Origin of the sequence: Pseudomonas sp. PS01299 (assembly GCF_029960145.1) — a bacterium.
Classification (GTDB): domain Bacteria; phylum Pseudomonadota; class Gammaproteobacteria; order Pseudomonadales; family Pseudomonadaceae; genus Aquipseudomonas; species Aquipseudomonas putida_A.
Map to the genome: position 1 here is coordinate 1 of NZ_JASCPO010000027.1, position 44,589 is coordinate 44,589.

Annotated in this window: 40 protein-coding genes and 1 other RNA gene; 22 read left to right on the plus strand and 19 right to left on the minus strand. The window is 61.5% G+C overall.

All coding sequences use genetic code 11. From position 1 onward, the window contains the following. Window positions 1-104: 104 nt before the first annotated feature. Window positions 105-773 carry an isoprenoid biosynthesis glyoxalase ElbB gene (gene elbB / locus QMX91_RS07725; RefSeq protein WP_282412508.1) on the minus strand — a complete coding sequence of 223 codons (669 nt, stop codon included), beginning with the start codon at window positions 771-773 and terminating at the stop codon, window positions 105-107. A 278-nt stretch (window positions 774-1,051) separates the two neighbouring features. Next, the gene (locus tag QMX91_RS07730) at window positions 1,052-1,702 is read right to left on the minus strand and encodes a DedA family protein (RefSeq protein ID WP_027610469.1); all 651 of its coding nucleotides are present in this window, start codon (window positions 1,700-1,702) and stop codon (window positions 1,052-1,054) included. Between the two features lie 207 nt (window positions 1,703-1,909). Between QMX91_RS07730 and hemB the strand changes: the two genes are divergently transcribed. After that, entirely contained in the window at window positions 1,910-2,923 is a 1,014-nt protein-coding gene (gene hemB / locus QMX91_RS07735; protein ID WP_134784934.1) for a porphobilinogen synthase, read from the plus strand. 18 nt (window positions 2,924-2,941) lie between these two features. Further along, window positions 2,942-5,167 carry a polyphosphate kinase 1 gene (ppk1, locus tag QMX91_RS07740; protein WP_204894057.1) on the plus strand — a complete coding sequence of 742 codons (2,226 nt, stop codon included), beginning with the start codon at window positions 2,942-2,944 and terminating at the stop codon, window positions 5,165-5,167. 242 nt (window positions 5,168-5,409) lie between these two features. On the opposite strand, the gene ppx is transcribed toward ppk1, so the two are convergent. The 5 genes from ppx to QMX91_RS07765 all read right to left on the minus strand — a co-directional run bounded on the left by ppx (window position 5,410) and on the right by QMX91_RS07765 (window position 9,995). Beyond that, window positions 5,410-6,912 carry an exopolyphosphatase gene (gene ppx / locus QMX91_RS07745; protein WP_282412509.1) on the minus strand — a complete coding sequence of 501 codons (1,503 nt, stop codon included), beginning with the start codon at window positions 6,910-6,912 and terminating at the stop codon, window positions 5,410-5,412. A gap of 235 nt (window positions 6,913-7,147) precedes the next feature. After that, window positions 7,148-7,885: an amino acid ABC transporter ATP-binding protein gene (locus QMX91_RS07750; protein WP_210556358.1), complete on the minus strand. Its 738-nt coding sequence runs from the start codon at window positions 7,883-7,885 to the stop codon at window positions 7,148-7,150. Then, on the minus strand, window positions 7,872-8,522 hold the full coding sequence (locus QMX91_RS07755; RefSeq protein ID WP_095137639.1) for an amino acid ABC transporter permease: 651 nt from the start codon (window positions 8,520-8,522) through the stop codon (window positions 7,872-7,874). The genes QMX91_RS07750 and QMX91_RS07755 overlap by 14 nt, the downstream gene beginning before the upstream one ends. Beyond that, the gene (locus QMX91_RS07760; RefSeq protein ID WP_027610474.1) at window positions 8,519-9,187 is read right to left on the minus strand and encodes an amino acid ABC transporter permease; all 669 of its coding nucleotides are present in this window, start codon (window positions 9,185-9,187) and stop codon (window positions 8,519-8,521) included. Before QMX91_RS07760 ends, QMX91_RS07755 begins: the two co-directional genes overlap by 4 nt. Before the next feature lie 22 nt (window positions 9,188-9,209). After that, on the minus strand, window positions 9,210-9,995 hold the full coding sequence (locus tag QMX91_RS07765; RefSeq protein WP_096796124.1) for a transporter substrate-binding domain-containing protein: 786 nt from the start codon (window positions 9,993-9,995) through the stop codon (window positions 9,210-9,212). A 256-nt stretch (window positions 9,996-10,251) separates the two neighbouring features. Between QMX91_RS07765 and QMX91_RS07770 the strand changes: the two genes are divergently transcribed. From QMX91_RS07770 to QMX91_RS07795, 6 genes are all read left to right on the plus strand, one after another. Next, window positions 10,252-10,959 (plus strand): FCD domain-containing protein, encoded by a 708-nt coding sequence (locus tag QMX91_RS07770; RefSeq protein ID WP_097089549.1) that lies wholly within the window; start codon window positions 10,252-10,254, stop codon window positions 10,957-10,959. 120 nt (window positions 10,960-11,079) lie between these two features. Further along, window positions 11,080-11,409 (plus strand): thioredoxin TrxA, encoded by a 330-nt coding sequence (gene trxA, locus QMX91_RS07775; RefSeq protein WP_003177349.1) that lies wholly within the window; start codon window positions 11,080-11,082, stop codon window positions 11,407-11,409. Window positions 11,410-11,656: 247 nt separating this feature from the next. Next, window positions 11,657-12,916, plus strand: coding sequence for a transcription termination factor Rho (gene rho, locus QMX91_RS07780; protein ID WP_003229334.1), 1,260 nt, complete (start codon window positions 11,657-11,659; stop codon window positions 12,914-12,916). A 195-nt stretch (window positions 12,917-13,111) separates the two neighbouring features. Further along, a complete protein-coding gene (locus QMX91_RS07785; RefSeq protein WP_225136735.1) occupies window positions 13,112-15,112 on the plus strand; it encodes an acyltransferase family protein in 2,001 nt (666 codons plus the stop codon). A 69-nt stretch (window positions 15,113-15,181) separates the two neighbouring features. After that, window positions 15,182-16,648: a 4-hydroxy-3-polyprenylbenzoate decarboxylase gene (gene ubiD, locus QMX91_RS07790; RefSeq protein WP_003229330.1), complete on the plus strand. Its 1,467-nt coding sequence runs from the start codon at window positions 15,182-15,184 to the stop codon at window positions 16,646-16,648. Next, complete coding sequence (locus QMX91_RS07795; RefSeq protein ID WP_134784928.1) at window positions 16,648-17,616, plus strand: CDP-6-deoxy-delta-3,4-glucoseen reductase; 969 nt, start codon at window positions 16,648-16,650, stop codon at window positions 17,614-17,616. The genes ubiD and QMX91_RS07795 overlap by 1 nt, the downstream gene beginning before the upstream one ends. 35 nt (window positions 17,617-17,651) lie before the next feature. Here QMX91_RS07795 and QMX91_RS07800 read toward each other — a convergent pair whose 3' ends face one another. Continuing rightward, window positions 17,652-18,125, minus strand: coding sequence for a sn-glycerol-3-phosphate transporter (locus QMX91_RS07800; protein ID WP_139055148.1), 474 nt, complete (start codon window positions 18,123-18,125; stop codon window positions 17,652-17,654). A gap of 354 nt (window positions 18,126-18,479) precedes the next feature. On the opposite strand from QMX91_RS07800, the gene QMX91_RS07805 reads away from it, so the two are divergent. Beyond that, window positions 18,480-19,148 carry a gamma-glutamylcyclotransferase gene (locus QMX91_RS07805; RefSeq protein WP_098966192.1) on the plus strand — a complete coding sequence of 223 codons (669 nt, stop codon included), beginning with the start codon at window positions 18,480-18,482 and terminating at the stop codon, window positions 19,146-19,148. Here QMX91_RS07805 and glpT read toward each other — a convergent pair. Then, window positions 19,124-20,473, minus strand: a complete 1,350-nt coding sequence (glpT, locus tag QMX91_RS07810; protein WP_282412510.1) for a glycerol-3-phosphate transporter — start codon at window positions 20,471-20,473, stop codon at window positions 19,124-19,126. The genes QMX91_RS07805 and glpT overlap by 25 nt on opposite strands. A 226-nt stretch (window positions 20,474-20,699) precedes the next feature. On the opposite strand from glpT, the gene QMX91_RS07815 reads away from it, so the two are divergent. Both QMX91_RS07815 and QMX91_RS07820 read left to right on the plus strand, forming a co-directional pair. Beyond that, on the plus strand, window positions 20,700-21,329 hold the full coding sequence (locus tag QMX91_RS07815; RefSeq protein ID WP_282412511.1) for a flagellar basal body-associated protein FliL: 630 nt from the start codon (window positions 20,700-20,702) through the stop codon (window positions 21,327-21,329). 177 nt (window positions 21,330-21,506) lie between these two features. After that, window positions 21,507-22,121 (plus strand): energy transducer TonB, encoded by a 615-nt coding sequence (locus QMX91_RS07820; protein ID WP_098966189.1) that lies wholly within the window; start codon window positions 21,507-21,509, stop codon window positions 22,119-22,121. A 71-nt stretch (window positions 22,122-22,192) separates the two neighbouring features. On the opposite strand, the gene QMX91_RS07825 is transcribed toward QMX91_RS07820, so the two are convergent. After that, window positions 22,193-23,170: an NADPH:quinone oxidoreductase family protein gene (locus QMX91_RS07825; RefSeq protein WP_123585813.1), complete on the minus strand. Its 978-nt coding sequence runs from the start codon at window positions 23,168-23,170 to the stop codon at window positions 22,193-22,195. Between the two features lie 150 nt (window positions 23,171-23,320). Here QMX91_RS07825 and QMX91_RS07830 point away from each other — a divergent pair, with 150 nt between their 5' ends. Next, a complete protein-coding gene (locus QMX91_RS07830) occupies window positions 23,321-23,728 on the plus strand; it encodes a flagellar basal body-associated protein FliL (RefSeq protein ID WP_027610485.1) in 408 nt (135 codons plus the stop codon). 16 nt (window positions 23,729-23,744) lie between these two features. Here QMX91_RS07830 and QMX91_RS07835 read toward each other — a convergent pair whose 3' ends face one another. The 4 genes from QMX91_RS07835 to QMX91_RS07850 all read right to left on the minus strand — a co-directional run bounded on the left by QMX91_RS07835 (window position 23,745) and on the right by QMX91_RS07850 (window position 29,122). Continuing rightward, window positions 23,745-24,863 carry an ABC transporter permease gene (locus QMX91_RS07835; protein ID WP_210556363.1) on the minus strand — a complete coding sequence of 373 codons (1,119 nt, stop codon included), beginning with the start codon at window positions 24,861-24,863 and terminating at the stop codon, window positions 23,745-23,747. Next, complete coding sequence (rbbA, locus tag QMX91_RS07840; protein WP_282412512.1) at window positions 24,863-27,589, minus strand: ribosome-associated ATPase/putative transporter RbbA; 2,727 nt, start codon at window positions 27,587-27,589, stop codon at window positions 24,863-24,865. The genes QMX91_RS07835 and rbbA overlap by 1 nt, the downstream gene beginning before the upstream one ends. Then, complete coding sequence (locus QMX91_RS07845) at window positions 27,586-28,551, minus strand: biotin/lipoyl-binding protein (RefSeq protein ID WP_202369138.1); 966 nt, start codon at window positions 28,549-28,551, stop codon at window positions 27,586-27,588. Before QMX91_RS07845 ends, rbbA begins: the two co-directional genes overlap by 4 nt. A gap of 121 nt (window positions 28,552-28,672) precedes the next feature. Further along, window positions 28,673-29,122: an EVE domain-containing protein gene (locus tag QMX91_RS07850; RefSeq protein WP_282412513.1), complete on the minus strand. Its 450-nt coding sequence runs from the start codon at window positions 29,120-29,122 to the stop codon at window positions 28,673-28,675. A gap of 197 nt (window positions 29,123-29,319) precedes the next feature. Here QMX91_RS07850 and QMX91_RS07855 point away from each other — a divergent pair, with 197 nt between their 5' ends. Beyond that, window positions 29,320-29,475: a hypothetical protein gene (locus tag QMX91_RS07855; RefSeq protein ID WP_003229308.1), complete on the plus strand. Its 156-nt coding sequence runs from the start codon at window positions 29,320-29,322 to the stop codon at window positions 29,473-29,475. Between the two features lie 35 nt (window positions 29,476-29,510). Here the strand turns inward: QMX91_RS07855 and QMX91_RS07860 are convergent, their stop codons facing one another. The 4 genes from QMX91_RS07860 to QMX91_RS07875 all read right to left on the minus strand — a co-directional run bounded on the left by QMX91_RS07860 (window position 29,511) and on the right by QMX91_RS07875 (window position 30,929). After that, a complete protein-coding gene (locus tag QMX91_RS07860; protein WP_003229306.1) occupies window positions 29,511-30,116 on the minus strand; it encodes a 5-formyltetrahydrofolate cyclo-ligase in 606 nt (201 codons plus the stop codon). An 80-nt stretch (window positions 30,117-30,196) separates the two neighbouring features. Beyond that, window positions 30,197-30,375, minus strand: a non-coding RNA gene (ssrS, locus tag QMX91_RS07865) — 6S RNA. A gap of 30 nt (window positions 30,376-30,405) precedes the next feature. Next, window positions 30,406-30,723: a cell division protein ZapA gene (locus QMX91_RS07870; protein ID WP_007967943.1), complete on the minus strand. Its 318-nt coding sequence runs from the start codon at window positions 30,721-30,723 to the stop codon at window positions 30,406-30,408. Further along, complete coding sequence (locus tag QMX91_RS07875) at window positions 30,720-30,929, minus strand: TIGR02449 family protein (protein ID WP_103483758.1); 210 nt, start codon at window positions 30,927-30,929, stop codon at window positions 30,720-30,722. Before QMX91_RS07875 ends, QMX91_RS07870 begins: the two co-directional genes overlap by 4 nt. A 134-nt stretch (window positions 30,930-31,063) precedes the next feature. Here QMX91_RS07875 and QMX91_RS07880 point away from each other — a divergent pair, with 134 nt between their 5' ends. From QMX91_RS07880 to gcvH, 8 genes are all read left to right on the plus strand, one after another. Next, on the plus strand, window positions 31,064-31,624 hold the full coding sequence (locus QMX91_RS07880) for a YecA family protein (protein ID WP_098966178.1): 561 nt from the start codon (window positions 31,064-31,066) through the stop codon (window positions 31,622-31,624). A gap of 27 nt (window positions 31,625-31,651) precedes the next feature. Next, window positions 31,652-32,986 (plus strand): Xaa-Pro aminopeptidase, encoded by a 1,335-nt coding sequence (gene pepP, locus QMX91_RS07885; protein ID WP_135296803.1) that lies wholly within the window; start codon window positions 31,652-31,654, stop codon window positions 32,984-32,986. Further along, on the plus strand, window positions 32,983-34,170 hold the full coding sequence (gene ubiH, locus QMX91_RS07890; RefSeq protein ID WP_098966175.1) for a 2-octaprenyl-6-methoxyphenyl hydroxylase: 1,188 nt from the start codon (window positions 32,983-32,985) through the stop codon (window positions 34,168-34,170). Before pepP ends, ubiH begins: the two co-directional genes overlap by 4 nt. Window positions 34,171-34,279: 109 nt before the next feature. After that, window positions 34,280-35,497: a 2-octaprenyl-3-methyl-6-methoxy-1,4-benzoquinol hydroxylase gene (locus QMX91_RS07895; protein WP_185022011.1), complete on the plus strand. Its 1,218-nt coding sequence runs from the start codon at window positions 34,280-34,282 to the stop codon at window positions 35,495-35,497. A 221-nt stretch (window positions 35,498-35,718) separates the two neighbouring features. After that, entirely contained in the window at window positions 35,719-36,723 is a 1,005-nt protein-coding gene (locus tag QMX91_RS07900) for an extracellular solute-binding protein (protein ID WP_282412514.1), read from the plus strand. Between the two features lie 246 nt (window positions 36,724-36,969). Next, complete coding sequence (locus QMX91_RS07905) at window positions 36,970-38,586, plus strand: iron ABC transporter permease (RefSeq protein WP_098966170.1); 1,617 nt, start codon at window positions 36,970-36,972, stop codon at window positions 38,584-38,586. Between the two features lie 156 nt (window positions 38,587-38,742). Next, the gene (gcvT, locus tag QMX91_RS07910) at window positions 38,743-39,825 is read left to right on the plus strand and encodes a glycine cleavage system aminomethyltransferase GcvT (protein ID WP_027610497.1); all 1,083 of its coding nucleotides are present in this window, start codon (window positions 38,743-38,745) and stop codon (window positions 39,823-39,825) included. Between the two features lie 49 nt (window positions 39,826-39,874). Continuing rightward, window positions 39,875-40,258, plus strand: coding sequence for a glycine cleavage system protein GcvH (gene gcvH / locus QMX91_RS07915; protein ID WP_027610498.1), 384 nt, complete (start codon window positions 39,875-39,877; stop codon window positions 40,256-40,258). Between the two features lie 56 nt (window positions 40,259-40,314). Here gcvH and QMX91_RS07920 read toward each other — a convergent pair whose 3' ends face one another. Continuing rightward, window positions 40,315-41,457: a DegT/DnrJ/EryC1/StrS aminotransferase family protein gene (locus QMX91_RS07920; RefSeq protein WP_282412515.1), complete on the minus strand. Its 1,143-nt coding sequence runs from the start codon at window positions 41,455-41,457 to the stop codon at window positions 40,315-40,317. Window positions 41,458-41,613: 156 nt separating this feature from the next. On the opposite strand from QMX91_RS07920, the gene gcvP reads away from it, so the two are divergent. Next, complete coding sequence (gene gcvP / locus QMX91_RS07925; protein ID WP_282412516.1) at window positions 41,614-44,487, plus strand: aminomethyl-transferring glycine dehydrogenase; 2,874 nt, start codon at window positions 41,614-41,616, stop codon at window positions 44,485-44,487. Window positions 44,488-44,589: the final 102 nt, after the last annotated feature.

The following is a 44,589-nucleotide window of genomic DNA, read 5'->3' on the forward strand; positions in this document are numbered from 1 at the left end:
GGGCTTGCTCGCGAAGGCGTCGAATCAGACAACATTGATTTGAATGACACACCGCTTTCGCGAGCAAGCCCGCTCCCACATTTCGCTCTGCATGCAGTCAGAGATCAAACATCGTTTTCGTGGGTGAGTTCGAGCACCCGGTCCACCAGTTTGTTGATCCCCGAAGCCGCCTCACTGATGTTCTGCGCCAGCATGTAAGCCGGGGTCGTCACCAGTTTGCGTGCCTTGTCTTCAATGATGTCAGTCACCGCGCAGTCTTCGTGGGTGGCGCCCATCTTGTTCATCGCGGTGGCGGTGTCGGCATCGTTGCCGATGGTGCAGGTCACGCCCGGGCCGTAGATCTTCGCTGCCAGCGCCGGCGAGATGCACATCAGGCCCACCGGTTTGCCCGCTTCGGCAAATGCTTCCGCCAAGGCCAGCACCTCAGGCTGTACTGCGCAGCCGGCACCTTCGACGGCAAAGTTCGAGAGGTTTTTCGCCGCACCAAAACCGCCAGGTACGATCAGCGCGTCGAAGTCATCGACGTTGGCCTCGCGGATGTCCTTGATGTTGCCGCGGGCAATGCGCGCTGACTCGACCAGCACGTTGCGCGTCTCGGGCATTTCTTCACCAGTCAGGTGATTGATCACATGCAATTGCGCGATGTTCGGGGCGAAGCATTGCACCTGCGCGCCACGTTGATCCAGGCGCAGCAGGGTGATGACGCTCTCGTGGATCTCGGCGCCGTCGTACACGCCGCTGCCGGACAGGATCACTGCAACTTTTTTGCTCATGGGTTTCTCTCCAGATTCATGGCGCTAAATGTCCACTAATTTATCGCGCGTTGCCATAGGCTGAAGTGGCGGCGGCACCTGCATGGAGCGCTTTCTAAATGGATCGCAACAACGGCGGGGTGTTCATTATTTGCGGTTGCCTGCTTCGTGACGAGCAGGAGATTTTTGGCGTGAGAACGCCGCTGGCGAACGGGAGTCCGCTGGCGCAGAGGGGATAAATGACTAAAAGAGCCGGCCAGCCCGGGCTTTGCGCAGGCTGTGCGCCAGGCGCCAGCGCGTTATTCGGCTGGCGTCTTCGGTTCGGCAGGTTTGGCCACTTCGGCTTGATTCAGCAGTGCCGCTTTTGCGGCTTGCTCGTCGGCGTAAACCTGTTTTGCCAGTCGCGCATTCTTGAAGCGGCGGCGCAGCCACAGACCAACGCCAAGAATCAGCAGCGCGCCAAGCACCCACAGCTCGTACTTCTTGATGCTGCCGAGCATGCCTTCGAGCACCGCGCCGAAGTGGTAGGCGGCGGCTGCCAGGGCGGTGGCCCAGATCGCTGCGCCGATACCGTTCAGCAACAGATAACGTCCCGGTGGATAACCCGACAGGCCGATCGCCACCGGCATCACCGTGCGCAGGCCGTAAACGAAGCGGAAGCTCAGAACCCAGATGTCCGGATGCTTGCGAATATGTTCCAGCGCGCGGTCGCCCATCATCTGCCAGCGCGGTTTGCGCGCGAGCAATTTGCGCCCGTGCTTGCGCCCCAGGAAGTACCACAGCTGATCGCCGGCATAGCTGCCGAAGAACGCCACGACCACCACCAGGTTGATGTCCATGTATCCACGGAACGCGAGGAAGCCTGCGAGCACCAGGATGGTTTCGCCTTCGAAGAACGTGCCGAGGAACAAGGCAAAGTAGCCAAAGTCATGCAGAAATTGTTGGAGCATTGTCTGGGTGCTGGCGAAATGAACGCGCAGCCTAACCCTTCGGACACATTCATGAAAGTGTCGAAATGTGTCTCGACGTGAACAATTCCTACGCCAACAATGGAATGCGGCTACATGTCACGGGGTACGCACAACTGTAATCTGTTGGTCATAATGGCCGTCTATAACTGTCACGCTCGCCCGTTTGCGCGGGCTCAGGAGTCCGCCGTGAGCTTTACCCCTGCCAATCGTCTGTTTCCCGCCACTCGCCTGCGTCGCAATCGTCGTGATGATTTTTCGCGTCGGCTGGTGCGGGAAAACGTGCTGACGGTCGATGACCTGATTCTGCCGGTGTTCGTGCTTGAGGGTGAAAACCGTCGCGAGGCCGTGGCCTCGATGCCCGGTGTCGAACGTCTGACCATCGATCTGCTGCTTGAAGAAGCGGCGAAATGGGTCGAACTGGGGATCCCGGCGCTGGCGCTGTTCCCGGTCACACCAACCGAATTGAAATCCCTCGACGCTGCCGAAGCCTGGAACCCGCAGGGCATTGCCCAGCGCGCCACCCGCGCCTTGCGTGAGCGTTTCCCGGAATTGGGAGTGATCACCGACGTCGCGCTTGATCCGTTCACCACCCACGGTCAGGACGGCATTCTCGACGAAGACGGCTACGTGCAGAACGACATCACCGTCGACGCCCTGGTCAAACAGGCTTTGTCCCACGCCGAAGCCGGCGCTCAGGTCGTGGCCCCATCGGACATGATGGACGGTCGGATTCAGGCGATCCGCGAGGCGCTGGAGCTGGCCGGTCACGTCAACGTGCGGATCATGGCCTACTCGGCCAAGTACGCCAGCGCCTATTACGGGCCGTTCCGCGATGCTGTGGGGTCGGCGGCGAATCTGGGCAAGGCCAACAAGGCCTCCTATCAGATGGACCCGGCCAACAGCGACGAAGCGCTGCACGAAGTCGGCGCGGACTTGTCTGAAGGCGCGGACATGGTCATGGTCAAACCCGGCATGCCGTACCTGGACATTCTTTTGCGGGTAAAAGATGCCTTCAAAGTGCCGACCTTCGTCTATCAGGTTAGCGGCGAATACGCCATGCACATGGCGGCGATCCAGAATGGCTGGTTGAGCGAGGCGGTAATTCTTGAATCACTGACCGCCTTTAAACGTGCCGGCGCTGATGGCATCCTGACTTACTTTGCTGTCCGTGCCGCTCAATTGTTACGAGAGCAGAAATAGCCCTCCCAGGAACATTCGATGAATACCGAAGGACTCACTGAAGTTGCAGTAAAAGAAGCTCAACCGGTGGTGGAGCAAATCACCGAAACCCCGCCGGAACTCGAGCCTGCGCCACCCGCGCCGGTTACCGAAGCCGTCGCGGCGGCGCCAGTGATTGCGATCCCGGGCCTGGATGACAGCAGCCTGTATATCCATCGCGAGCTCTCGCAACTGCAGTTCAACATCCGCGTGCTGGAACAGGCGCTGGACGAGTCCTATCCGTTGCTGGAGCGGCTGAAGTTCCTGCTGATCTTCTCCAGCAACCTCGACGAATTCTTTGAAATCCGCGTCGCCGGCCTGAAAAAGCAGATCACCTTCGCTCGCGAACAGGCCGGTGCCGACGGTCTGCAACCGCACCAGGCACTGGCGCGGATCAGCGAGCTGGTGCACGGTCACGTTGACCGCCAGTACGCGATCCTCAACGACATCCTGCTGCCAGAGCTGGAAAAGCATCAGGTGCGCTTCATCCGTCGCCGGCACTGGACGACCAAGATCAAGACCTGGGTGCGCCGCTACTTCCGCGACGAGATCGCGCCGATCATCACCCCGATCGGCCTCGACCCGACGCACCCGTTCCCGTTGCTGGTGAACAAGAGCCTGAACTTCATCGTCGAACTGGAAGGCATCGACGCCTTCGGTCGCGATTCCGGTCTGGCGATCATCCCGGCACCGCGCCTGCTGCCACGGATCATCAAGGTTCCGGAAGAAGTCGGCGGCCCGGGCGACAATTATGTGTTCCTGTCGTCGATGATCCACGCCCACGCCGATGACCTGTTCCAGGGCATGAAGGTGAAGGGTTGCTACCAGTTCCGCCTGACCCGAAACGCCGACCTGGCGCTCGACTCCGAAGACGTCGAAGACCTGGCGCGCGCCCTGCGTGGCGAGCTGTTCTCGCGGCGCTACGGTGATGCGGTGCGTCTGGAAGTCGCCGACACTTGCCCGAAACACCTGTCGGACTACCTGCTCAAGCAGTTCAACCTGAGCGAGACCGAGCTGTATCAGGTCAACGGCCCGGTCAATCTGACCCGTCTGTTCAGCATCACCGGTCTGGACAGCCACCCGGAGCTGCAATACACGCCGTTCACCCCGCAGATCCCTAAGCTGCTGCAGAACAGCGAGAACATTTTCAGTGTGGTGAGCAAGCAGGACATCCTGTTGCTGCACCCGTTCGAGTCGTTCACTCCGGTGGTCGACCTGCTGCGCCAGGCGGCGAAAGACCCGCACGTTCTGGCCGTGCGCCAGACCCTGTACCGCTCCGGCGCCAACTCGGAAATCGTCGATGCGCTGGTGGACGCCGCGCGTAACGGCAAGGAAGTGACCGCAGTCATCGAACTGCGTGCACGCTTTGACGAAGAGTCCAACCTGCAACTGGCCAGCCGTCTGCAAGCGGCCGGTGCTGTGGTGATTTACGGCGTGGTCGGCTTCAAGACCCACGCCAAGATGATGCTGATCCTGCGTCGCGAGGCCGGTGAAATCGTGCGTTACGCGCACCTCGGCACCGGTAACTACCACGCCGGCAATGCGCGTCTGTACACCGATTACAGCCTGCTGACCTCCGACGACGCCTTGTGCGAAGACGTCGGCAAATTGTTCAGCCAGTTGATCGGCATGGGTAAAACCCTGCGCATGAAAAAGCTGCTGCATGCGCCGTTCACCCTGAAGAAAGGCATGCTCGACATGATTGCCCGGGAGACCCAGTTCGCCCTCGATGGCAAACCGGCGCACATCATCGCCAAGTTCAACTCGCTGACCGATCCGAAGATCATCCGCGCGCTGTACAAGGCCAGCCAGTCCGGCGTGCGCATTGATCTGGTGGTGCGTGGCATGTGCTGCCTGCGTCCGGGCATCGCCGGGGTTTCGCACAACATTCATGTGCGCTCGATCATCGGTCGCTTCCTTGAACACACTCGAGTGTTCTACTTCCTCAACGGCGGCGAGGAGCAGATGTTCCTCTCCAGCGCCGACTGGATGGAGCGCAACCTCGATAAGCGCGTCGAGACTTGCTTCCCGGTGGAAGGCAAGAAGCTGCTGACTCGCGTGAAGAAAGAGCTGGAGCTGTACCTGACCGACAACACCCACAGCTGGAGCCTGCAGTCGGATGGCCGTTACATCCGCAACACGCCAACCGGCAACCAGAACCCGCGCAGCGCGCAGGCGACCTTGCTGGAACGCCTGGGCAGCCCGATTCTGCCGGTGAGCAGCTAACAGCTTAAAAGCGCCCTCACCCTAACCCTCTCCCGGAGGGAGAGGGGACTGACCGAGTTGGATGTTCGAGGTACATCGACCTGAGATTTCGAGTCGAACTCAGGCTTTGAAAACAACACGGATCGGCTCCCTCTCCCTCGGGAGAGGGCTGGGGTGAGGGGCAGGTCCACACCCGCACTCAAGTCGAACCCAATAAAAAAGGCGATCCAGAAGGATCGCCTTTTTTGCACCTGAAATTTAACTCAGTGAACAGTGAGGACAATCCCCACCCGCGTCAGCCAGTCGGCTTCGAGGCCAAAGTCCGCCTGAGTCAGCTGGTTTTCATCCAGCCAGTTCTCCGGGAATTCCACGTCGAGATTGTTGCCTTTGGCATGCAGCGTCACTTGTGGCATCGCCTGGGTGCCACGGATGTGGTGGAACAGGATCGCGAAGCGCAGCAGCACGCACAGGCGGATCAGCTTGTCGCCGTCGTCACCGAACTCGGCGAACTTGTCCTTGGGGATGTTGCGGCGATGGCCGCGCACCAGCAGGGCGAGCATTTGCTGGTCTTCGCGGGAGAAACCGGCGAGGTCAGAGTGTTCGATCAGGTAGGCGCCGTGCTTGTGGTAGTGGTAGTGCGCGATGTCGAGGCCGACTTCGTGGACTTTCGCCGCCCAGCCCAGCAGTTCACGCCAGATGCCGTCATCCAGCTCCCAGTCCGCGGCGACCTGATCGAACGCGTGCAGGGCTTTGCGTTCTACCCGCGCCGCTTGTTCCAGATCGACGTGATAGCGCTCCATCAGCGAAGTCAGGGTGCGTTCGCGCACGTCTTCGTGGTGATGGCGCCCGAGCAGGTCGTAGAGCACGCCTTCACGCAGTGCGCCTTCGCAATGATCCATGCGTTGCAGTTCGAGGGCGTCGAAGATCGCTTCGAGAATCGCCAGGCCAGCCGGGAAGATTGCCCGACGGTCAGGCTTGATGCCTTCGAAGTCGATCTTGTCGACGTCACCCAGTTTGAACAGACGACGCTTGAGCCACGCCAGGCCTTCGGCATTCACTTCGCCGGTGCCATGCCCGCCGGCCTTCAGCGCCAGGCCGATGGCGCGGATGGTGCCCGAGGAGCCGATGGCTTCATCCCAGGTCAGGCGGTGCAGGGCGTGCTCGATGCTCATGATCTCCAGCCGCGCCGCGGTGTACGCCTGGGCGTAACGGGCCGGGGTGATCTTGCCGTCCTTGAAGTAGCGCTGGGTGAAGCTGACGCAGCCCATTTGCAGGCTTTCGCGCAGCAGCGGTTCAAAGCGCTGACCGATGATGAATTCGGTACTGCCGCCGCCGATGTCGGCCACCAAGCGCTTGCCCGGGGTGTCGGCGAGGGTGTGCGAAACGCCCAGATAAATCAGCCGCGCTTCTTCACGGCCAGAGATGACTTCCACCGGGTGACCGAGGATTTCTTCGGCGCGGTGGATGAATTCCAAGCGGTTGCGCGCTTCGCGCAGGGCGTTGGTGCCGACGATCCGCACGGCGCCCAGTGGCATGCCGTTGATCAGTTGGGCAAAGCGCTTGAGGCAGTCGAGGCCGCGCTGCATCGATTCTTCGTTGAGATGGCGCTCATCGTCGATACCGGCGGCGAGCTGTACTTTCTCTCCGAGGCGCTCCAGGATGCGGATTTCACCGTTCTGGGCCTTGGCCACGACCATGTGGAAGCTGTTGGAGCCCAGGTCGATTGCGGCGATCAGGGACAGATTCTTGGCTTTGGATTGCGGCATGGTCAGGGGGTCTCGGTCGATAACCCCGCCATCGTGCCACGATCAAACGCTGACGCCAACGCGCATGGCTCAAACCGTTGATCCTGCGCATAAAAGCTTGAGACCGCGGCGCGGCCATTCGCGAGCAGGCTCGCTCCCACAGGTTTTTGTGTCGAACACACAATCATGTTCCGCCGCAGAACCCTGTGGGAGCGGGCTTGCCCGCGAAGGGGCCGCTAAAGTCCCTGAATAACCTTCAGGCTATCGCTTCAACGGTACCGATGAAATTCGCCAGCTCCGCCGTCTGCGGATTGGCAAACAACACCTTCGGATCCCCCACCTCATGCACCTTGCCATGGTGCATGAACACCAGCTTGTCGCCGACTTCCCGGGCAAAGCGCATTTCGTGGGTGACCATGATCAGCGTCATGCCTTCCTTGGCCAGTTGGCGCACCACGGCGAGCACTTCATTGACCAGCTCCGGGTCCAGCGCCGAGGTGATCTCGTCGCACAGCAACACTTTCGGCGACATCGCCAGTGCCCGGGCAATCGCCACGCGCTGTTGCTGTCCGCCGGACAACCGATCCGGGAAGGCGTCGAACTTCTCCCCCAGCCCGACGCGTTCGAGCATCTTGCGCGCCAGCTCCGCAGCCTTGGCCTTGGGTACTTTCTGCACCACTTGCGGCGCGAGCATCACGTTTTCGCCGACGGTCAGGTGCGGGAACAGGTTGAACTGCTGGAACACCATGCCGACTTTCTGCCGCAGGCTGCGCAGGTCGGCGCGGGCGGCGTCGAGGTATTCGCCGTCGACTTCGATCACCCCGTCGTTGATCGACTCCAGACCATTGAGCGTGCGCAGCAGGGTCGATTTGCCCGAGCCGCTGCGGCCGATGATCGCCACCACCTGGCCTTCCTCGACGCTCAGGTCGATGCCTTTAAGCACGTGGTGATCGCCGTAGTATTTATGCAGGGCGGAAATTCTAAGCAGAGGCATGCAGTCTCCTTTCCAGGTAGCGCGCACTGAGCGACAAGGGGTAGCAGAGCAGGAAGTAGCCGAGGGCGACGAGGCCGTAGACCATGAACGGTTCGAAAGTGGCGTTGGCGAGCATGCCGCCGGTCTTGGTCAGCTCGGTGAAGCCGATGATCGAGGTTACCGCAGTGCCTTTGACCACTTGCACCGAGAAGCCCACGGTCGGCGCCACGGCGATGCGCAGCGCCTGCGGCAGGATCACGTAACGCAATTGCTCCAGTGGATTCAGCGCCAGGCTCGACGAGGCTTCCCACTGGCCATTGGGGATCGCTTCGACGCAACCGCGCCAGATCTCCGCCAGATAGGCGCTGGTGAACAATGTCAGGGCAATCGCCGCCGCCATCCACGGCGAGATCTCGATCCCGGCCAGCGCCACGCCGAAGAACACCAGAAACAGCTGCATCAGCAGCGGTGTGCCCTGGAACAGCTCGATCCAGGTGCGGGCGATATTGCTCGGCAACGGGTTTTTCGAGATGCGCATGATCAGAATCAGCAGCCCGACGATCCCGCCGCCAATGAACGCCACCAGCGACAACGCCAGCGTCCATTGCAGGCCGGTGAGCAGGTTGCGCAGGATGTCCCAGAAGGTGAAGTCGCTCATTGGCTGCTCCTCGCGATATAGCGGCGGCCGATCCAGTTCAGCAACTGGCGGATCAGCAGCGCCATGCACAGGTAGATCAGCGTGGTCAGCGCATAGGTTTCAAAGGCGCGGAAGTTGCGCGACTGAATGAAGTTGGCGGCGAAGCTCAGCTCCTCGGTGGCGATCTGCGAACACACCGCCGAACCGAGCATGACGATGATGATCTGGCTGCTCAGGGCCGGCCAGACCTTGCCCAGCGCCGGCAGCAGGACCACATGGCGGAACGCTTCGAAACGGCTCATCGCCAGTGCGGCAGCGGCTTCCAGTTGTCCGCGCGGAATCGCCTGGATGCCGGCGCGGATGATCTCGGTCGAATACGCGCCGAGGTTGATCACCATCGCCAGCACCGCCGCCTGCCACTCGGAAATCTGCACCCCGAGCGAGGGCAGGCCGAAGAAGATGAAGAACAGTTGCACCAGAAATGGCGTGTTGCGGATCAACTCGACGTAGACGCCGAAGAGTGCCGAGAACGGGCGGATGTTCCACGCCCGCACCAGTGCGCCGACGATGCCCACGCCGACCCCGAACAGCGCGCCAATCGCCGTCAGCTCCAGGGTGAACAGCGCGCCGCGCAGCAGCAGGTCGGTGTTTTGCACCACCGGCATGAAATCGAACTGATAAGCCATCGATTGTCTCCCGCGCGACCGATCAGAGGTCGGCCGGCAGCGGCTCTTTGAGCCAGGTCTGCGAGTTTTTCTCCAGCGCGCCGTCGGCCTTGGCGGTGGCGAGGATCTCGTTGACCTTGCCCAGCAGCGCGGGCTCGTTCTTGTTCACGCCGACGTAGACCGGCGAATCCTTGAGCTTCACTTTCAGCGCCGGCACGCGTTTCGGGTTCTTCTCGCTGATCGCCACCATCACCACGTTGCCGCTGGCGATCAGGTCGACCTGCCCTGCGAGATAGGCGGCGATGGTCGAGTTGTTGTCTTCGAAGCGCTTGATGGTCACGCCTTCGGGGGCGACCTTGGTCAGCTCGATGTCTTCGATGGCGCCACGGGTGACGCTGATGGTTTTGCCCTTGAGGTCGTCGAGCGTAGTGACGGCGGCATCAGGCGGGCCGAACACCGCGAGGTAGAAAGGCGCGTAGGCGTGGGAGAAGTCGATGACTTTCTCGCGCTCCGGGTTCTTGCCGAGGCTGGAGATCACCAGGTCGACCTTGCCGGTGGTGAGGAACGGGATGCGGTTGGTGCTGTTGACCGGGGTCAGTTCGAGTTTGACCTTAAGTTGATCAGCCAGCAGCTTCGCCGTGTCGATATCCAGGCCACGGGGTTTCATGTCCGGGCCGACCGAGCCGAATGGCGGGAAGTCCTGAGGCACGGCAACTTTCAGTGTGCCGCGTTTGACCACGTCTTCCAGGCCATCGGCGTGGGCGGGGATCTGGCTCAGCATCAGGCTGGAAAACAGAGCGGCGAGGAGGGCTCGGTAACGCAGGGTCATGGCAAATCTCCGGATCGACGGGAAGTGGTTTCTGCGATCGGACAGAGCATGCGCCGTGCCAATACCCGGATTTATCCCCGGCAGGCCGCAGGTTTGCCGGGTTTGTTCGGTCTTACTGGTCTGAACAGTCAGGTTGTTTTTCGCACTCCGATAGCGCACCGGCAGCGGGCGCCGAACCCTGCTGGGGCACGACTTGCCGGATCCGGCGAATAGCTTTACAACTAGCCGCACCTTGGCCTGGCTTGTCTGAAAAACCATGAACTCGATCTCCCGCGCCGTACCTGAAGTGGCGCTGCAAGCCATTCGCAAACTGATCACCGAGCAGGGTTTCGGTGCGGGCGATGCGTTGCCGTCGCAACGGGATCTGGCGGTGCAACTGGGGGTCAGTCGGGCGTCGTTGCGCGAGGCGCTGTCGTCGCTCAGTGCGCTGGGCGTGGTCAGCATCCAGCCGGGCAAAGGCGTGTTCGTGCAGGCACCGGTGGACATTGCGCAGGGTGACAATGCGCCGGGCTGGCCGTTCGCAGCGCAGGCCTCGCCACTGGACATCTTTCAGTTGCGCTATGCGCTGGAGGGGTTTGCCGCCGGGCTGGCGGCGGTGACCTTGAGCACGTTTGACCTGGATGCGCTTGAGGACAACGTTGCGGCGATGCGCGAGCAATTGAAGGCTGGCGACTTCGAGGCCGCGGCGAAACTCGACTTCGAATTCCATCGGCGTATTCTGCTGGCCAGCGGCAATCAGGCGATGCTGAGCATCCTCACCGCCAGCGCCGAGATCTTTCTGGAGAGCCAGAAGCTACCGTTCATCCGCGCCGAACGGGCGATGGAAACCTGGCAGGAGCACCGCAAGATCCTTCGTGCCCTCGCGCGCCGGGCGTCCGCTGCGGCCCAGAAGGCCATGCAGGAGCACGTGCGCAATGCGGCCCTGCGCACCGGAATTTCCTTCATTGCCCCCGCCACGGCGTGACTTGGGCTATACCCAAACTCATCGAGTGCCATAGCAAGACTCAATCAACTGCGGCTTCCTGAACAAGGGAAGGGCGGCTATGATGGGCCACGTTTTTTTGCTTACAACCTGGAGAATTCCATGAGCAGCGATCTTATCAAACACGTTAGCGACGCCAGCTTCGAAGCCGACGTACTCAAGGCCGAAGGCGCTGTACTGGTCGACTACTGGGCTGAATGGTGCGGCCCTTGCAAAATGATCGCTCCGGTTCTGGACGAGATTGCCGAGACTTACAAAGGCAAGCTGACCATCGCCAAACTGAACATTGACGAAAACCAGGAAACCCCGGCCAAGCACGGCGTGCGTGGTATCCCGACGCTGATGCTGTTCAAGAACGGCAACGTTGAAGCGACCAAGGTCGGCGCCCTGTCGAAGTCGCAACTGGCTGCTTTCCTCGACGCCAACATCTAAGCGTCGCAGTAAATCGCCGAAAAAAAGCCTCGCAATTTGCGGGGCTTTTTGCGTATTCAGGGCTAGACGCTCCGAAACTCAGGTGGTACATTCGGCCCCGCACTGGTTTCTCCACTGCCCCCTGCTAGCCGTCGCCGACGCACTCCTTTTCGAACAAGTTCGCGATCCTGTCGCCTTCTCCGCGGCGCGGCCTCATTAAGCCAAAAGCTTAATTTCCCCCCTCCATAAATGATTACGTCATTCCTATATGAATCTGACTGAACTCAAGCAAAAGCCGATTACCGAACTGCTCGAATTGGCCGAACAGATGGGCATAGAAAATATGGCCCGTTCGCGCAAGCAGGACGTGATTTTCTCCCTGCTGAAAAAGCACGCGAAAAGCGGCGAGGAAATCTCCGGTGATGGCGTGCTGGAGATTCTCCAGGACGGCTTCGGCTTCCTGCGCTCCGCTGACGCTTCCTACCTCGCCGGCCCAGACGATATCTACGTCTCGCCGAGCCAGATCCGTCGTTTCAACTTGCGCACCGGTGACACCATCGTTGGCAAGATCCGCCCTCCGAAGGAAGGCGAGCGTTACTTCGCTCTGCTCAAGGTCGACACGATCAACTTCGATCGCCCGGAGAACGCGAAGAACAAGATTCTCTTCGAGAACCTGACCCCGCTGTTCCCGACCGTGCGCATGAAGATGGAAGCCGGCAACGGTTCCACCGAAGACTTGACCGGTCGTGTGATCGACCTGTGCGCCCCGATCGGCAAAGGCCAGCGTGGTCTGATCGTTGCACCGCCGAAAGCCGGTAAGACGATCATGCTGCAGAACATCGCGGCGAACATCGCCCGTAACAACCCTGAAGTTCACCTGATCGTGCTGTTGATCGACGAACGTCCGGAAGAAGTAACCGAAATGCAGCGCACCGTGCGCGGCGAAGTGGTTGCCTCGACCTTCGACGAACCGCCGACCCGTCACGTGCAGGTTGCCGAAATGGTGATCGAGAAGGCCAAGCGCCTGGTCGAACACAAGAAGGACGTGGTGATCCTGCTCGACTCCATCACCCGTCTGGCCCGTGCCTACAACACCGTGATCCCGAGCTCCGGCAAGGTGCTGACCGGTGGTGTCGATGCTCACGCCCTGGAGAAACCGAAGCGTTTCTTCGGTGCTGCGCGCAACATCGAAGAAGGCGGCTCGCTGACCATTATCGCCACCGCGCTGGTTGAAACCGGCTCGAAGATGGACGAAGTGATCTACGAAGAGTTCAAGGGTACCGGCAACATGGAACTGCCGCTGGACCGCAAGATCGCCGAGAAGCGTGTGTTCCCGGCCATCAACATCAACCGTTCCGGCACCCGCCGCGAAGAGTTGCTGACCGCCGACGACGAACTGCAGCGCATGTGGATCCTGCGCAAGCTGCTGCACCCGATGGACGAAGTGGCTGCCATCGAGTTCCTGGTCGACAAGCTGAAAACGACCAAGACCAACGACGAGTTCTTCCTGTCGATGAAGCGCAAGTAACATCGCCGGTTGAACCGATAAAAAGGGCGCCCCTTTGGGGGGCGCCTTTTTTTTGCATGAAATTTACCCCGGCAATGGGAGGTTCCTGATCTGGTAAGGTCTGTGATCGGGCAACCCACAAACAACGCTTGGAGCCTCTGTGAATAAGGCTCGAGCTGTACAAAAAACAACCACCTGATTGGCATTAAAGATTTTATGAGCACACTCGCTTATCGAAGGGATATCGACGGCCTGCGAGCAGTCGCGGTGATCGCCGTGGTGCTGTTCCATTTTGGCGTCCCGGGGTTTACCGGCGGTTTTGTCGGCGTGGACGTGTTCTTCGTGATTTCCGGCTACCTCATCACCTCGATCATCTGGAATCAGCGTCAGGCTGGCCGTTTCAGCTTCGTCGAGTTCTGGGCGCGGCGTGCGCGGCGGATTCTGCCGGCGCTGTTCGCGATGATCATTGCGGTGCTGGCGGTGGGCTGGTTCCTGCTGGCGCCCAAGGACTACGAAGAGCTGGGGCGTTCGGTACGCTATCAGGTGACGTTCGTCTCGAACATCCTGTTCATGCGTCAGGACGGCTACTTCGACGTTGCCTCTGACCTGAAACCGCTGTTGCACACGTGGTCACTGGCGGTGGAGGAGCAGTTCTACATCTTCTTCCCGCTGCTGCTGACGTTGCTCTCGAGCCGCCTGAAACACTGGCGGCTGGCGCTGTTCGGCGTGCTGCTGGTGTCGTTCGGGCTGAGTGTGTGGGCGATCCAGCATCATCCGGAGAAAGCCTTCTTCCTGCTGCCGATGCGCGCCTGGGAGTTGCTGGCCGGGGCGATGCTGGCGATTGCGCCGAAACACGCCTGGCGCTTGAAACCGCTGGCCGCCCAGGCCTTGAGCCTGCTCGGCATGGGGTTGATCCTGCTGGCGGTGTTTGCCTATGACAAGTCGACGCCGTTCCCGGGTGTCACCGCGTTGCTGCCGGTGCTGGGCGTGGTGCTGCTGATTCTGGCCAACGGTCATCGCGAAACGCTGGTTGGTCAATTGTTGAGCAGTCGGGTGATGGTCGGCCTCGGGCTGATCTCCTATTCCTGGTATTTGTGGCACTGGCCGGTATTCGTGTTTTCCAGCTACGCCAGTGTCGATGAGCCGGGCGCGCTCGACACGGCCGGGTTGATTCTGCTGACCCTGGTGCTGGGTTATCTGTCGTGGAAGTTCGTTGAAACGCCGTTCCGTGAACGGCGCTTGCTCGCCGGTCGTCGGCAGATTCTGCTGGCCGGTTTCTGCGGGATCCTGGTGCTCGGTCTGGCCGGGCAATCACTGCGCTGGACCGATGGCTTGCCATGGCGCCTGTCCGAGCAGGCGCTGCAATACGCCAAAGGCCGCGAATGGCGGCCGGAGCTGATGGCATGTCTGGCGGATGACAAGACCCCGGACGACAAGCTGTTCTGCCATTACGGCGTGGCGGATCTGCCGACCCGCGCGCTGGTCTGGGGCGACAGCCATGCCACGGCGCTGATCCCGGTGTTCGATGACGGTGCCAAAGCTCACGGTGTCAGCGTGATTCTGGCCAGTTCTCCAGGGTGCATTCCGGTCGATGGGCTGGAGCATGACGGGGTTTGTGCACGCTTCAACAAGCGGGTCGAGCAGGGGCTGAAAAACCAGGCGATCAGCGATGTGGTGCTGGTCGCCCGCTGGAGCCTGTACCTGTACGGCGATGCCAAGGGTGATCTCGGGCATGTCTTGAGAACGCCAGACGGTCGTTACGATCGCGCCGAGGCCGAGCAGCGTTTTGCCGCAGGCCTGCGCACTCGCGTCGCACAATTGCGGGCAGCCGGGCATCGCGTATGGCTGGTGAAAGAGGCGCCGTTGCAGGCGTTCAGCCCGCCGTATCGACTGACGCGGCTGGCGATGCTCGATCGTCCGGTGGATGACGTCGGACTGGCCGTCGAGGCGCACCACAAGCGTCAGCTGTTCATCAGTCAGTTGTTCGCGCAGTTGGCGCAGAATGATCCGGCAGTGCGCGTGGTCGATCCGGCGCCGCGACTGTGTGATGAAAACGGCCTGTGTCACGCCGAACTCGGTGGGTATTCGCTGTACACCGATGACAATCACCTGTCCGAAGTCGGTGCGCGGTTTGTGGCGCCGATCCTTGAGCCGCTGTTTATCGGCCTGCAGGCCCGGGAAAACCGTGGACAAGCACAGACGAATGCAGCCAAGTAAGCAGCGACAGGCTGCCACAGGGCTGCATAGCAGGTAGGATGTACGCCTATTTTGAGGGTGCCATCGTCAATGAAATTCAAGGATCTTCGGGATTTCGTGCAGCAGCTTGAGCAGCGCGGAGAGTTGAAACGCATCCAGATTCCCGTCTCGCCGGTGCTGGAGATGACCGAGGTGTGCGACCGCACACTGCGGGCCAAGGGCCCGGCGCTGCTGTTCGAGAAGCCGACCGGCTACGACATCCCGGTGCTCGGCAACCTGTTTGGCACCCCGGAGCGGGTGGCCATGGGCATGGGCGCCGAGTCGGTCAGCGAACTGCGCGAGATCGGCAAGCTGCTGGCTTTCCTCAAGGAGCCGGAGCCACCGAAGGGCTTGAAGGACGCGTGGTCGAAACTGCCGATCTTCCGCAAGATCATCTCGATGGCGCCGAAAGTCGTCAAAGACGCGGTGTGCCAGGAAGTGGTCATCGAAGGCGACGACGTCGACCTGGCGATGCTGCCGGTGCAGACCTGCTGGCCCGGCGACGTCGGCCCGCTGATCACTTGGGGCCTGACCGTCACCAAAGGCCCGAACAAGGATCGCCAGAACCTCGGCATCTACCGTCAGCAAGTGATCGGCCGCAACAAGGTGATCATGCGCTGGCTCAGCCACCGTGGCGGTGCGCTGGACTTCCGTGAGTGGTGCGAGAAGCACCCGGGCCAGCCGTTCCCGGTCTCCGTGGCGCTGGGCGCCGACCCTGCGACCATCCTCGGCGCCGTGACGCCGGTGCCGGACAGTCTCTCCGAATACGCTTTCGCCGGCCTGTTGCGCGGTAACCGCACCGAGCTCGTCAAGTGCCGTGGCAACGACCTGCAAGTGCCGGCCACTGCCGAGATCATCCTCGAAGGGGTGATTCATCCGGGCGAAATGGCCGACGAAGGCCCGTACGGCGACCACACCGGTTACTACAACGAAGTCGACAGCTTCCCGGTGTTCACCGTCGAGCGCATTACCCACCGGATCAAGCCGATCTATCACAGCACCTACACCGGCCGTCCACCGGATGAGCCGGCGATCCTCGGCGTGGCGCTGAACGAAGTGTTCGTGCCGATCCTGCAGAAGCAGTTCCCGGAAATCACCGATTTCTACCTGCCGCCGGAAGGCTGCTCGTACCGCATGGCCGTGGTGACGATGAAGAAGTCGTATCCGGGGCATGCCAAGCGCGTGATGCTCGGTGTCTGGTCGTTTTTGCGACAGTTCATGTACACCAAGTTCGTTATCGTCACTGACGACGATATCAACGCCCGGGACTGGAACGACGTGATCTGGGCCATCACCACGCGCATGGACCCCAAGCGCGACACGGTGATGATCGACAACACGCCGATCGACTACCTCGACTTCGCCTCGCCGGTGTCCGGCCTGGGCTCGAAAATGGGCCTGGATGCCACCCACAAGTGGCCGGGCGAAACCACTCGCGAGTGGGGCCGCGTAATCGTCAAGGACGACGCCGTCACCCAGCGGATCGATGCCATCTGGAATCAGTTAGGAATAGATTGATGCGTGTAACCCTGCAGCCCTCCGGAGCGGTGCTTGAGATACGGCCCGGCGAGCGGATTCTCGATGGTGCGCGGCGCCTGGGCTATGAATGCCCGCAAAGCTGCCGCAACGGCAATTGCCACGTATGTGCGGCGCTGCTGGTGGAAGGCCGGGTCGAGCAGGCCGGCAAGGTGCACGACCACGGCGAGTTCTACACTTGCATAGCCGAGCCGCTGGAAGACTGCGTCCTGCTGTGGGATGGCGTGCTCGCGCTGGGAGAACTGCCGGTGCGCAGCCTGTCGTGTCAGGTCATCGAATGCCGGGATGTCGGTGGCGACACCTGGCGCGTGCGCCTGCGTGCGCCGGCCGGCAAGCCGCCGCGTTATCACGCCGGGCAGTACCTGATGATCGAGCGTGAAAACGGCGAGAAGTCGGCGTTCTCCATGGCCTCGGCGCCGCACGGCGGGCGCGATCTGGAAATCCACGTGCTGGCCCGCGAAGCCAGTGCACTGAGCCTGATCGAGCAGTTGCAACGCAACGCGATGGTGCGCGTCGAGCTGCCATTCGGTGACACTCACCTCGCCGAGTTGCCTGACGGGCCACTGGTGTTGATCGCCGCCGGCACCGGCATGGGCCAGATCCACAGCCTGATCGAACACTGCCGTGCCAACGGCTTCAAACACCCGGTGCATCTGTATTGGGGGGTACGCCGTCCGGAAGATTTCTACGAGATCGAACATTGGGACGAATGGTTGAAGCTGCCCAATCTGTTCCTGCACAAAGTCGTCAGCGACCAGTGCGGTTGGGAAGGGCGCTGCGGGATGTTGCACCAGGCCGTGTGTGAAGACTTCGCCGATCTGAAGTCCCTGCATGTATACGCCAGCGGCTCGCCGGCGATGGTCTACGGGACTCTGGATGCGCTGGTGGAAGCCGGGATGGATGCGCACCAGATGCGCGCCGATGTATTTGCGTATGCGCCGCGCTCTTGAGCCGAGCTCTTGCGTCCCGCGCCTGAGCCGCGCTTCTAGAAACGCACGCCGCTAGTCACCATCGCCGCATTGGCGCCGAGAAATACCAGCTCGGCGGCCAATGGGCCGTAGTGAGTCCCGACGGACGGAATGATCACCGGCGCAACGCCGTAGCGGTTCAAAGGAATCTTGTCCTTGTAATCACCGCGATAACCCTGCAACAGCCCACCCGTGAGTTTCAGATACAGCGGATATTCGCTGCTGTCATAGCGCTTGCCGACATAGGCGTAGTTCGAGCGCTGGCGGAACGAGTTACGGAAAGTTGCCCCGCCAAATACCCAGCCGGACGCCTGATTGCGTTCGATGCCGATCAAGTCCTGATGATTATTGTGCTCGGGGTCGGGCGAGTAATGTCGGGTGTAGACACTGGTCTGGGCATACCAGAAGCCTTTGCCTTGCGCATTGTCCTCGGCCAATGCATGGCCGGCCTGAGCCATCAGCAACGCGGCCAGAAGTCTTGGGATTTTCATAGTGCAGCCTCAGTTAAACGGGATGGCTTGCGCCAGAGGAAGGCCGTTATACGTAGGCGTTCAGCGACGGAGAAGAAAGAAAGTCCGACATTTTAGTAGGAAGATTCCTGCGCTTTCTTGAACCAATCCTGAACAAGCGAAGGCTTATGCATATTTCATTCGGGTATTTAAGATATTTCGGCAATGGTATTAGGCTATATAAAACCGCATAGCGTTGACTAATACACCCGATTTAGCGCTATCGAGCAGGTCATACATCCTTTAGCACTTTTCGTTTTAGATTTACTGCTATATGTTCTAACGAACGAATTGCGCTTACATCTTGTAATACTTGCGGGGCCGAACACTTCCGTCATGACAGCCATAGAATCTGCTTTTCTGAATCTGGCTTATCCTCCGCGGCTCGATCTGGGGCCGCAGCTCACTCACGAACAACTTCTCGCTTCCATGCAATCGACCATGGCGCGCCACAAGGGCGGGCCGGTTTGGCTGTTCGCCTACGGGTCGCTGATCTGGCGCCCGGAATGTACGGCGGTGGAGCGGGTGCGCGGGCGCGTCCATGGCTACCACCGCGGCCTGTATTTGTGGTCGCACGAGCATCGGGGGACGCCGGAAATGCCCGGGCTGGTATTTGGTCTGGATCGCGGCGGTTCATGCAGCGGCTTCGCCTATCGGCTGCCGGAAGAGAATCTCGACGCTGCGCTGTACGCGCTGTGGAAACGCGAGATGCCGTTCCCGTCCTATCGCCCGCACTGGCTCAACTGCCGGCTCGAAGATGGCAGTCAGGTGCAGGCGTTGGGATTTGTTCTGGAGCGACACCTGCCCAGCTATGCCGGCAACTTGCCGGATCACGTGCTGAGTCAGGTGTTCGAAAGCGCTTGCGGGCGTTACGGCACCACTCGCGATTATGTCGAGCAGACCGCCCACGCCCTGCGCAGCCACGCCATGCCGGATCGAAATCTGGAGGCGCGGCTCAAGCGCTGTCAGTCAAAAGCCGATCAGGCGACGGCTTCGCGGCTCTGACTGGCGACTTGCTTGTGCCACAGGGTCGGGGCCAGGAAGGCCATCGACAGCAGGCAAGCGCCCACCAGCAGGACAAAACCACCGTTCCAGCCGAAGTGGTCAACGGTGTAGCCCATCGCCGCACTCGCCGCGACCGAACCACCCAGGTAACCGAACAGACCGGTGAAGCCCGCAGCCGTGCCGGCGGCTTTCTTCGGTGCCAGTTCCAGCGCCTGCAGGCCGATCAGCATCACCGGGCCATAGATCAGGAAGCCGATCGAGAACAGCGCGATCATGTCCACGGTCGGGTTGCCGGCCGGGTTCAGCCAGTACACCAGTGTCGCCACGGTCACCAGCGCCATGAACACCATGCCGGTCAGGCCACGATTGCCACGGAAGATCTTGTCCGACATCCAGCCGCACAGCAGCGTGCCCGGAATGCCCGCCCACTCGTAGAAGAAATAGGCCCACGAGGTTTTATCCACGGTGAAACCTTTGGCTTCTTTCAGGTAGGTCGGCGCCCAATCCAGTACGCCGTAGCGCAGCAGGTAAACGAACACGTTGGCCATGGCGATGTACCAGAGCATTTTGTTGCGCAGCACGTATTTGACGAAAATTTCCTTGGCGCTGAATTCCTCTTCGTGGCTGGCGTCGTAGCCTTCCGGGTAATCGTTCTTGTACTTCTCGATCGGCGGCAGGCCGACCGATTGCGGGGTGTCACGCATGGTGATGAAGGCAAACACCGCCACGCCCAGCGCCACCGCTGCCGGAACGTAGAAGGCTGCGTGCCAGTCATTGAACAGGCCCATGCCGATCAGGAACAGCGGGCCGATCAGACCGCCACCGACGTTATGCGCCACGTTCCACACCGAAACCACGCCGCCACGTTCCTTCTGCGACCACCAGTGCACCATGGTGCGTCCGCTCGGCGGCCAGCCCATGCCCTGGGCCCAGCCGTTGATGAACAGCAGGATGAACATCATGGTCACGCTGGACGTCGCCCACGGCGCGAAACCGAAAATGAACATCACCCCGGCGGACACCAGCAGGCCGAATGGCAGGAAGTAGCGCGGGTTGGAACGGTCGGACACCAGGCCCATCAGGAACTTCGACAGACCGTAGGCAATGGCGATGGCCGACATCGCCAGACCCAGATCGCCACGGCTGTAGCCTTCGTCGATCAGGTACGGCATGGCCAGCGAGAAGTTTTTGCGCAGCAGGTAGTAACCCGCGTAGCCAAAGAAGATACCGGCGAAGATCTGCCAGCGCAGGCGTCGGTAAGTACTGTCTATTTTTTCTTCAGGCAATGGAGCCTGATGTGCGGCAGGACGAAAGAAAGCAAACATTCAAGAGCTCCAGATTTCTTGTTTTGACTGCGGATGCGAATGTTACAGTTTCGTTACCGAAAATAGCACCGGTTCGCATCGGCAAAACAGCGGAAAATGTTGGAAGTCGCACGTTCTTTTACGAACCTGTCGCTCAGCTGTAAGAACAGGGCGTTTTCACCACTTATCTACATGGAGTGACTTAGACTCGCGGCCCGTTCAGCCGATTGATCAGCCGAGATAAGCAATGTCACTGAAGGTTCGCATGTTGGTGCCGAGATTTTTGGTGGCAGCGGGACTTGCCGTCGTGTTGCTGACATTGATCGTCACCGATCATCCTTCGCATTCCGGCCTGCGCAACGCCACGGTGCTGATCATTCGGCATGCGGAAAAACCGGATACAGGATCGGTGCTCAATGCCCGAGGCGAGCAACGCGCCGCCGCCTACGTCGACTATTTCAATCCGCTGAAACTCGACGGCCAGACACTCACGCCCCAGCGTTTGATCGCTGCCGGCGATACCCCGGAAAGTTCGCGCTCACGCCTGACCCTGACCCCGCTGGCCCAGCGCCTGAACCTTGCGATCGAGCAGCCCTTCGTCAATGGCGATCTGCATCAACTGGTCAAACTGTTGCGCAAGAGCAATCAGGCGCAGACGGTGCTGATCGCCTGGCATCACGGCCATATCAATAAACTGCTCAAAGCCTTTGGCGGCGACCCCATAGCCCTGATGGGTCAGGAAAAATGGCCGGATGAGGTCTTCGACTGGCTGATCGTCCTGCGCTTCGATGACAAGGGCCGGCTGATTCCGTCGCGCAGTCTGAAGGTGCAGGAGCACTTGTTGTCGGGCGACTCTGCCGGGCCGAACGGCGGCTAAACGTCCGTCAGAAAATTTACCTGCCGTCATTTGCCCAGCGGTTTCGTCGGATTTCCCATCGGGATCAGGAAATGTCCTGCATTCAATAGCGAAGCTGCGCCATTCAGTTAAAAGACAGTGCTCCGTAAACTTTCTGTTGTTGCCGGACAGGCATCTCAATAGGGAAGGGGCGCGATAATGCGGTGGTTTTTTGCAGGGCTTTTATTGACGATCTTCAGTCTTGCACTGGCGGCAGAAGGGTTACTCATACCTGAAAACAACCCGCAGCCGATTTACCCGAAGAGGTTGTCCAGGGCAGGGGTCGAAGGCGAGGTCAGGGTCAGCTTTATCGTCAAGGCGGATGGCTCGGTCAGCGCGATCGACATCGTGCAAAGTGATCACCCCGATCTGGCTGAGGCGGTCAAAGACGCCATAACACAGTGGCGCTTCAGGCCCTGGACGGTTGAAGACGGTCGGCCTGCGGAACAGCCCATCGTGGCGCCGATGCTCTTTCGATTGGCGAGGGATCAGCCGATCGACATCAACCAGTGGCTGAAGTCAGTAAAGTGTCGCGTCATCAATGACGGTTTCAGGAACATGCCTGAGCACGCCTGGGTCGACGCAGAAGTGTTTAATTACACCCGTGCTTACGTTTCCAACGTGATTCTCAAGAGTCAGTTGGCCGATGAACAACGTCTGGCAATCATCGCCAAGATGAACCGGCGCGTACCGATGATCGTCAGAGGCTGCCGGGAAGCTCCTATGCGTAGCTACATGAGTTTTCTGCCGGGAGAGGTTCGCGAGTTGCTTTGATAGCCAGCGACGCTGTGTTGCTGCCTGGCGCGAATCAGGCCGGCTCCGAGAGGTCACCGGCCAGAAAACACTCAGCGCACCTGCACCACCACCTTGCCCACCGCCTTGCGCTGCCCCAGATCGTTGATCGCCTGCGCCGCGTTGCTCAGCGGATACACCTGCGACACCAGCGGCTTCAACTTGCCCTCGGCGAACCAGCCGAACAACTGCTGGAAGTTCGCCGCGTTGTCCTGCGGCTGACGCTGGGCGAAGGAGCCCCAGAACACGCCGAGTACCGCGGCGCCCTTGAGCAGGGCGAGGTTGACCGGCAGCTCGGGGATGCGTCCGCTGGCGAAGCCGACCACCAGCAGGCGGCCGTTCCAGGCGATGGCGCGGATGGCCTGATCAAACAGGTCGCCGCCGACCGGGTCGTAGATCACGTCGGCGCCCTGGCCGTCGGTGAGGCGTTTGATTTCGTCCTTGAGGCTGGTTTCGCTGTAGTTGATCAGTTCATCGGCACCGGCGGCCTTGGCCACGGCGAGTTTTTCCGCGCTGCTGGCGGCGGCAATGACCCGGGCACCCATGGCTTTGCCGATTTCCACCGCCGCCAGGCCGACGCCACCGGAAGCGCCGAGCACCAGCAGGGTCTCGCCCGGTTGCAGGTTGGCCCGTTGTTTGAGGGCGTGCATCGAAGTGCCGTAGGTCATGCTGAACGCGGCGGCGGTGTTGAAATTCATCGACGGCGGGATCGGCAGCACGTTGTAACCCGGCACCGCGACCTGTTCGGCGAAGCTGCCCCAGCCGGTCAGGGCCATGACCCGGTCGCCGACTTTCAGATGGCTGACCTTTTCACCGACGGCGCTGACCACGCCGGACGCTTCGCCCCCCGGCGAAAACGGGAAGGGCGGCTTGAACTGGTATTTGCCCTCGATGATCAGCGTGTCCGGGAAGTTGACCCCGGCGGCGTGCACCTCCAGCAGGATTTCGTTCTTCTTCGCGACAGGACTGGCGACGTCTTCCAGCACCAGCGATTCGGCAGGGCCGAAGGCTTTGCACAGCACGGCTTTCATCAGGGCTATTCCTTTGGGAGTGATGGCCGATAAGTGTAGGTGTGTCAGTCAACGGGTCAACGAGCATGCCCGGCCCTGATAGTCAGCCATAAGCTTGTGCTTGCGCGGCGGGTCGTTATGCTAGGCCGCAAACCGGATAAGGAGCGAATTGTGAAAGCGTGGATCATGTTGTTGCTGGCCCTGTCTCTGCCTGTGGCAGCGCTGGCCGAAGAAGCCAAAGAAGGCGAGGCGCCGAAGGTCAACTACATCACCCTGAGCCCGCCGTTCGTGGGCAATTACGGGCTGGACGGCACGCCGAAGCTGAAGGTCTACAAGGCCGACGTGGCGCTGCGTGTGACCGGCGAAGAGGCGACCAAACTGGTCAAGGCCAACGAGCCGCTGATCCGCAATCAACTGGTGGCGCTGTTCACTCAGCAGACCACCGAGGCGATGGGCAGCATCGAAGGCAAGGAAAAGCTGCGTCAGGAAGCCCTGAAGCAGACCCAGCAAGTGATGAATGACGAGACCGGCAAACCGGTGGTTGAAGATCTGTTGTTCAACAACCTGATCATTCAGTAACCACGCTGGCCGCTGTTCAGGACGCCAGGCTTTTGCGAAAGCGCGCCAAGGCGATAACGAAGAACAGCAGGCCGATGGCCGTCAGCGCCAGCAAGTCCGGCCAGACCACGCTCAGCCCGGCATCGCGAAACAGAATCGCGGCGCTGAGGCTGACAAAGTGTGTGGACGGCGAGCCCTGCATGACCCATTGCAGCCACTGCGGCATGCTGTCCAATGGCGTGCTGCCGCCGGACAGCAGCAACATCGGGATGATCACCGGAATCGCCAGCAGGCCGAACTGCGGCGTCGAACGCGCCAGCGTCGCCAGAAAGATGCCCAGCGCGGTACTGGCAAACAGATAAACCGCAGTCACCAGCAAAAACAGGCTCATCGAGCCGGCCAACGGCACATCCAGCAGGCCTTTGACCACCACCTCCAGCGACAGCCAGGTGCACAACACCACCACCAGCAGGTTGCTCCAGATTTTCGCCAGCATGATTTCCAGGGCCGTCAGCGGCAGCACCAGCAAATGGTCGAGCGTGCCGTGTTCGCGTTCGCGCAGCAGCGCCGTGCCGGTGAGGATGATCGCCAGAATAGTGATGTTGTTGACGATCTGAATCACCGCCAGAAACCAGCCGCCCTCCAGATTGGTGTTGAACAGGGCGCGAGTAGTCAGTTGCACGGGTGCCTTGGCCGCTGCACCGCCCTGACCGGCATAGTCGAGCAATTCGCGCTGGAAGATCCGGCCGATGTAGCCGGCGCCCATGAACGCCTGGCTCATCGCTGTGGCATCGACGTTGACCTGAATCGCCGGTTGCCGCGCGGCGAGCAAGTCGGTTTGAAAGCCCGCCGGAATATTGATCACGAAGGTGTACTCACCGCTGTCCATGACCTGATCCAGTTGCGCATAAGGCAGCAGCACCGGCGTCTGGAATTCCGGCGGCTGCAGGGCCTGGGCCAATTGGCGTGAGAGGGCGCTGTGGTCTTCGTCGACGATGGCCACGCTGGCGTTGTGCACGCCGATCACCGAACCGGCGGCGGGCATGTAAATCGCCACGGTGAAGGCGTAGAACAGGAACAGCAGCAACACGCTGTCATGGCGCAGGCTGGTCAGTTCCTTGAGTCCCAGGCGCAGGATGTGCGCGAACTTGTGCATCAGGCCTCCTGCTTTTTCAGCATGATCAGGCTCAGCCCGGTGAACCCGACAAAGAACCCGAACAGCGCCAGGCACTGTGGCCACAGTTGACGCAAGTCCAGCGCTTTGGTGAACGTACCCACCGCGATGTCGAGGAAGTGCCCCGCCGGAAACAGCATGCCCATCACTGCTGCCGCACCTTCCAGCGACGAGCGCGGCACGATCAGCCCGGAGAACTGGATGGTCGGCAGGCTGGTGATGATCATGGTGCCGAGGATCGCGGCGATTTGCGTGCGGGTGAATGCCGAAATCAGCAGGCCCATGCTGGTGGTCGCCAACACATACAGCAGTCCGCCGAATGCCAGTGTCAGCAGGCTGCCCTTGAACGGCACGCCGAACAGCCAGCGATTCATCGCCACCAGCAGCGCCAGATTGACCAGACTGACCAGCAGGTACGGCGCCTGTTTGCCCAGCAGAAACTCCAGACGGGTCAGGGGCGTGGCGTAGAAATTGGTGATCGACCCCAGCTCCTTTTCGCGGACGATGCCCAGCGCCGTGAGCATCGCCGGAATGAACGCCAGAATCAGCGCCATGACCCCGGGGCCGATAGCGTTGACGCTAACCACGTCCTGGTTGTAACGAAAGCGGGTTTCCAGGCTGGCGGCCGCCGGGTGGGCCAGCGCCGGGCTGCTCTGCTCGGCTAGTTGTTGCAGATTGGCCAAGTGTACGGCTTCAACATAATTGCGGCTGGTTTCGGCGCGAAACGGCATGCCGCCATCCAGCCACGCCGCCACAGCGGGTTGGCGCCCGGCGTACAGATCGCGGCCGAATCCGGGGGGAATCTCCAGCGCCAGTTTGATTTCCGAGCGTTGCAGGCGCCGGTGCAGTTCCTGCGGGTCATGAATGGCCGGCTGTTCGTCGAAGTACCGGGAGCCGCGAAACGCCTCCAGATAAGCTCGGCTTTGCGGTGTCTGATCCTGGTCGTACACGGCGAACGCGAGGTTTTCCACGTCCAGCGAGATGCCGTAACCGAAGATCACCATCATGAAAATCGCCCCGGCCAAGGCGAACGCCATGCGCACTTTGTCGCGCAACAGCTCCTTGCCTTCGCGACTGGCCACGGCCAACAGGCGACCGAGGCTGAAACCGTGCTGGGGCACTGGTGTTGGTGCAGCGCTCGGCGGCGCCATTTGCGGTTCGGCCACAGGCGCTGATGGCTGAGCGCCCTGAGCCTGTTCCAGGCAAGTGACGAAGGCCGCTTCCAGCGTCTCGCCGGCAAACTGGCGTTGCAGCGCCGCCGGGGTGTCGCAGGCGAGAACTTTGCCCGCGTGCATCAGCGAGATGCGGTCGCAGCGCTGCGCTTCGTTCATGAAGTGCGTGGAGAGGAAGATCGTCACGCCCTGTTCGCGGGACAACTCGATCAACAGTCGCCAGAAATCATCACGGGCTGCCGGATCGACGCCGGAAGTCGGCTCGTCGAGAATCAGCACCTCCGGGCGGTGCAGCACCGCCACCGCCAGTGACAGACGCTGGCGCAGCCCCAATGGCAATGCTCCGGATGGCTGGTCGGCGACCGCGAGCAGATTGAAGCGCTGAATCAACGCCTCGATGCGTTGTGCGCTCTCGGTTTTGGGCAGGTCGAACAGCCGCGCGTGCAGTTCGAGGTTCTGCCGCACACTGAGTTCGCCATACAACGAAAAACTCTGCGACATGAAGCCAACCCGCTTGCGCGTGGCCAGATCCTTGGCGTTCACCGGGTTACCGAGCAACGTCGCACTGCCTTCGCTGGCCGGCATCAGCCCGGTCAGGACTTTCATGGTGGTGGTCTTGCCGCAGCCGTTGGAGCCAAGAAAGCCGAAAATCTCGCCACGCCCAATGGCAAAACTGACGTGATCCACAGCGGTGAAGTCGCCGAAGCGCAGCGTCAGGTCGTGGGCTTCGATGGCGATGTCGCTGCTGTTGCCGGTGCGCGGTGGAATCACCAGCGGCTGAGCGTCATGCTGGCTGTCACCCTGAAAATGGGTGAAGGCGTCATCGAGTTTGCCGCTGGGGGTGACGTTCGCCAGCTCGCGGCTCAGGCCGGTGGCGATCAACTTGCCGGCATCGAGCATCAGGCAATGCTCGAACTGCTCGGCTTCTTCCATATAGGCCGTGGCGACCAGCAGCGTCAGTTGCGGGCGCTGGCGTCGCACATCGTCGACCAACTCCCAGAAGCGCCGGCGCGAGAGCGGGTCGACGCCGGTGGTCGGCTCATCGAGGATCAGCAGATCCGGTTCATGGATCAGCGCGCAACACAGCCCGAGTTTCTGCTTCATGCCGCCGGACAACTTGCCGGCGGGGCGCTCGGCGAACTTCAGCAGATCCGTGGCGAGCAACAGGCTGTGCATGCGCTGCTCGCTTTCAGCCTTGGACAGGCCGAACAGCGTCGAGAAGAACTGGATGTTCTCGCGGATCGACAGCTCCGGGTACAAGTTGCCGCCCAGCCCCTGCGGCATGAAGGCGATGCGCGCATAGAGTGTGTCGCGATGCCGGCGATCCTCGATCGCGCCACCGAGCACGTCCAGTTGCCCTTGCTGCAAGGTCTTCACGCCGGCAATCAACCCCAGCAGGCTGGATTTGCCGGCGCCATCGGGGCCGATCAGCCCGCAGCGCGTACCGGCGGGCAGGCTGAAGGCGATATCGCTCAGCGCTTGCTGTTTGCCGTAGCGGTGCGCGATACCGTTCGCTTGAACCGCAAGGCCGCTCATTGCAGATTGGCCGGCCATTCGACGGGCGCGATCCGCACGTAGCCGGCCCCGGGCATGCCGGGTTTGGCCTGCGGCACGGCGCTGGGCTGAACCAGGCGCAGCTTGACGCGGAACACCAGTTTTTGCCGCTCGTCGCGGGTCTCGACCTCTTTGGGGGTGAACTGCGATTTGGCCGCGACGAAGCTGATTTTTGCCGGCAGCGGGTTATCGGGCAAAGCATCGAGCAGCACGCGCGCCTCATCGCCCACCGCCAGGCGCCCGGCCACCGCGGCTGACAGATAGAGGTTCATGTACTGGTCGTTGGGATCGATCAGCAGCAAGACCCGGCCACCGGCCCCCAGCACTTCGCCGGGTTCGGCCATGCGCAGCTGGATCACGCCATCAATCGGCGCGCGCAGACTGCTGTCGTCAATTTCACTGGTCAACTGTGCGACTTGAGCCTGTGCCGCGCCAATCGCCGCACTGACAGCAGACACCTGGGCCCGGGCGGCGACAACGGCGGCATTACCGGTGCCGATGCGTGACTGCAGCTGATCGATGATCTGCGCGCTGACGTAACCGTGCTTGAACAGTGATTGCGAACGCCCGAGCTCTTGCTGGGCCAGCAACAGCTCACTCTGGCGCAATTGCACGTTGGCCTGAGCGGCGTTGAGATTCTCCCGGGCGCGCAACACTTCGGCTTCGGCCTGATTGCGCTGGGCTTCGAGGGTGCGGGTGTCCATACGCGCCAGCAGTTGGCCCTTGCTGACCTTGTCGCCTTCGTCGACCAGCACCTCGGCGAGGCGCCCGGGGGTCTTGCTGGCGATCTGCACTTCAGTGGCTTCCAGCCGCCCGTTGCCCATCGACAGTCCTTCGACCAGGCGGCTGCTGATGGACATCCAGTAACCTAATCCGCCAGCGGCGGCGAGTAACACCAGGAGCGAACCGGCGTATAGAAGTGAAGAACGGCTGTGCGTCGACATGGGGGCATCCTGCGGCTGTGGCTTGCAGTCTGACTGTTCAAGCGTTCCATTCGCTTGATGTCAGTCAAATGAGCGCCAAGCCTAGCCCCTTTTGCCGGTAAAAACCGTGACTGGCGAGTTCTTAGCGCAAACCGAGTACGGCGGCCCACTGTTCGGCCGTAACCGGCATGACCGACAGGCGACTGCCTTTCTGCACCAGCGGCATTTCGGCCAGCGCAGTCTGCTGTTTCAGGTAATCGAGCTTCAGCACCCGGGCAAACGTCTCGACATGCACAACATCAATCGCAGTCCAGGCGTTTTTATCGGGTGTGGCCTTCGGGTCGAAGTAATGGCTCTCGGGTTCCAGTGCGGTGGGATCCGGGTACGCCGCCTCGATTATTTTGCCGATTCCGGCGATACCCGGCTCCGGGCAACTGGAGTGGTAGAAAAAGAACTCATCGCCCACCGCCATCGCCCGCAGGAAATTGCGCGCCTGATAGTTGCGAACCCCGTCCCAGCGCGCTTTGCCGAGTTTCTCCAGATCTTTGATCGAGAGTTCGTCGGGCTCGGATTTCATCAGCCAATAGGCCATGTCTTTTGCTCCTCAAGCGGTGATTGGGCAGGTTGTCGGGCAATTTTATGACAAACCGACGGTCGGTTGACGTCAGCGTTTGCGCCCGGGTTCACGTTGTCGCAAAATGCCGGCCTTTAAAGCTTGACGCTGCTGCACGGCCTACGAACGGAAACCGCTGCTGTCATCGTGATGATGTGCCTTGAGGGGGGCAATCGATGAAACGCAAACCGGATTTGCTATGGACTTTGGTTATTTTGTTCGGCCTTGGTGTCGTGACCACCGGTTACGCGCAAAGTCTGTGGACGAGCAAGACCGATGCTCCGGTTGAAGTCGCGCAACAGGTCCAACAGTCGACCGCCTTCAAACGCTGAAACTGCCTTCCCGACGCCGCTGATCTGCGCGGCGTCTATCCCGCGAAATACCACGCTTTATCGGTGACCGTGCCCTGCAACGGTACATCCCAGCTGGCCTGCGCCAGGCGTTCGACCTTCTGACATTCATGGGCCAGGCCCAGCAACGTCGGCTTGCGCCAGTTCTTGCGCCGGGCCAGGTACGCCAGACTGCGATCGTAGAATCCGCCGCCCATCCCCAGGCGTCCGCCAGCATCGTCAAACCCCACCAGTGGCAACAACACCAGATCCAGGGTCCAGATCTTGCGCTGATGGGCCAGATTGGCTCGTGGTTCGAGAATGCGGAAGCGGTTGGGCTTGAGCTTGTCGCCGGGGCGAATCCGCTGGAACACCATTTTGGTTCGCGGCCAGGCGCTGAGCACCGGCAGGTAGGTGGCCTTGCCGCGACGCTGGGCTTCACGCAGCAGCAGGCGCGGGTCGATTTCACCGTCGGTGGGCAGATAAAGCGAAATATGTCGGGCCCGGCGGAAGTGCGGGTCTTGCGCCAGTTGGCGGAACAGGCCTTTGGCGGCCTGCCGCTGTTCACCGGGAGTCAGTGAACGACGCGCCTTGCGCAGCAGGCGGCGGAGTTGCGGGCGGGGCAGCAGCGCAGGTTCGGTCATGGTTCGGCTTCGGCAGGTGAGGGCGAAAACGCACGCATAAAAAATCCGATGCCGGCAAAAACCGGCATCGGATTCGAATCAGGCTCCCCGGATGAACCGCTGTCAACTTAGCCCTTGAACCCGAAAGTTCAAGGTGGAAGATGCAGTAGACTTTAAGGCTTTCCGTCTGGCGGACATGCACACCAGCCCAACGTGCAACCTCCAGGGTAGTGCAAATCGGCTCAGGGACATCGTCAACTGGCAAGCACCCCAGGGAGTGCCGCGAGTATACCTCAAGCGGCCTGGCGAATCAGCCCTTGCTGATGTCCGGATCGTCGGCCAGCACCAGATCGACACGATCGAGCAAGTCGCGCACCTGTTCACGGGTCGAGCCGCTGGCCTGGATGTCCGGGCGCTCTTCTTTGTGCAAGAGGTCGTGGGTGATGTTCAGCGCGGCCATTACCGCAATACGGTCGGCGCCGATGACTTTGCCGCTGCTGCGGATCTCGCGCATCTTGCCGTCCAGGTAGCGGGCGGCGCTGACCAGATTGCTGCGTTCTTCCTGGGGGCAGATGATCGAATATTCTTTGTCGAGGATCTGCACGGTAACGCTATTGCTTGAACTCATGAGTCTTGCTCCAGGGCCTTGAGGCGCGAAATCATCGATTCGACCTTACGCCGGGCGATTTCGTTTTTTTCAATGAGGTGAGCGCGTTCCTCGCGCCAGGTCTTTTCCTGAGCTAGTAAGAGTGCGTTTTGACTCTTTAGTTGCTCGACTCGGGTAATCAGCTTTTCGAGTCTGGCCATCAGCGCTTGCAGGTCGGTGTCTTCCATTGTGTCCACTGAATTCATCTGATGGGCGGCAGGCGCCTGGCTGGCGGACAGCCTTTAATAGTCTTGGCGAGTCTGTCGATGTAGGATACAAGGCCTTCATTCTAGACATAGCGCCGTCTGGCGCCTAGCTGCCCATGACCATTGCGAATTCCCCGTACCAAGCCTTTGCCACCCTGCTGACGTCCAGCGGCCACAACGTCTCGCCTGCCGAACTGCACGGCCTGCTGCTCGGCCGCAGCTGCGCCGGTGCCGGCTTCAACGCCGACGAGTGGCTGATCGATGCCGCCGAACTTCTGGAAAACGAGCCACAGGACAACGTCCGCAACGCCCTGATCGGCCTGCAAGAGATGGTCAAGGGTGAGTTGACCGGTGACGACGTCACCGTCGTTCTGCTGCTGCCGACCGATGACGCGCCGCTGGCCGACCGCGCCGCCGCACTGGGCCAATGGTGCCAGGGCTTCCTCAGCGGTTTCGGCCTGAACTGCCGCGACAGCAGCATGCTCAGCACTGAAGCCACCGAAGTGCTGCAGGATCTGGCGGCGATCTCCCAGGTGCAAGACGCTCTGGAAGAATCCGAAGACGGCGAAAGCGACTACATGGAAGTCATGGAATACCTGCGCGTCGCGCCGCTGCTGCTGTTCTCGGAAACCAAGAAAGCCGACGTGCCGCCAGCCGCCAAGCCGTCGCTGCATTAATCGCGTGCCAGGGAAAGCCATCTGCCCATGATCCATATCCCCAAAGCGGAATACAGCCGTCGCCGCAAGGCCCTGATGGCGCAGATGGAACCCAACAGCATCGCGATCCTGCCCGCCGCCGCAGTCGCGATCCGCAACCGCGACGTCGAGCACGTCTACCGTCAGGACAGCGACTTTCAGTACCTCAGCGGTTTCCCCGAGCCACAGGCGGTCATCGTCCTGATGCCCGGCCGCGAGCACGGCGAGTACGTGCTGTTCTGCCGCGAGCGCAATGCCGAACGCGAGTTATGGGACGGCCTGCGCGCCGGGCAAGAAGGTGCAATCCGTGATTACGGCGCTGACGACGCGTTCCCGATTACCGATATCGACGACATCCTGCCGGGCCTGATCGAAGGCCGCGACCGGGTGTATTCGGCGATGGGCAGCAACCCGGAGTTCGACCGCCATCTGATGGACTGGATCAACGTGATCCGCTCCAAGGCGCACCTCGGCGCCCAGCCACCGAACGAATTCGTTGCCCTGGATCATCTGCTGCACGACATGCGCCTGTATAAATCGGCGGCAGAAGTGAAGGTGATGCGCGAAGCCGCACGGATTTCCGCTCAGGCGCATATCCGCGCGATGCAGGCCAGCCGGCCGGGACTGTACGAATACAGCCTCGAAGCCGAGCTCGATTACGAGTTCCGCAAGGGCGGGGCGAAGATGCCGGCCTACGGTTCCATCGTCGCCGCCGGGCGCAACAGTTGCATCCTGCATTACCAGCAGAATGACGCGCTGCTCAAGGACGGCGACCTGGTGTTGATCGACGCCGGTTGCGAGATCGACTGCTACGCCAGCGACATCACCCGCACCTGGCCGGTCAACGGCAAGTTTTCCGCCGAGCAGAAAGCGATCTACGAATTGGTGCTGGCCTCGCAGGAAGCCGCATTCGCTGAAATCGCTCCGAACAAAAACTGGAACCAGGCGCACGAAGCCACGGTACGGGTGATTACCGCAGGCCTGGTCAAGCTCGGAATCCTGCAAGGCGAGGTCGATGAGTTGATCGCGACCGAAGCCTATAAAGCGTTTTACATGCACCGTGCCGGCCATTGGCTGGGCATGGATGTACATGACGTTGGCGAGTACAAGGTCGGCGGCGAATGGCGGGTGCTTGAGGTTGGCATGGCGCTGACCGTGGAACCGGGCATCTACATCGCCCCGGACAACCAGAACGTGGCAAAGAAATGGCGCGGCATTGGCGTGCGCATTGAGGATGACGTGGTAGTGACCAAGACCGGTTGTGAAATATTGACCAGCGGCGTACCGAAAACCGTCGCCGAAATCGAAGCGCTGATGGCGCAAGCACGGACACACGCGGCATGAGTCGAGTCAATCTGGCAATCATCGGTGGCGGCCTGGTCGGCGCCAGCCTGGCGTTGGCCTTGCAGGCCGGGGCCAAGGCGCGTGGCTGGAAAATCGTCCTGATCGAACCGTTCGCCCCCGGCGACAGCTGGCAGCCGAGCTACGACGCACGTTCGTCGGCGCTGTCCTTCGGTTCCCGGCAGATCTATCAACGGCTGGGCGTGTGGCAGGAGATTTCCCGCCGCGCCGAGCCGATCAAACAGATTCACGTGTCCGACCGTGGCCGCTTCTCCACCGCCCGTCTGTCGGCGATGGAAGAGGGCGTGCCGGCACTCGGCTACGTGGTGGAAAACGCCTGGCTCGGCCAGTGCCTGTGGCAGCACCTGGACAAAGACGTGATCAGTTGGCGCTGCCCGGCGGAAGTCACGCGCATGGAGCCGCTGCCTGACGGCTATCGCCTGACCCTCAATGATGAAACCACCGTCGAGTGCGATCTGGCGGTGCTCGCCGATGGTGGTCGCTCCGGTCTGCGCGAACAACTGGGCATCAACGTGCGCAAGCGTCCGTACAACCAGAGCGCGCTGATCGCCAACATCACCCCGAGCGAATCACACAACGGCATGGCCTTCGAGCGCTTCACCGACGAAGGGCCGATGGCCTTGCTGCCGCTGCCGGACAACCGTTGCGCACTGGTCTGGACCCGCCTGGGCATGGATGCGCAACGCCTGGCAGACCTCAGCGAGCGCGATTTCCTCAGCGAACTGCAAGGCGTGTTCGGCTACCGCCTCGGCACCTTGAAACAGGTCGGCGCGCGGCATCTGTATCCGTTGTCACTGGTCGAGGCCGAAGAGCAGGTGCGCTCGCATTTGGCCGTACTCGGCAATGCCGCGCACAGCCTGCACCCGATTGCCGGACAAGGTTTCAACCTGTCCCTGCGGGATGCTGATGCACTGGCTGCCGCACTGCTCGCCAGCGACAAACCGCTGGGCGACTTCGCCACCTTGCAGGCCTATCGCGAGCGGCAGCGTCTGGATCAGGAGCTCACCGTGGGCTTCTCCGATCAGGTCACCCGGCTGTTCGGCAGCACCCAGCCGCTGATCTCGCTGGGCCGCAACATCGGCCTGCTCGGGCTCGATCTGTTGCCACCGGCCAAGCGCTGGTTCGCCCGTCAGGCCATGGGGCTGGGGACGCGGCCGGATGCTTGAGCGGCGGGTCGGCACTTTCACTTTCAGCAGCGCGCCGCCAACTGGCGCGCTGGCTAAAACCCTTTACGGGCGGCGTATGCCGCCAGCGAGACAGGCTTAAAGCATGGAAATGCGCGCAGATCTGCTGATTGTCGGAGCCGGAATGGTCGGCAGCGCCCTCGCGTTGGCGTTGCAGGACAGCGGCCTGGAAGTGTTGCTGCTCGACGGCAGCCCGCTGAGCGTCAAACCGTTCGACGCCGCCGCGCCGTTCGAGCCGCGAGTGAGCGCCTTGTCGGCGGCCAGCCAGCGGATACTCGAACGCCTTGGCGTCTGGGACGGCATCGCCAAGCGCCGCAGCAGCCCGTACACCGACATGCACGTGTGGGACGGCAGCGGCACCGGGCAGATTCATTTCTCGGCGAGCAGTGTGCATGCCGAAGTGCTCGGCCATATCGTCGAAAACCGCGTGGTGCAGGATGCCTTGCTCGATCGTTTGCACGATTGCGATCTGGGCATGCTGGCCAACGCACGGCTGGAACAGATGCGCCGCTCCGGTGACGACTGGCTTCTGACTCTGGCCGATGGTCGGCAGTTGCGTGCGCCGCTGGTGATTGCGGCGGACGGCGCCAATTCGGCGGTACGCCGTCTGACCGGCGTCGCTACTCGCGAGTGGGATTACCTGCACCATGCCATCGTTACCAGCGTGCGCAGCAGCAAGCCGCACCGGATGACAGCGTGGCAGCGTTTCACCGATCACGGGCCGCTGGCGTTTCTGCCGCTGGAGCGTGACGGGCAGCAGGACTGGTGCTCGATCGTCTGGTCGACCACGCCAAGTGAAGCCGAACGCCTGATGGCGCTGGATGAAGCGGCATTCTGTCGTGAGCTGGAGCGAGCCTTCGAAGGTTGCCTGGGCGAAGTCGTCAGTGCTGATCCACGGCTGTGCGTGCCTTTGCGTCAACGCCACGCCAAACGCTACGTGGCCGAAGGCCTGGCACTGATCGGCGACGCCGCGCACACCATTCACCCGTTGGCCGGGCAGGGTGTGAACCTGGGTTTTCTCGATGCGGCGGTGCTGGCTGAAGTGCTGTTGCAGGCGGCGGAACGCGGCGAACGGCTGGCGGATGTGAAGGTGCTGAGCCGCTACGAGCGCCGGCGCATGCCGCACAACCTGGCATTGATGGCGGCGATGGAGGGCTTCGAGCGTCTGTTCCAGGCTGACCCGTTGCCGGTGCGCTGGTTGCGCAACGCCGGATTGAAACTGGTGGAGCAGATGCCGGAGGCCAAGGCGTTGTTTGTGCGTGAGGCGCTGGGGTTGACCGGGGATCTGCCGGCACTGGCCAAACCCTGAGATCTTTATTGAGGCTGATGGCCTCTTCGCGAGCAAGCCCGTTCCCACATTGAAATGCATTTCAAGGGTGGGAGCGGGCTTGCTCGCGAAGGGGCCAGAACCGACGCCATGAATTTCAGCTTGTGCAACATCTGGTAACTCCTTGCCCAAGTGTTCGATTGAGCTGGTAAATGTGAGTCCTTATCATTTGGCCCACATTTTCCGACCGAGAGATCACTCCCATGTTGGCACCCAAGCGTCTCCTGACCGCACTGGCCCTGACCCTGATCGGCAGCACTGCCGCCCAGGCCGCCGACGAGGTGGTGGTCTACTCCTCGCGTATCGATGAGTTGATCAAACCGGTGTTCGACGCCTACACCGCGAAAACCGGGGTGAAGATCAAGTTCATCACCGACAAGGAAGCGCCGCTGATGCAGCGGATCAAGGCCGAAGGCGAAAACGCCACCGCCGACCTGCTGCTCACCGTCGATGCCGGCAACCTCTGGCAAGCCGAGCAGATGGGCATCCTCCAGCCGTTCACCTCGAAGACCATCGACAGCAACATTCCCGCGCAATACCGCTCCTCCAGCCACGCCTGGACCGGCCTGAGCCTGCGCGCGCGGACCATCGCCTATTCCACCGAACGGGTGAAACCGGACGAGTTGACCACCTACGAAGCGTTGGCCGACAAGAATTGGGAAGGGCGTCTGTGCCTGCGCACGGCGAAGAAGGTCTACAACCAGTCGCTGACCGCGACCATGATCGAAGTGCACGGCGCCGAGAAGACCGAGAAGATCCTCAAGGGCTGGGTCAACAACCTGTCCACCGATGTGTTCTCCGACGACGTTGCGGTGCTGGAAGCGATCAACGCCGGGCAGTGCGACGTCGGCATCGTCAACACCTACTACTACGGTCGCCTGCACAAGCAGAAGCCGGATTTACCAGTGAAACTGTTCTGGCCGAATCAGGCCGGTCGCGGCGTACACGTGAACCTGTCGGGTATCGGCCTGACCAAGCATGCGCCGCATCCGGAAGCGGCCAAGGCACTGGTCGAGTGGATGACCACGCCTGAGGCGCAGAAGATCTTCGCCGACGTCAACCAGGAATTCCCGGCCAACCCGGCAGTGAAACCTTCGGAAGAAGTGGCGGCGTGGGGCAAGTTCGTCGCTGACACCTTGCCGGTGGAAGTGGCGGGCAAGCGTCAGGCGGAAGCGATCCGCATGATGGATCGGGCGGGTTGGAACTGAGTATTTGCCGGTCGCTGTGTTCGCTCAAGATCGCTGCCCTCACCCCCAGCCCTCTCCCGGGGGGAGAGGGAGCCGATCTCCATGGCTTTCAAGACCGGAGCTCGGCTCGATGTATCAGATCGGCGTAAATCGAAAGATCACCACGTTCAGTCCCCTCTCCCTCCGGGAGAGGGTTAGGGTGAGGGCAGCAATCTCGAGCTGAAACACCTGAATCAGAACCACCAACCACCCCTCAGAGTCCCAAAAGTGGCCCACCCCGCCCAACGCCGCTGGTACCCCATCGTCCTCGCCATCGCTGCGCTGGTGCTGCTACCCCTGAGTGTCCTGCTGCTGTCGTGGCAGACCATCGATCAGCAGATCTGGTCGCACCTGTGGGAAACCCAGATGCCGCGCCTGCTCGGCAACACCCTGACGCTGGTGCTCGGCGTTGGCGTCGGTGTGACGCTGCTCGGTGTCAGTCTGGCGTGGCTCACCAGCCTCTGCGAATTCCCCGGACGGCGCTGGCTCGACTGGGCGCTGATGCTGCCGTTCGCCATCCCGGCCTACGTGCTGGCGTTCGTCTTCGTCGGCCTGCTGGACTTCGCCGGCCCGGTGCAGACCCTGCTGCGTGAGTGGTTCGGCAGCGGCCTGCGCCTGCCGCGCGTGCGCTCCACCGGCGGGGTGATTGTGGTGCTGGTGCTGGTGTTTTATCCCTATGTCTACCTGCTGGCGCGCACCGCGTTTCTCGCGCAGGGCAAAGGCTTGATGGAGGCGGCGCGGGTACTCGGGCAATCGCCATGGCAGGCGTTCTGGCGGGTGGCGTTGCCGATGGCGCGTCCGGCGATTGGCGCCGGTGTGGCGCTGGCGCTGATGGAGACGCTGGCGGATTTCGGTGCTGTCTCGGTGTTCAATTTCGACACCTTCACCACCGCCATCTACAAGACCTGGTACGGCTTCTTCAGCCTGCCGAGCGCGGCGCAACTGGCCAGCCTGTTGCTGCTGGTGGTGATGCTGGTGCTGTACGGCGAGCGACGCGCCCGTGGCGCCAACCGGGCGAGCAACGAGCGCCCCAGGGTCAAGGCGTTGTATCAGCTGCACGGGCTCAAGGCGTTCGCGGCGACCGGCTGGTGCACGTTGGTGTTTGCCTGCGCGTTCGTGATTCCGCTGCTGCAACTGCTGGTGTGGTTCTGGCAGCGCGGACGCTTCGATCTCGATGAGCGTTATGCCGGGCTGATCCTGCACACCCTGTATCTGGGCGGCATGGCGGCGTTGATCACCGTCAGCGTCGCGCTGCTGCTGGCGTTTGCCCGACGTCTGGCGCCGACCCGGGCAATCCGTTCCGGGGTCAGTCTGGCCAATCTTGGTTATGCGCTGCCGGGTTCGGTGCTGGCGGTGTCGATCATGCTGGCGTTCAGTTATCTCGACCGCGAACTGGTGATTCCGCTGTCGGGCTGGCTCGGCGGCGCCGGCAAACCATTGCTGCTGGGCAGTCTGGCGGCGTTGCTGATGGCCTATCTGGTGCGCTTTATCGCGGTGGCCTACGGGCCGCTGGAAAACAGTCTGGCGCGTATACGGCCTTCATTGCCCGAAGCGGCACGTAGTCTGGGTGTCAGTGGGCCGCGACTGTTTTTCAAAGTGTATCTGCCGCTGTTGCTGCCCGGCACACTGAGCGCGGCGTTGCTGGTGTTCGTCGATGTGCTCAAGGAAATGCCCGCGACCCTGCTGATGCGCCCGTTTGGCTGGGACACGCTGGCGGTGCGGATCTTCGAAATGACCAGTGAAGGGGAATGGGCGCGGGCATCGCTGCCGGCGCTGACCCTGGTGTTGGTCGGCCTGTTACCGGTCATCGGCCTGATCCGCCGCTCGGCGCACCGAAACACTTAGTCGTCAGTCCTGAATCATGCGGCTACAATGCGCGGCATTCGGTGCGGTTCGTCTGACAGACCCGTTCGCTGAAATCGGCTGAAAGCCTTCTATTTCGAGGCTTTCACCCCGTACAGCGGCTGTCCGCACCTTCGCCACGCCCGGAAGGAGAAACCCATGGGACAGCGTACGCCTCTGTATGACCTGCATCTCGCCCTCGGCGCGAAGATGGTCGATTTTGGCGGTTGGGACATGCCACTGCATTACGGCTCGCAGGTCGAGGAACACCACGAGGTGCGCCGCGATTGCGGGGTGTTCGATGTTTCCCATATGACCGTTATCGACATTGACGGCCCCCAGGCCAAGGCCTGGCTGCAGCATTTGCTGGCCAATGACGTCGAACGCCTGCATCGCCCCGGCCGCGCGCTCTACAGCACGATGCTCAACGAACGTGGCGGCATCGTCGACGACATGATCGTCTATCGCCTCGAAGACCGTTATCGTCTGGTGTTCAACGCCTCCACTCGCGACCAGGATCTGGCGTGGATGCAGGCGCAGGTCGCCGGTTACGACGTGCATCTGCACGAGCGTCAGGATCTGGCGATGCTCGCCATTCAAGGCCCGCAGGCCCGGCAGAAGATTGCCGAACTGGTGACCCAGTCCCGCGCCGCACTGATCCAGCACCTCAAACCGTTCGAAGCCGAAGTCGATGGCGACTGGTTCATCGCCCGCACCGGTTATACCGGTGAAGACGGCCTGGAAATCGCTTTGCCGGCCGAGCAGGCGCCGGGATTTTTCAACGATCTGGTCGGTGCCGGTATTTCGCCAATCGGCCTCGGCGCCCGCGACACGTTGCGGGTCGAAGCCGGGATGAACCTCTACGGCCAGGACATTCATCAGGATGTCTCGCCGCTGGCGTCCAATATGGCCTGGAGCATCGCCTGGGAACCGGCTTCGCGGCAGTTCATCGGTCGCTCGGCGCTGGAAGCGGAAAAAGCCGCCGGCGTTGCGCACAAACTGGTGGGTCTGGTGCTTGAGGAGCGCGGTGTTTTGCGCGCCCATCAAGTGGTTCGTATCGCCGATGTTGGCGAAGGAGAGATCACCAGTGGTAGTTTCTCTCCTACGCTAAGCAAATCGATTGCCCTGGCGCGTGTACCGATGGCTACCGCCGACCGCGCCGAAGTGGAAATCCGTGGCAAGTGGTATCCGGTACGAGTGGTCAAACCGACCTTCGTGCGCCATGGTAAAACCTTGATCTGACCTTTTCCGGCGGGCCTGACCGCTGACAATTTTCTTGAGGACACCGAGCATGAGCAATATCCCCGCTGAACTGCGTTTTGCCGAAAGTCATGAATGGGCACGCCTGGAAGCCGACGGCACCGTTACCGTGGGCATCAGCGATCACGCGCAGGAAGCGCTGGGCGATGTGGTGTTCGTTGAACTGGCCGAAGTCGGCAAGGTGTTTGCTGCCGGTGAGGCTGCCGGTGTTGTCGAGTCGGTGAAGGCCGCGTCCGACATCTACTCCCCGATCGGCGGTGAAGTGATCGCGGTCAACGAAACGCTGGCTGACTCGCCGGAAGAGCTGAACAACGATCCGTACGCCGCATGGATCTTCAAGCTCAAGCCAAGCGACAAGGCCGAGCTGGACAAGCTGCTGGACGCTGCTGCCTACAAGGCTGCCATCGGCGAATAAGCAGACTGTAATACTGCAAAAGCCCCGATCTCTCGGGGCTTTTTTGTAGGCGTCGATCAGGCGTCGCGCAATACCGCTTTCACTGCCGCCACCGAACGCTCGACGTCGTCCTTGGTCATGGTGGTGAACATCGGCAACGACACGATCAAGCGTCCAACGCGCTCGGCCACCGGCAACATCCCTTCCTTGAAACCGCGCTCGCGGTACAGGCTCAGCAAGTGAATCGGCGGGTAGTGATAGCCGATGCCGATGCCTTTGTCCTGCATCTGTTCCATGAACGTGGCGCGGGCCGGCAAGCCGTCCTTGCGCTCCGGCAGGACCAGCTGGAACAGGTGCCAGTTGCTCTGGGTGAAATCCGCTGGCGGCAGTTGCGCGCCATAGGTCGCTTCAAAGTCATCGCCAAAACATTTGAAGTAGTGCCGGGCCAGTTCCTGACGATGGGCGGTCAGCGCCTCGATATGGGCGAACTGGCCGAGGCCGATGGTGGCGGCGATGTCGGTCATGTTGAACTTGCCACCGAGCACATCGACGTCCAGACCATCAAAGCCGTTGCGGGTCACGCCCTGCAGGCGGTACTTCTCCGCCAGCCGCGCCTCTTCCGGGGTGTTCAGCACCAGGCAGCCGCCCTCGGAGCAGGTGACGTTCTTGTTCGCCTGAAAGCTGAACGACACGAAATCGCCGGTGGCGCCGATGCGCTGGCCGTTCCAGCTCGACCCCAGGGCCTGAGCGGCGTCTTCGACAATGCGCAAGTTGTGTTTGCGGGCGATGGCGTACAAGCGTTCCATGTCCACCGGCAGGCCGGCGAGGTACACCGGAATCACTGCTTTGGTGCGTGGGGTGATCGCCGCTTCGAGCCGGTCCAGATCGATATTGCGGGTCACCGGGTCGATGTCGGCAAACACCGGTGTGGCGCCGACTTCGAGGATCACGTTGGCGGTGGCGACCCAGGAAATCGGCGTGGTGATCACTTCGTCACCCGGCCCGATGCCGGCGATGCGCAAGGCGATTTCCATGGTGCAGGTGCCGGAGTTGAAGGTGCGCACCGGGCGTCCACCGAAGTATTCCGACAACTGTGCTTCAAAGGCCTGGACCTTCGGCCCGCTGGTGATCCAGCCGGAACGCAGCACATCGCCGACGGCGGCAATCGTGGCTTCATCAATGACAGGTTTGGAAAACGGCAGGAACGGCAGTTGGTTCATGAGGATTGGATCATCCGAAGGTTGGACGCCTGATGCAGGCGCTACAGCATGCCCCGGAACCCCCTCTGCCGCCAAGCCGTGCGCGTCGGGATCGGCTGCTATGCTGGTTTGACCGTGTTGCATTGACGCCGAGCGCCAGCCAAGAGAGAGCCCGTCATGTCCCAGTTGCCATCCTTGAGCCAGTTACGCGACCCCGAAGCCTTTCTGCGCCGCCATTTGGGCCCCGACGCCGCCGAACAGCAGGCGATGCTCGACAGCCTCGGTCTGGGCAGCCGGGTCGAACTGATCGAGCAGACGGTGCCGCCGGGCATTCGCCTGAATCGGGCGCTGGACTTGCCGCCGGCCCTTGATGAGCAGGCGGCGCTGGCCAAGCTGCGCGGTTACGCCGAGCAGAATCAGGTGTGGACCAGCCTGATCGGCATGGGCTACCACGGCACGCTCACGCCGACGGTCATCCTGCGCAATGTGCTGGAAAATCCTGGCTGGTACACCGCCTATACACCGTATCAACCGGAGATCGCCCAGGGCCGTCTCGAAGCGTTGCTGAATTTTCAGCAACTGACCATCGACCTCACCGGTCTTGAACTGGCCAACGCCTCTTTGCTCGACGAAGCCACCGCCGCTGCAGAAGCCATGGCGCTGGCCAAGCGTGTGGCGAAGTCGAAGAGCAATCTGTTTTTCGTCGATGAGAACTGTCATCCGCAAACCATCTCCGTGGTGCAAACCCGCGCCGAAGGTTTCGGCTTCGAGCTGATCATCGACGCTGTGGATAACCTCAACCAGCATCAGGTGTTCGGCGCGTTGCTGCAGTATCCCGACACTCACGGCGAGATCCGTGATCTGCGCCCGGTCATTGATCAGCTGCACGCGCAGCAGGCGCTGGCCTGCGTCGCTACGGATTTGTTGAGCCTGTTGCTGCTGACACCGCCGGGTGAACTGGGCGCGGATGTGGTGTTCGGTTCGTCCCAGCGCTTTGGCGTACCGATGGGCTACGGTGGCCCGCATGCGGCGTTTTTTGCCAGCCGCGAGGAGTACAAACGGGCGATTCCGGGGCGGATCATCGGCGTGTCGAAAGACGCTCGTGGCAACGTCGCGTTGCGCATGGCCCTGCAAACCCGTGAGCAACATATTCGCCGCGAGAAAGCCAACTCGAACATCTGCACCGCGCAGGTGCTGCTGGCCAACATCGCCAGTTGCTACGCGGTGTATCACGGGCCGCAAGGCTTGAAACGCATCGCCCAGCGCGTGCACCGCTTGACCTGCATCCTGGCGGCGGGCCTTGAGCGCCATGGCATCCAAAGGATCAACGCACAGTTTTTCGACACCCTCACGCTGGAGGTTGGCGGCGCGCAGAGCGCGATCATCGACAGCGCCAAGGCTGCGCAGATCAACCTGCGGATTCTCGGCCGTGGCCGAGTCGGCTTGAGCCTCGACGAGACTTGCGATGAAAACACGGTGGCCAAACTGTTCGACGTGCTGCTCGGTGCCGATCATAGTTTGAACGTCGACGACATTGACGCAGAAGCACTGGTTTCCGGCATTCCCGACCACCTGCAGCGCAACACGCCGTACCTGCGCCACCCGGTGTTCAACGCGCATCACAGCGAAACCGAGATGCTGCGCTACCTCAAGCAACTGGAGAATAAGGATCTGGCGCTCAACCAGTCGATGATCCCACTGGGCTCCTGCACCATGAAACTCAACGCCACCAGCGAGATGATCCCGATCACCTGGCCGCAGTTCGCCAACCTGCACCCGTTCGCGCCACGGGAACAGGCGGTCGGTTACACCTTGATGATTGAAGAACTGGAGCGTTGGTTGTGCGCGATCACCGGGTTCGATGCGATTTGCATGCAGCCCAACTCCGGCGCTCAGGGCGAGTACGCCGGGCTGCTGGCGATTCGCAAATATCACGAGAGCCGGCAGCAGGGCGCGCGGGATATCTGCCTGATCCCGTCCTCGGCGCACGGCACCAACCCGGCCTCGGCGCAGATGGCCGGGATGCGCGTGGTGATCGTCGAGTGCGACGAGGCCGGCAACGTCGATCTGGACGACCTGAAAACCAAGGCTGCCGAGGCGGGGGACAAGTTGTCGTGCCTGATGGCGACCTATCCGTCGACCCATGGTGTGTACGAGGAGGGCATCAGCGAAATCTGCGAAGTTATCCACAAGCATGGTGGTCAGGTGTACATGGATGGCGCGAACCTCAATGCGCAGGTCGGGCTGGCGCGGCCGGCGGACATCGGCGCCGACGTGTCGCACATGAACCTGCACAAGACTTTCTGCATTCCCCACGGCGGTGGCGGGCCGGGCATGGGGCCGATCGGTATTCGCGCGCATCTGGCGCCGTTCGTTGCCAATCACCCGGTGGTGCCGATTGACGTCCCTTTGCCACAGAACGGCGCAGTCAGCGCGGCGCCGTGGGGCAGTGCGAGCATTTTGCCGATCAGCTGGATGTACATCGCGATGATGGGGCCGCAACTGGCGGATGCCAGCGAAGTGGCGATCCTCGCGGCGAACTATCTGGCGCAGCATTTATCCGGCGCATTCCCGGTGTTGTACACCGGGCGCAACGGGCGGGTCGCTCACGAATGCATTCTCGACCTGCGGCCCTTGAAGGCGCAGACCGGGATCAGTGAAGAGGACGTCGCCAAGCGCCTGATGGACTATGGTTTCCATGCGCCGACCATGTCCTTCCCGGTGCCAGGGACGTTGATGGTCGAGCCGACCGAGAGCGAGTCCAAGGCCGAACTCGATCGTTTCATCGGCGCGATGCTGAGCATCCGCGCGGAAATCACCGAAGTGCAGAACGGCAACTGGCCGGCGGAAGACAACCCGCTCAAGCGCGCGCCGCATACCCTGGCGGATGTCACCGGAGTGTGGGAGCGGCCTTACAGCATCGAGCAGGGGATCACCCCGGATGCGCACACCAAGGCGCACAAGTATTGGCCGGCGGTGAATCGGGTGGATAACGTTTATGGGGATCGCAATCTGTTTTGTGCCTGCGTCCCGGTGGACGATTACCGCTGATCTTCAGGCAACACGCAGAGCCATAGTGGGAGCGGGCTTGCTCGCGAAGGCGTCGTGTCAGAAAAATGGATGCGTCTGACCCACCGCCTTCGCGAGCAAGCC

Coding starts and splice junctions, on each gene's coding strand:
- elbB (WP_282412508.1), bottom strand. CDS start 773: ATGAGCAAAAAAGTTGCAGTGATCCTGTCCGGCAGCGGCGTGTACGAC.
- QMX91_RS07730 (WP_027610469.1), bottom strand. CDS start 1,702: ATGCTCCAACAATTTCTGCATGACTTTGGCTACTTTGCCTTGTTCCTC.
- ppk1 (WP_204894057.1), top strand. CDS start 2,942: ATGAATACCGAAGGACTCACTGAAGTTGCAGTAAAAGAAGCTCAACCG.
- ppx (WP_282412509.1), bottom strand. CDS start 6,912: ATGCCGCAATCCAAAGCCAAGAATCTGTCCCTGATCGCCGCAATCGAC.
- QMX91_RS07750 (WP_210556358.1), bottom strand. CDS start 7,885: ATGCCTCTGCTTAGAATTTCCGCCCTGCATAAATACTACGGCGATCAC.
- QMX91_RS07755 (WP_095137639.1), bottom strand. CDS start 8,522: ATGAGCGACTTCACCTTCTGGGACATCCTGCGCAACCTGCTCACCGGC.
- QMX91_RS07760 (WP_027610474.1), bottom strand. CDS start 9,187: ATGGCTTATCAGTTCGATTTCATGCCGGTGGTGCAAAACACCGACCTG.
- QMX91_RS07765 (WP_096796124.1), bottom strand. CDS start 9,995: ATGACCCTGCGTTACCGAGCCCTCCTCGCCGCTCTGTTTTCCAGCCTG.
- QMX91_RS07770 (WP_097089549.1), top strand. CDS start 10,252: ATGAACTCGATCTCCCGCGCCGTACCTGAAGTGGCGCTGCAAGCCATT.
- trxA (WP_003177349.1), top strand. CDS start 11,080: ATGAGCAGCGATCTTATCAAACACGTTAGCGACGCCAGCTTCGAAGCC.
- rho (WP_003229334.1), top strand. CDS start 11,657: ATGAATCTGACTGAACTCAAGCAAAAGCCGATTACCGAACTGCTCGAA.
- QMX91_RS07785 (WP_225136735.1), top strand. CDS start 13,112: ATGAGCACACTCGCTTATCGAAGGGATATCGACGGCCTGCGAGCAGTC.
- ubiD (WP_003229330.1), top strand. CDS start 15,182: ATGAAATTCAAGGATCTTCGGGATTTCGTGCAGCAGCTTGAGCAGCGC.
- QMX91_RS07795 (WP_134784928.1), top strand. CDS start 16,648: ATGCGTGTAACCCTGCAGCCCTCCGGAGCGGTGCTTGAGATACGGCCC.
- QMX91_RS07800 (WP_139055148.1), bottom strand. CDS start 18,125: ATGAAAATCCCAAGACTTCTGGCCGCGTTGCTGATGGCTCAGGCCGGC.
- QMX91_RS07805 (WP_098966192.1), top strand. CDS start 18,480: ATGACAGCCATAGAATCTGCTTTTCTGAATCTGGCTTATCCTCCGCGG.
- glpT (WP_282412510.1), bottom strand. CDS start 20,473: ATGTTTGCTTTCTTTCGTCCTGCCGCACATCAGGCTCCATTGCCTGAA.
- QMX91_RS07815 (WP_282412511.1), top strand. CDS start 20,700: ATGTCACTGAAGGTTCGCATGTTGGTGCCGAGATTTTTGGTGGCAGCG.
- QMX91_RS07820 (WP_098966189.1), top strand. CDS start 21,507: ATGCGGTGGTTTTTTGCAGGGCTTTTATTGACGATCTTCAGTCTTGCA.
- QMX91_RS07825 (WP_123585813.1), bottom strand. CDS start 23,170: ATGAAAGCCGTGCTGTGCAAAGCCTTCGGCCCTGCCGAATCGCTGGTG.
- QMX91_RS07835 (WP_210556363.1), bottom strand. CDS start 24,863: ATGCACAAGTTCGCGCACATCCTGCGCCTGGGACTCAAGGAACTGACC.
- rbbA (WP_282412512.1), bottom strand. CDS start 27,589: ATGAGCGGCCTTGCGGTTCAAGCGAACGGTATCGCGCACCGCTACGGC.
- QMX91_RS07845 (WP_202369138.1), bottom strand. CDS start 28,551: ATGTCGACGCACAGCCGTTCTTCACTTCTATACGCCGGTTCGCTCCTG.
- QMX91_RS07850 (WP_282412513.1), bottom strand. CDS start 29,122: ATGGCCTATTGGCTGATGAAATCCGAGCCCGACGAACTCTCGATCAAA.
- QMX91_RS07855 (WP_003229308.1), top strand. CDS start 29,320: ATGAAACGCAAACCGGATTTGCTATGGACTTTGGTTATTTTGTTCGGC.
- QMX91_RS07860 (WP_003229306.1), bottom strand. CDS start 30,116: ATGACCGAACCTGCGCTGCTGCCCCGCCCGCAACTCCGCCGCCTGCTG.
- QMX91_RS07870 (WP_007967943.1), bottom strand. CDS start 30,723: ATGAGTTCAAGCAATAGCGTTACCGTGCAGATCCTCGACAAAGAATAT.
- QMX91_RS07875 (WP_103483758.1), bottom strand. CDS start 30,929: ATGGAAGACACCGACCTGCAAGCGCTGATGGCCAGACTCGAAAAGCTG.
- QMX91_RS07880 (WP_098966178.1), top strand. CDS start 31,064: ATGACCATTGCGAATTCCCCGTACCAAGCCTTTGCCACCCTGCTGACG.
- pepP (WP_135296803.1), top strand. CDS start 31,652: ATGATCCATATCCCCAAAGCGGAATACAGCCGTCGCCGCAAGGCCCTG.
- ubiH (WP_098966175.1), top strand. CDS start 32,983: ATGAGTCGAGTCAATCTGGCAATCATCGGTGGCGGCCTGGTCGGCGCC.
- QMX91_RS07895 (WP_185022011.1), top strand. CDS start 34,280: ATGCGCGCAGATCTGCTGATTGTCGGAGCCGGAATGGTCGGCAGCGCC.
- QMX91_RS07900 (WP_282412514.1), top strand. CDS start 35,719: ATGTTGGCACCCAAGCGTCTCCTGACCGCACTGGCCCTGACCCTGATC.
- gcvT (WP_027610497.1), top strand. CDS start 38,743: ATGGGACAGCGTACGCCTCTGTATGACCTGCATCTCGCCCTCGGCGCG.
- gcvH (WP_027610498.1), top strand. CDS start 39,875: ATGAGCAATATCCCCGCTGAACTGCGTTTTGCCGAAAGTCATGAATGG.
- QMX91_RS07920 (WP_282412515.1), bottom strand. CDS start 41,457: ATGAACCAACTGCCGTTCCTGCCGTTTTCCAAACCTGTCATTGATGAA.
- gcvP (WP_282412516.1), top strand. CDS start 41,614: ATGTCCCAGTTGCCATCCTTGAGCCAGTTACGCGACCCCGAAGCCTTT.